53 protein-coding genes, 2 pseudogenes and 1 riboswitch (1 of these 56 running past the window's edge) are annotated in these 56,121 nt (G+C 70.7%); of the genes and pseudogenes, 18 read left to right on the forward strand and 37 right to left on the reverse strand.

All coding sequences use genetic code 11. The features are described 5' to 3' along the window. On the forward strand, positions 1–232 hold the end of the coding sequence (locus ABZ078_RS03445; protein WP_356571146.1) for a PQQ-dependent sugar dehydrogenase. It extends 935 nt beyond the left edge of the window; the window shows 232 of its 1,167 coding nt (coding positions 936–1,167); its start codon lies off the left edge, out of view; the stop codon is at positions 230–232. Between the two features lie 7 nt (positions 233–239). Here the strand turns inward: ABZ078_RS03445 and ABZ078_RS03450 are convergent, their stop codons facing one another. The 7 genes from ABZ078_RS03450 to ABZ078_RS03480 all read right to left on the reverse strand — a co-directional run bounded on the left by ABZ078_RS03450 (position 240) and on the right by ABZ078_RS03480 (position 8,009). Continuing rightward, complete coding sequence (locus ABZ078_RS03450) at positions 240–446, reverse strand: DUF6191 domain-containing protein (protein ID WP_356571148.1); 207 nt, start codon at positions 444–446, stop codon at positions 240–242. A gap of 37 nt (positions 447–483) precedes the next feature. Further along, positions 484–3,525, reverse strand: a complete 3,042-nt coding sequence (locus tag ABZ078_RS03455; RefSeq protein ID WP_356571150.1) for an AAA family ATPase — start codon at positions 3,523–3,525, stop codon at positions 484–486. 65 nt (positions 3,526–3,590) lie between these two features. Beyond that, on the reverse strand, positions 3,591–3,788 hold the full coding sequence (locus tag ABZ078_RS03460; RefSeq protein WP_356571152.1) for a hypothetical protein: 198 nt from the start codon (positions 3,786–3,788) through the stop codon (positions 3,591–3,593). A gap of 210 nt (positions 3,789–3,998) precedes the next feature. Continuing rightward, entirely contained in the window at positions 3,999–4,574 is a 576-nt protein-coding gene (locus tag ABZ078_RS03465) for a hypothetical protein (protein ID WP_356571154.1), read from the reverse strand. 35 nt (positions 4,575–4,609) lie between these two features. Next, on the reverse strand, positions 4,610–5,185 hold the full coding sequence (locus ABZ078_RS03470) for a GNAT family protein (RefSeq protein WP_356571156.1): 576 nt from the start codon (positions 5,183–5,185) through the stop codon (positions 4,610–4,612). Further along, positions 5,163–7,409: an MMPL family transporter gene (locus ABZ078_RS03475; protein WP_356571158.1), complete on the reverse strand. Its 2,247-nt coding sequence runs from the start codon at positions 7,407–7,409 to the stop codon at positions 5,163–5,165. The genes ABZ078_RS03470 and ABZ078_RS03475 overlap by 23 nt, the downstream gene beginning before the upstream one ends. 210 nt (positions 7,410–7,619) lie before the next feature. Beyond that, positions 7,620–8,009 (reverse strand): hypothetical protein, encoded by a 390-nt coding sequence (locus tag ABZ078_RS03480; RefSeq protein ID WP_356571160.1) that lies wholly within the window; start codon positions 8,007–8,009, stop codon positions 7,620–7,622. A 188-nt stretch (positions 8,010–8,197) separates the two neighbouring features. Here ABZ078_RS03480 and ABZ078_RS03485 point away from each other — a divergent pair, with 188 nt between their 5' ends. Next, positions 8,198–9,004, forward strand: coding sequence for a methyltransferase domain-containing protein (locus ABZ078_RS03485; RefSeq protein ID WP_356571162.1), 807 nt, complete (start codon positions 8,198–8,200; stop codon positions 9,002–9,004). Between the two features lie 61 nt (positions 9,005–9,065). Here ABZ078_RS03485 and gatB read toward each other — a convergent pair whose 3' ends face one another. The 9 genes from gatB to ABZ078_RS03530 all read right to left on the reverse strand — a co-directional run bounded on the left by gatB (position 9,066) and on the right by ABZ078_RS03530 (position 19,828). Continuing rightward, positions 9,066–10,580 (reverse strand): Asp-tRNA(Asn)/Glu-tRNA(Gln) amidotransferase subunit GatB, encoded by a 1,515-nt coding sequence (gene gatB, locus ABZ078_RS03490; RefSeq protein WP_356571164.1) that lies wholly within the window; start codon positions 10,578–10,580, stop codon positions 9,066–9,068. Between the two features lie 15 nt (positions 10,581–10,595). Continuing rightward, complete coding sequence (locus ABZ078_RS03495) at positions 10,596–10,838, reverse strand: hypothetical protein (protein WP_078916136.1); 243 nt, start codon at positions 10,836–10,838, stop codon at positions 10,596–10,598. Further along, the gene (gatA, locus tag ABZ078_RS03500) at positions 10,835–12,337 is read right to left on the reverse strand and encodes an Asp-tRNA(Asn)/Glu-tRNA(Gln) amidotransferase subunit GatA (RefSeq protein ID WP_356571167.1); all 1,503 of its coding nucleotides are present in this window, start codon (positions 12,335–12,337) and stop codon (positions 10,835–10,837) included. The genes ABZ078_RS03495 and gatA overlap by 4 nt, the downstream gene beginning before the upstream one ends. 5 nt (positions 12,338–12,342) lie before the next feature. Next, entirely contained in the window at positions 12,343–12,639 is a 297-nt protein-coding gene (gene gatC / locus ABZ078_RS03505; RefSeq protein WP_356571169.1) for an Asp-tRNA(Asn)/Glu-tRNA(Gln) amidotransferase subunit GatC, read from the reverse strand. A 144-nt stretch (positions 12,640–12,783) separates the two neighbouring features. Beyond that, positions 12,784–15,015, reverse strand: a complete 2,232-nt coding sequence (locus ABZ078_RS03510; protein WP_356571171.1) for a bifunctional diguanylate cyclase/phosphodiesterase — start codon at positions 15,013–15,015, stop codon at positions 12,784–12,786. A gap of 262 nt (positions 15,016–15,277) precedes the next feature. Further along, positions 15,278–17,473 (reverse strand): NAD-dependent DNA ligase LigA, encoded by a 2,196-nt coding sequence (gene ligA / locus ABZ078_RS03515; RefSeq protein ID WP_356571173.1) that lies wholly within the window; start codon positions 17,471–17,473, stop codon positions 15,278–15,280. A gap of 15 nt (positions 17,474–17,488) precedes the next feature. Next, the gene (locus ABZ078_RS03520; protein ID WP_356571175.1) at positions 17,489–18,496 is read right to left on the reverse strand and encodes a methionine synthase; all 1,008 of its coding nucleotides are present in this window, start codon (positions 18,494–18,496) and stop codon (positions 17,489–17,491) included. 51 nt (positions 18,497–18,547) lie between these two features. Continuing rightward, positions 18,548–19,246 carry an SDR family oxidoreductase gene (locus tag ABZ078_RS03525; RefSeq protein WP_356571177.1) on the reverse strand — a complete coding sequence of 233 codons (699 nt, stop codon included), beginning with the start codon at positions 19,244–19,246 and terminating at the stop codon, positions 18,548–18,550. Positions 19,247–19,264: 18 nt separating this feature from the next. Next, entirely contained in the window at positions 19,265–19,828 is a 564-nt protein-coding gene (locus ABZ078_RS03530; protein WP_356571179.1) for a TIGR00730 family Rossman fold protein, read from the reverse strand. A gap of 50 nt (positions 19,829–19,878) precedes the next feature. On the opposite strand from ABZ078_RS03530, the gene ABZ078_RS03535 reads away from it, so the two are divergent. Then, positions 19,879–20,202: a DUF427 domain-containing protein gene (locus ABZ078_RS03535; RefSeq protein WP_356571181.1), complete on the forward strand. Its 324-nt coding sequence runs from the start codon at positions 19,879–19,881 to the stop codon at positions 20,200–20,202. Positions 20,203–20,239: 37 nt separating this feature from the next. Next, complete coding sequence (locus ABZ078_RS03540; RefSeq protein ID WP_356571183.1) at positions 20,240–21,019, forward strand: alpha/beta hydrolase; 780 nt, start codon at positions 20,240–20,242, stop codon at positions 21,017–21,019. Positions 21,020–21,071: 52 nt separating this feature from the next. On the opposite strand, the gene mnmA is transcribed toward ABZ078_RS03540, so the two are convergent. Then, the gene (mnmA, locus tag ABZ078_RS03545) at positions 21,072–22,202 is read right to left on the reverse strand and encodes a tRNA 2-thiouridine(34) synthase MnmA (RefSeq protein WP_356571185.1); all 1,131 of its coding nucleotides are present in this window, start codon (positions 22,200–22,202) and stop codon (positions 21,072–21,074) included. A gap of 60 nt (positions 22,203–22,262) precedes the next feature. Between mnmA and ABZ078_RS03550 the strand changes: the two genes are divergently transcribed. After that, complete coding sequence (locus ABZ078_RS03550) at positions 22,263–22,928, forward strand: peptidoglycan recognition family protein (protein WP_356571187.1); 666 nt, start codon at positions 22,263–22,265, stop codon at positions 22,926–22,928. 33 nt (positions 22,929–22,961) lie between these two features. On the opposite strand, the gene ABZ078_RS03555 is transcribed toward ABZ078_RS03550, so the two are convergent. The 3 genes from ABZ078_RS03555 to ABZ078_RS03565 all read right to left on the reverse strand — a co-directional run bounded on the left by ABZ078_RS03555 (position 22,962) and on the right by ABZ078_RS03565 (position 24,720). Continuing rightward, positions 22,962–24,137 carry a cysteine desulfurase family protein gene (locus tag ABZ078_RS03555; protein WP_356571189.1) on the reverse strand — a complete coding sequence of 392 codons (1,176 nt, stop codon included), beginning with the start codon at positions 24,135–24,137 and terminating at the stop codon, positions 22,962–22,964. A gap of 119 nt (positions 24,138–24,256) precedes the next feature. Beyond that, positions 24,257–24,523: a DUF4190 domain-containing protein gene (locus tag ABZ078_RS03560; RefSeq protein WP_356571191.1), complete on the reverse strand. Its 267-nt coding sequence runs from the start codon at positions 24,521–24,523 to the stop codon at positions 24,257–24,259. Between the two features lie 44 nt (positions 24,524–24,567). After that, positions 24,568–24,720 carry a hypothetical protein gene (locus tag ABZ078_RS03565; RefSeq protein ID WP_356571193.1) on the reverse strand — a complete coding sequence of 51 codons (153 nt, stop codon included), beginning with the start codon at positions 24,718–24,720 and terminating at the stop codon, positions 24,568–24,570. Between the two features lie 144 nt (positions 24,721–24,864). On the opposite strand from ABZ078_RS03565, the gene ABZ078_RS03570 reads away from it, so the two are divergent. Then, a complete protein-coding gene (locus ABZ078_RS03570; protein WP_356571195.1) occupies positions 24,865–25,491 on the forward strand; it encodes a TetR family transcriptional regulator in 627 nt (208 codons plus the stop codon). A 118-nt stretch (positions 25,492–25,609) separates the two neighbouring features. Here ABZ078_RS03570 and ABZ078_RS03575 read toward each other — a convergent pair. Next, positions 25,610–25,918: pseudogene (locus ABZ078_RS03575) on the reverse strand (DNA-binding transcriptional regulator); the annotation flags it as partial. A gap of 46 nt (positions 25,919–25,964) precedes the next feature. Beyond that, a complete protein-coding gene (locus ABZ078_RS03580) occupies positions 25,965–26,852 on the reverse strand; it encodes a thioesterase family protein (RefSeq protein ID WP_356571197.1) in 888 nt (295 codons plus the stop codon). A gap of 143 nt (positions 26,853–26,995) precedes the next feature. On the opposite strand from ABZ078_RS03580, the gene ABZ078_RS03585 reads away from it, so the two are divergent. Continuing rightward, complete coding sequence (locus tag ABZ078_RS03585) at positions 26,996–28,234, forward strand: alpha/beta hydrolase-fold protein (protein ID WP_356571199.1); 1,239 nt, start codon at positions 26,996–26,998, stop codon at positions 28,232–28,234. Here the strand turns inward: ABZ078_RS03585 and ABZ078_RS03590 are convergent. The 9 genes from ABZ078_RS03590 to ABZ078_RS03630 form a co-directional block, all read right to left on the reverse strand. Beyond that, a complete protein-coding gene (locus tag ABZ078_RS03590) occupies positions 28,143–28,799 on the reverse strand; it encodes a trimeric intracellular cation channel family protein (RefSeq protein ID WP_356571201.1) in 657 nt (218 codons plus the stop codon). The two genes, ABZ078_RS03585 and ABZ078_RS03590, sit on opposite strands and share 92 nt — an antisense overlap. Before the next feature lie 63 nt (positions 28,800–28,862). After that, on the reverse strand, positions 28,863–30,077 hold the full coding sequence (locus ABZ078_RS03595) for a dipeptide ABC transporter ATP-binding protein (RefSeq protein WP_356571310.1): 1,215 nt from the start codon (positions 30,075–30,077) through the stop codon (positions 28,863–28,865). Between the two features lie 32 nt (positions 30,078–30,109). Beyond that, positions 30,110–31,204, reverse strand: a complete 1,095-nt coding sequence (locus ABZ078_RS03600) for an ABC transporter ATP-binding protein (protein ID WP_356571203.1) — start codon at positions 31,202–31,204, stop codon at positions 30,110–30,112. Beyond that, positions 31,201–32,208: an ABC transporter permease gene (locus tag ABZ078_RS03605; RefSeq protein WP_356571205.1), complete on the reverse strand. Its 1,008-nt coding sequence runs from the start codon at positions 32,206–32,208 to the stop codon at positions 31,201–31,203. The genes ABZ078_RS03600 and ABZ078_RS03605 overlap by 4 nt, the downstream gene beginning before the upstream one ends. A 69-nt stretch (positions 32,209–32,277) precedes the next feature. Beyond that, positions 32,278–34,014, reverse strand: a complete 1,737-nt coding sequence (locus ABZ078_RS03610) for an ABC transporter substrate-binding protein (protein ID WP_356571207.1) — start codon at positions 34,012–34,014, stop codon at positions 32,278–32,280. 85 nt (positions 34,015–34,099) lie between these two features. Then, positions 34,100–35,098 carry an ABC transporter permease gene (locus tag ABZ078_RS03615; RefSeq protein ID WP_356571209.1) on the reverse strand — a complete coding sequence of 333 codons (999 nt, stop codon included), beginning with the start codon at positions 35,096–35,098 and terminating at the stop codon, positions 34,100–34,102. 363 nt (positions 35,099–35,461) lie between these two features. Continuing rightward, entirely contained in the window at positions 35,462–36,262 is an 801-nt protein-coding gene (locus tag ABZ078_RS03620) for an enhanced serine sensitivity protein SseB C-terminal domain-containing protein (RefSeq protein WP_356571211.1), read from the reverse strand. A gap of 171 nt (positions 36,263–36,433) precedes the next feature. Next, complete coding sequence (locus ABZ078_RS03625; RefSeq protein WP_356571213.1) at positions 36,434–37,225, reverse strand: enhanced serine sensitivity protein SseB; 792 nt, start codon at positions 37,223–37,225, stop codon at positions 36,434–36,436. 93 nt (positions 37,226–37,318) lie between these two features. Then, a complete protein-coding gene (locus ABZ078_RS03630) occupies positions 37,319–37,987 on the reverse strand; it encodes an AAA family ATPase (RefSeq protein WP_356571215.1) in 669 nt (222 codons plus the stop codon). A gap of 236 nt (positions 37,988–38,223) precedes the next feature. Then, a riboswitch (glycine riboswitch) is annotated at positions 38,224–38,322 on the forward strand. Between the two features lie 160 nt (positions 38,323–38,482). Here ABZ078_RS03630 and gcvT point away from each other — a divergent pair. The 5 genes and pseudogenes from gcvT to ABZ078_RS03655 form a co-directional block, all read left to right on the forward strand. Continuing rightward, positions 38,483–39,604 (forward strand): glycine cleavage system aminomethyltransferase GcvT, encoded by a 1,122-nt coding sequence (gcvT, locus tag ABZ078_RS03635; RefSeq protein WP_356571217.1) that lies wholly within the window; start codon positions 38,483–38,485, stop codon positions 39,602–39,604. A 127-nt stretch (positions 39,605–39,731) separates the two neighbouring features. Next, positions 39,732–40,109, forward strand: a complete 378-nt coding sequence (gene gcvH / locus ABZ078_RS03640) for a glycine cleavage system protein GcvH (protein ID WP_356571219.1) — start codon at positions 39,732–39,734, stop codon at positions 40,107–40,109. Between the two features lie 27 nt (positions 40,110–40,136). Further along, positions 40,137–41,411, forward strand: a complete 1,275-nt coding sequence (gene glyA / locus ABZ078_RS03645; RefSeq protein ID WP_356571312.1) for a serine hydroxymethyltransferase — start codon at positions 40,137–40,139, stop codon at positions 41,409–41,411. 94 nt (positions 41,412–41,505) lie between these two features. Continuing rightward, positions 41,506–42,888 (forward strand): L-serine ammonia-lyase, encoded by a 1,383-nt coding sequence (locus ABZ078_RS03650; protein WP_356571221.1) that lies wholly within the window; start codon positions 41,506–41,508, stop codon positions 42,886–42,888. 17 nt (positions 42,889–42,905) lie between these two features. After that, positions 42,906–43,334, forward strand: a pseudogene (locus ABZ078_RS03655) (CBS domain-containing protein); the annotation flags it as partial. Between the two features lie 108 nt (positions 43,335–43,442). Here the strand turns inward: ABZ078_RS03655 and ABZ078_RS03660 are convergent. From ABZ078_RS03660 to ABZ078_RS03685, 6 genes are all read right to left on the reverse strand, one after another. Next, on the reverse strand, positions 43,443–44,183 hold the full coding sequence (locus tag ABZ078_RS03660; protein WP_356571223.1) for a hypothetical protein: 741 nt from the start codon (positions 44,181–44,183) through the stop codon (positions 43,443–43,445). 211 nt (positions 44,184–44,394) lie between these two features. Further along, positions 44,395–44,931 (reverse strand): MarR family transcriptional regulator, encoded by a 537-nt coding sequence (locus tag ABZ078_RS03665; protein WP_356571225.1) that lies wholly within the window; start codon positions 44,929–44,931, stop codon positions 44,395–44,397. Positions 44,932–44,965: 34 nt separating this feature from the next. After that, complete coding sequence (locus ABZ078_RS03670) at positions 44,966–46,090, reverse strand: PP2C family protein-serine/threonine phosphatase (protein WP_356571227.1); 1,125 nt, start codon at positions 46,088–46,090, stop codon at positions 44,966–44,968. A 790-nt stretch (positions 46,091–46,880) separates the two neighbouring features. Further along, positions 46,881–47,345: a hypothetical protein gene (locus tag ABZ078_RS03675; protein WP_356571229.1), complete on the reverse strand. Its 465-nt coding sequence runs from the start codon at positions 47,343–47,345 to the stop codon at positions 46,881–46,883. A 319-nt stretch (positions 47,346–47,664) separates the two neighbouring features. Further along, the gene (locus ABZ078_RS03680; RefSeq protein ID WP_356571314.1) at positions 47,665–48,462 is read right to left on the reverse strand and encodes an SAM-dependent methyltransferase; all 798 of its coding nucleotides are present in this window, start codon (positions 48,460–48,462) and stop codon (positions 47,665–47,667) included. 227 nt (positions 48,463–48,689) lie between these two features. Beyond that, entirely contained in the window at positions 48,690–48,899 is a 210-nt protein-coding gene (locus ABZ078_RS03685; RefSeq protein ID WP_356571231.1) for a hypothetical protein, read from the reverse strand. Between the two features lie 641 nt (positions 48,900–49,540). Here ABZ078_RS03685 and ABZ078_RS03690 point away from each other — a divergent pair. From ABZ078_RS03690 to ABZ078_RS03715, 6 genes are all read left to right on the forward strand, one after another. Next, entirely contained in the window at positions 49,541–51,430 is a 1,890-nt protein-coding gene (locus ABZ078_RS03690) for an NAD-binding protein (RefSeq protein WP_356571233.1), read from the forward strand. A gap of 374 nt (positions 51,431–51,804) precedes the next feature. Further along, positions 51,805–52,911: an ATP-binding protein gene (locus ABZ078_RS03695; protein WP_356571235.1), complete on the forward strand. Its 1,107-nt coding sequence runs from the start codon at positions 51,805–51,807 to the stop codon at positions 52,909–52,911. Between the two features lie 20 nt (positions 52,912–52,931). Then, positions 52,932–53,759, forward strand: coding sequence for a roadblock/LC7 domain-containing protein (locus ABZ078_RS03700; RefSeq protein WP_356571316.1), 828 nt, complete (start codon positions 52,932–52,934; stop codon positions 53,757–53,759). Continuing rightward, complete coding sequence (locus ABZ078_RS03705; RefSeq protein WP_356571237.1) at positions 53,752–54,138, forward strand: DUF742 domain-containing protein; 387 nt, start codon at positions 53,752–53,754, stop codon at positions 54,136–54,138. The genes ABZ078_RS03700 and ABZ078_RS03705 overlap by 8 nt, the downstream gene beginning before the upstream one ends. A gap of 5 nt (positions 54,139–54,143) precedes the next feature. Beyond that, positions 54,144–54,704 (forward strand): ATP/GTP-binding protein, encoded by a 561-nt coding sequence (locus tag ABZ078_RS03710; RefSeq protein WP_356571239.1) that lies wholly within the window; start codon positions 54,144–54,146, stop codon positions 54,702–54,704. Between the two features lie 8 nt (positions 54,705–54,712). Beyond that, complete coding sequence (locus tag ABZ078_RS03715) at positions 54,713–56,089, forward strand: cytochrome P450 (protein ID WP_356571241.1); 1,377 nt, start codon at positions 54,713–54,715, stop codon at positions 56,087–56,089. The last annotated feature ends 32 nt before the right edge of the window (positions 56,090–56,121 follow it).

Consider the following 56,121-nt stretch of genomic DNA (forward strand, 5'->3'; position numbering starts at 1 on the left):
CGAGGGCTCCGTCTGGATGGCGGGCCTGAAGGGGCAGCGTCTGTGGCGGGTCCCGCTGAAGGGCACGGAGGCGTCGGCGGATCCGCAGGCGTTCCTGGAGGGCGAGTACGGCCGACTGCGCACGGTCGTCCCGGCGGGCGGCGACAAGCTGTGGGTGACGACCAGCAACACGGACGGGCGCGGCAATCCGAAGGACGGGGACGACCGGATTCTGGAGGTGCAGGTGAGCTGAGCGGCCCTCACTCCTCCCCGTCCGTCTCCTCCCGGCCGCCGTCCTCCGCCGACGGCTCGGGCGCCCGCACGACGACCTTCCCGGACGCCAGGTCTATCGGCCCGCGCCCGGGGTCGTTGTCCCCGACGTCCTCGCGGGTCAGTTCCAAGCGCTTGTTCTCGTCGCGGGTGTGCTTGCGGCCCGGGGCGAAGAGTTCTTCGAACGCGTTGAACACAGGACCTCCCTGGACCGGCTCCCTTACAGCGTAAGCCTCAGCTTCTCGTTCCCGATATGAGCGATTCGGCCGGGAACAACCCCATCCGATGCGCCACCGCCGCCGCCTCCCCTCTCCCTGAGACGCCGAGCTTGCCCAGGATGTTCGACACGTGGACGCTCGCCGTCTTCGGGGAGATGAACAGCTCCTCGGCGATCTGGCGGTTGGTGCGGCCGGCGGAGACCAGGCGCAGGACGTCCCATTCCCGGCTGGTGAGGCCCAGGGAGTCGGCCGGGTCGGCCGGGGGCGGGGCCGCCGTGAGGGTGAGGCGGGCTCTCTGGGCCAGCTGGGCCGTGGCATCGGCGAGGGGGCGGGCGCCCAGGTGGGTGGCGGTGGCGCGGGTCAGGCGGAGCAGTTCCGTGGCGCGGGTGCGCTCGTCCTCGCCGCCGGCCGCGAGCAGCGCCTCGGCCAGGCGGTGACGGACGCGGGCGAGGTCGTAGGGGCGCTCCAGGGCTTCGAAGGCGGTGATCACGTCCGACCAGGTGTCCGGGGTGGCCCGGTTCTCCGCCCGGTCGAGTTCGGCTCGGGTCCACTTCTCGTAGGCCAGCCACAGGGGTGCGCCCGTGGTGAGCTTGCGGACGGCCTCGAAGATCCGTTCAAGGAAGGCGGCGCGGCCCTCCTGCGCGGCGCGCGGTGCTTGGTCGGCGGCGTCGGACTCGGCGACGGCGGCGGCCAGCAGCAGCGGCCACGCGTAGCGCTGGGTGCCGGGCGGGAAGCCGGTGCTCAGGGCCCGGTCGGCCTCGGTACGGGCGTCCAGGAGTCGGCCCTCGGCGGCGGCTATGCCGATGGCGAGGGCGGACATCCGCAGGTCGTTCTGCGGCATGGGGTCGTGTGTGCCGTAGGAGGCGCGGCTGGTGGCCAGCAGGCGGGCCGCCTCGGCGATCTCGCCGCGGGCGAGTGCGAGGTGGGCGAGATTGTTGGAGCCTCCGCCGCGCGGCTTCGCGGACTGGCCTGTCTGCTGCGCGTTGAGGGCCGCCTCGGTGGCCTCGTCCCAGCGGCCCAGCGAGATCAGTGACTTGGCGAGGTTCGTCCAGACCCAGGCTTCGGAGTCGCGCAGGCCCCACTCCTGGGTGAGCCGCAGGCCCTCACGCAGGATGCCGACGGCCTCCTGGGAGCGGCCGATGCCTTCCAGGACGGAGGGCAGGTTGACATGGCTGCGGCCCACCAGCGCGGTCAGGCCGCGGGCCACGACTTCGTTCTTGGCCTCGTACATCTGGGCCAGTCCGGCCTCGATCTGCCCGGCGTCGACCATGAGCTGGCCGAGCGTGAGGCGCGCGTTCAGTTCGATGTCCTCGGCGCCCACCATGCGCGCGTACTCGACGGCGCGCTCGGCGGCGGACAGGGCGTCCGGTCCGGGCCGGCGCAGCATCGACCAGTTGGCCACATGGGCCAGCACCTCGGCGTGCACCTCGGAGGGCGGCAGACCGCGCACCAGCTCCTGGGCGGTGCCGAGTTCCTGCCAGCCGTCGCCGCGGGCCTGTGCCTGGACCAGTCGGGAGCGCTGGACCCAGAACCAGGCGGCGCGCAACGGGTCGCCGCCCTCGTCCGCCAGGAGGTGCAGGGCCCGCTTGGTGATCTTCAGGGCGCGTTCTCGCTCCCCGCACAGCCGTCCGGCCACGGCGGCCTCGGCCATGAGGTCCAGGTAGCGCAGGGGCGTGGTCTGCGGGTCGCAGCCGCAGGGAGGGTAGACCTCGGTGTGATCGACGGGGCGCAGCCTCGCCCGTACGTCCTCGGGGGTGGCGTCCCACAGCTCCATCGCGCGTTCCAGCAGCCGCAGTTGTTCGGCGGGGGCGTGTCGGCGCCGGGCGGTGGCGGAGGCGTCCAGGACGGCGGGCAGGGCCTTGGCCGGGTCGTGGGCGTGGTACCAGTAGCTGGCCAGGCGCGTGACGCGCTCGTCGGCCGGGACGAGCGTCGGATCGGCCTCCAGGGCTTCGGCGTAGCGGCGGTTGAGGCGGGAGCGCTCGCCGGGCAGCAGGTCGTCGCCGACGGCCTCGCGGACCAGGGAGTGCCGGAAGCGGTAGCCGTCGCCGGAGGGCGCGGCGATGAGGATGTTGGCGTTCACGGCCGCCCGCAGCGCCTCGATGAGGTCGTCCTCGGCGAGCCGGGCGACGGCCGCGAGCAGTCGGTACTCGACGGTGGAGCCGCCCTCGGCGACGATCCGGGCGACCCGCTGGGCGCTCTCGGGCAGGCCCTCGACGCGGACCAGCAGCAGGTCGCGCAGGGAGTCGGTGAGGCCGGTGCAGGAGCCCTCGTGGGCGGCGACGGCGAGTTCCTCGACGAAGAAGGCGTTGCCGTCGGAGCGTTCGAAGATCTCGTCGACCTGGGCCGGGTCGGGTTCGGCGGCGAGAATGCCGGCGATCTGACGGCCGACCTCGGCGCGGTTGAAGCGGCCGAGCTCGATCCGGCGGACGGTGCGCACGCGGTCGAGTTCGGCGAGGAGCGGGCGCAGCGGGTGGCGGCGGTGGATGTCGTCGGAGCGGTAGGTGGCCAGGACGACGAGGCGGCCGGTGCGCAGGGTGCGGAAGAGGTAGGCGAGGAGGTGGCGGGTGGAGGCGTCGGCCCAGTGCAGGTCCTCCAGGGCGACGACGACCGTGCGGGCGGCGGCGACGCGCTCCAGGAGGCGGGCGGTGAGTTCGAAGAGGCGGGCCATGCCCTCCTCGTCCGACCGGTCGGCGGTCGCCTCACCCAACTCCGGCAGCAGCCGGGCCAGTTCCTCCTCCTGCCCGGCGGCCGCGGCGGACAGTTCGTCGGGCAGTTCGCGGCGCAGGGCGCGCAGCGCGGTGGAGAACGGGGCGAACGGCAGCCCGTCGGCGCCGATCTCGACACAGCCGCCGAGCGCGACGACGGCGCCCGCGCGGGCGGCGGCGCCGGCGAACTCCTCGACGAGGCGGGTCTTGCCGACGCCGGCCTCGCCGCCGATCACCAGCGCCTGCGGCTCGCCTCCGGCGGCACGGGTGAGGGCGTCGGTCAGCGTCTCCAACTCGGGTGCGCGGCCGACGAACACGGGACTTACGGACCTGGTCTCCACGGGTGCGAGCATCGCATGCACCGCTGCCGGTCCGGCAAACGCCGGACCGGCTGGATCCGGCAGCCCGGCACGGCCCGTCACGCGGCGCGCGCGTGCCGATGCCGCCGAAGGCGCGACGTATGCGCCTCCGCTTCCCCCGCGCCCTCCGCGGATCGTTGCGCGGCCTCCCGGCGCGCGGCGCGGCGGACGCGGACGGCCTCGCGGACCAGGCGCTCGTGCTCGGCCCGGCGGATCAGCTCGGCGGAACGGAAGTGGTGGAACTCGTACTCGCACATGGCAGATCCCTTGTTCTTCCTGGTGAGAGCCGGGTTTCGGCTTCGCTTGCCAGCGATGCCTCCACCTTCGTCTCCCAGGCGGGTCCGCCACATCGGGAGAGTTCCGCATCTTCGGCGGTGGGCCGGGGCCTCAGACGCGCGTAAGGGGCCTCAGGGCGCCGTCCAAGGTGCTTACGGCGGCCCTGAGGCCCCTCGGGGACCTGCGGTGACTCAGCTCGCCGAGGGCAGGCTGAGCAAGGCGTCGGTGTACTTGAGCACGGCCAGCAGCAGACCGATGACGCCGAGCGCTACGCCGCCCCAGGCGACCGACTTGATCCACGCGGCCTGCGGCCTGCCGGGCGCCCCGAAGGCCGGGCGGGCCAGCACCACGACGCCGACGATCAGCGCGGCCAGCGCGAACAGGCCGGCCCACAGGGCGGAGGTCTGCCAGGCGTCGCCGTAGACCTCCTTGATCTGCTGGGCGACACCGGCGTTCGAGGCGGTCTCCAGCTGGCCGATGAGGGTCTCGCGCGCGGCGGCGACCGTACCGATCCAGCCGCCGGTCAGGGAGACGAGTCCGAGCGCCGCGGAGACGACCGCGCCCGCGCCCTGGCCGACGCCGGAGGGGCCCTCTTGCGTGGCCTGAGCGGTCACCTCGTCCTCGGCCTCGGCCTCGTCGTGCTCCGTCACCTCGTCGGCGGCGGTGGCATCGGCGTCGGTCGTCTTGGTGACGTCCACCTTCTCCTCGTCGGTCTTCACCTTGGTGCCGGTGTCGGCGCCGGTCTCGTCCACTGTCTTCGTTCCCATGCCTCGCACCGTACGGACGCTGTCTGAGAGGTTGCTTAACGATCGCTGTGAGCGGCACGCGCGCGTGCCGCACGCCACTCGGGGGCCAGGATCGACCACACCTCGAGGTCGTGCCGCACCCCACGATAGGGGTAGCTCTCCCGTCGCACGCCCTCACGGGTCATGCCGAGGCGCCGTGCCACGTTCAGGCTCGGCGTGTTCCCGGCCGAGGCGATCCACTCGACGCGGTGGATGCCGCGCTGCTCGACCGCGAAGTCGACGAGCACGCGCACCGCGCGCGTGACGAGCCCTCGCCCGGTGCCGGCGGGCTCCAGCCAGCAGCCGACCTCACAGTTGGCGCTCTCGGCGTCGAAGTTGAGGAAGAGAACGCCGCCCACCAGCTTCCCCTCCAGCCACAGGCCGTGCAGGGACCCGGTGTCGGCGGCGCGCATGTCGGCGTACCGCTGGAGCACCTCCCGCGCGGAGTCCACGTCCGTGGCCTTGGAGCCGAAGGGGACGTACTGGTTGATGAAGTCCCGCCCCCGCTCCAGGTGGGCCAGGAACTCCTCGGCGTGCCAGGGCTCCAGAGGCCGCAGCTCCGCTCCGTCGTCACCCAGCGATATCGCGTACATCCCGCTGTCGCCCCTCCTCCGCCAGCACGTCCGCCACCTCGGCGTCCGTCGCGGCGGCCAGCCTCTCATGGGCGGCACGGGACTCGGGCGGCTCGATGCTGATGCGGGGCATGCGCTTGTCGAGCCAGCGCGGCAGCCACCAGTTGGCGCCGCCGAGCATGTGCATCAGGGCGGGGACGAGGAGCGTACGCAGCACGAAGGCGTCCAGGGCGACGGCTGCGGCGAGGGCGATGCCGAACATGGCGATCACGCGGTCGCCGCTGAGGACGAAGGCGAGGAACACCGAGATCATGATGACCGCGGCGGAGTTGATCACCCGGCTGGTCTCGGCGAGGCCGACCCGGACGGCCCGCCGGTTGTCGCCGGTCTCCAGCCACTCCTCGTACATCCGGCTGACCAGGAAGACCTGGTAGTCCATGGAGAGGCCGAACAACACCGACACCATGATGACCGGCAGGAAGGGCTCGATCGGGCCCGCGCGGCCCAGCCCCAGCAGCTCGCTCCCCCAGCCCCACTGGAAGATCGCCACGACGATGCCGAAGGCGGCGGCGACGGCGGCGACGTTCATGACGGCGGCCTTGAGCGGGATGCCGACGGACCGGAAGGCGAGCAGGAGCAGCAGACAGCCCAGGCCGACCACGACACCGACGAACAGCGGCAGCTTGCCGACGATCACATCGGCGAAGTCGTCGTAGCCGGCCGTCATGCCGCCGACGTGCACATCGAGCGAGGTGCCGGTCTCGGCGCGCGGCAGGACCTCGGAGCGCAGCCGGTCGACGAGGTCACTGGTCTGCTGCGACTGCGGGGAGGACTCCGGTACGACGGTGAGATACGCGATGTCGCCGCCGGCGTCGAACGTCACCGGGGTCACCGACGCGATGCCCTCGGTGGTGCGCAGGGTGGCGTCGAGGTTGTCGAGGGCGAGCTTGTCGTCACCGCCGTCGACCTCGGTGACCAGGGTGAGCGGGCCGTTCACGCCGGGTCCGAAACCGTCGGCGAGGAGGTCGTAGGCCTGGCGGGTGGTCGAGGACTCGGGGTTGTTGCCCTGGTCGGAGGTGCCCAGGCGCAGGCCGAGGGTGGGCAGCGCGAGGACCGTGATGACGGCCAGGGCGATCGCGCCGAGTGCCTTGGGATGGCGCTCCACGAACGCCGACCAGCGGGCGGCGAACCCGGTCGGCAGCTCCGGCTCGGGCCCGTGCTCCGCCAGCCGGCGCCGCTCGCGGCGGCTCAGGGCGCGCATGCCGATGAAGGACAGCAGGGCGGGCAGCAGGGTCACCGAGGCCGCCACGGTCAGGACCACGGTCAGCGACGCGGCGATCGCGACGCCGTTGAGGAAGCCGAGCCGGAGGATCAGCATTCCCAGCAGGGCTATGCACACCGTGGCGCCCGCGAACACCACGGCCCGTCCGGTGGTCGCCACGGCGTTGGTGATCGACTCGGTGACGGACAGCCCGCGCTTGAGTCCGCGCCGGTGTCTGGTGACGATGAACAGCGCGTAGTCGATGCCGACGCCGAGCCCGATGAGCATGCCGAGCATGGGCGCGAAGTCGGCGACGGTCATGGCGTGCCCGAGCAGCGCGATCCCCGCGTACGCGGTGCCGACACCGATCAGCGCGGTGGCGATGGGCAGCAGCGAGGCGGCGAGCGATCCGAAGGCGAGGAACAGCACCACCGCGGCGACGGCCACGCCGACGACCTCGGCGAGGTGCCCGCCCGGCGACTCGGTGAGCCCGACGGCGCTGCCGCCCAGCTCCACCCGGAGCCCGTCGGCCTCGGCGGCCTCGGCCGTGCTGACGACGGCCTGCGCCTCGCCCTTGTCGAGGTTCTCGGCGCCGGTGTCGAAGGTGACGGTGGCGTACGCCGTGCGCCCGTCCGCGCTGATCTGTGCGGCGCCCTGCTTGTCGTACGGGCTGCCCACGGCCGCGACGCCGGGCAGGTCCGCGATGGTGTCCAGGGTGCGCGTCATGGTCTGCTCGACGTCGGCGGCGCGGACGGTGCCGGACGTGGTGTGCCAGACGACGGTGTCGCTGTCGCCGCCGAGGCCGGGGAAGCCGTCCTTCAGGAGCTGGGTGGCGCGGCCGGACTCGGTGCCGGGGACTTCGTAGTCGTTCGAGTACGCGGTGCCCGTCACGACGGCGGCCGCGCTCACCCCGCCGAAGGCGAGCAGCCAGAGCAGTACGGCGACGAGACGCCGTTGGACACACCAGCGTGCAAGAGCTGCCACGAACGTGCTCCCGGGGCGATTTATGGATCTTTGATCGGGAACCGTCGTCCGTGAAGTGAACAGCCCGCAAAGAACGCATGAGCGATGTGAAGCAAACTCTTGCAGGCGAAAATGATCGTTTGCCGGGTTCGTGGGCTTATTCACATGAGTGGGAGGCAGATCACAGGACAGTGACGGCCACTCTGTCGTTCCCGAGTGGCACCTGTCACATCAGTCGAACTGGTCCCCCAGCGCCATCACCATCACCCCGGCGACGAGCAGCCACAGCGCCCGCCGGGTACGGCCCCGGGAGCCGAGGAACGCGGCGAGGGCGCAGACGGCGGCTCCGAGGGCGTAGGCGGCCGGGACGGGGGCCGGGGCCGTGCCGGTGGCTCGGAGCGTCGACGCCGCCAGGCCGGCGAGAGCGAGGAGCGCCCCGGTCGCGACGGCCGTCCAGCGGGCCCGCCGCGCCTCCTGCACCGGATCCTCGCCGTCGTCCTCCAGGTCCTCCAGGTCCTCCACATCCTCCAGGTCCTCCACATCCTCCGGGTGCTCGTCCTCCGGCGCCTGGTACTGGCCCTCCCCCGTCTCGGCTATCTCGGAATCACCACGTCCGTTCATGGCGGGGGAGCGTAGCGCGTCGCGCCGGAAAACCGGATGCCGGGCGGGACGGCCGGCTGCTAGCTTCCGAAGGTCAGCCGTAGCCGCGGCACATCGCCGCCGACCTGGGCAGGTGCATTGTTTGAGCGTCCGGCCGAGCTCCGCCGTATCCCCTTCCACCTGCAAGGACTCAAGGAGTTCGTTCACCGATGCCGGACATCACCCCGGGGACCTCGAGTGAGGACCTCGCCAAGCGACTGACCCACGCCCGCTACCCGCGCAGCAACAGCTACGACGTCCGCTGGGTCATCGAGAACCAGATGGGCCCGAACGCGCTGTGGCTGCTGGAGTGGCTCGCCCCCGCCCTGGGCCTGGAGACCCTGCGCCCCGGCGCCCGCGTCCTCGACCTGGGCTGCGGCCGGGCGATGACCTCCGTCTTCCTGGCCAGGGAGTACGACGCCCAGGTCACCGCCGCCGACCTGTGGATCAAGCCCGACGACAACGCCGGGCGCATCGCGCAGGCAGGTTTCGCCGACCGTGTGCTGCCCGTGCACGCCGAGGCGCACGACCTGCCGTTCGCCGAGGGCGGCTTCGACGCGATCGTGAGCATCGACGCGTACCACTACTTCGGCACCGCCGACCTCTATCTGCCCACGCTCACCCGGCTGTTGAAGCCCGGCGGCCGGATCGGTGTGGTCGTGCCCGCGCTGCGGGAGGAGCCGGCGGGCGTCGAGCCGCCCGAGCATCTCCAGCCGTGGTGGGAGCCCGACTTCTGGTGCTTCCACTCCGCCGACTGGTGGCGTCGGCACTGGACTCGCGGTGGCGCCGTCGAGGTCGAGGCGGCCGACTGGCTGGACGACGGCTGGCGGGACTGGCTGCTGTGGTGCGACGTGATCGCCGAGGAGAGCCCCGAGGAGTTCCATCGCACGATGGCCCGCCGGGTCGGCGAGATGGTGCGCCTCGACGAGGGCCGGGCGCTGGGCTTCGTACGGCTGGTGGGGCGCCGTATCCGATGATGCGCCGAGGGGGACGCGTCGCGGTCGACGCATCCCCCTCGGGGTTTCGTGCCGGTGGGTCTCAGCCCTCGCTGACGCCCAGCTTCTCCAGGATCAGCTCCTTGACGCGCGCCGCGTCGGCCTGACCCCGGGTCGCCTTCATGACCGCGCCGACCAGGGCGCCGGCCGCGGCCACCTTGCCGCCGCGGATCTTGTCGGCGATGGCCGGGTTGCCGGCGATGGCCTCGTCGACGGCGGTGCCCAGGGCACCCTCGTCCGAGACGACCTTCAGACCGCGCTTGTCGACGACCTCGTCCGGGGTGCCTTCGCCCGCGAGGACGCCTTCGATGACCTGGCGGGCCAGCTTGTCGTTCAGGTCGCCCTTCGAGACCAGCTCGGTGACCCGGGCGACCTGCTCCGGCGTGATCGCCAGCTCGTCCAGGGACGTGCCCGACTCGTTGGCGCTGCGGGCGAGTTCGCCCATCCACCACTTGCGGGCGGAGGCCGCGTCGGCACCGGCGTCGATCGTGGCGACGATCGGGTCCAGGGCGCCGGCGTTGAGGATCGCCTGCATGTCGGTGGCCGAGATGCCCCACTCCTCCCGGAGCCGGTTGCGACGCACCAGCGGCAGCTCGGGGAGCGCCGCCCGGATCTCCTCGACCCACTCGCGCGAGGGGGCCACCGGCACCAGGTCCGGCTCGGGGAAGTACCGGTAGTCCTCGGCCTCCTCCTTCACTCGGCCCGAGGTCGTCGACCCCGTGTCCTCGTGGAAGTGCCGGGTCTCCTGCACGATCGTCCCGCCGCCGCTCAGCACGGCGGCGTGCCGCTGGATCTCGTAACGGGCCGCGCGCTCCACGGACCGCAGCGAGTTGACGTTCTTCGTCTCGGAGCGGGTGCCGAACTTCTCGGTGCCGTTCGGGCGCAGCGACAGGTTCACGTCGCAGCGCATCTGGCCCATCTCCATGCGGGCCTCGGAGACGCCGAGCGCCTTGATGACCTCGCGCAGCTCACGGACGTACGCCTTCGCCACCTCGGGGGCGCGCTCGCCCGCGCCGACGATCGGCTTGGTGACGATCTCGATGAGCGGGATGCCGGCGCGGTTGTAGTCGAGGAGCGAGTGCGAGGCGCCGTGGATACGGCCCGTCGCGCCGCCGACGTGCGTCGACTTTCCGGTGTCCTCCTCCATGTGGGCGCGCTCGATCTCCACGCGGAAGGTCTCGCCGTCCTCCAGCTGGACGTCGAGGTAGCCGTTGAAGGCGATCGGCTCGTCGTACTGGGAGGTCTGGAAGTTCTTCGGCATGTCCGGATAGAAGTAGTTCTTCCGGGCGAAGCGGCACCACTCGGCGATCTCGCAGTTCAGCGCGAGACCGATCTTGATCGCGGACTCGACGCCGGTCGCGTTGACGACCGGGAGCGCGCCGGGCAGGCCGAGGCAGACGGGGCAGGTCTGCGTGTTGGCGTCCTGCCCGAGGGCGGTCGAACAGCCGCAGAACATCTTGGTCTTGGTGCCGAGTTCGACATGGACCTCAAGGCCCATGACGGGGTCGTACGACGCGAGTGCGTCCTCGTACGACACCAGGTCGGTCGTGGTGGTCACGGTGAAACTTCCCTCTCAGCCCAGCAGGACGTCGTCGTCGCCCAGCCGCTTCAGCTCGCGGTAGAGGATGGCGAGGCCGGTGACGATCGCGGTGGCGGACACGGCGGCGTCGATCAGGCGCAGCGTGTCGCTCTCCACGCGGGCCTTCTTGGCCTGCTTGACGACGTTGACCGCACCGAACGCGGTGGTGGCCATGGACAGGTACAGACCGGACTTGGACTTCTTGAAGCCCTTGGCCTTGGACATTGCCTTGCTCACAGCGACGGAGCCTCCTCGATCAGCGGATGACCCCACCTTTCCACGAAGGCCGCCTCGACGGCCGCCCCGACCTTGTACAGCCGGTCGTCCTTCATCGCCGGGGCGATGATCTGCAGGCCGACCGGGAGGTTGTCCTCCGGAGCCAGACCGCAGGGCAGCGACATGGCCGCGTTGCCCGCGAGGTTCGTCGGGATGGTGCACAGGTCGGCGAGGTACATCGCCATCGGGTCGTCGGCACGCTCGCCGATCGGGAAGGCGGTGGTGGGCGTCGTGGGCGACACGATCACGTCCACCTGCTCGAAGGCCTTCTCGAAGTCGCGGGTGATGAGCGTGCGGACCTTCTGGGCGCTGCCGTAGTACGCGTCGTAGTAGCCGGAGCTGAGCGCGTACGTGCCGAGCATGATGCGGCGCTTCACCTCGGGGCCGAAGCCCGCCTCACGGGTGAGGGAGGTGACCTCCTCGGCGGAGTGCGTGCCGTCGTCGCCGGTCCGCAGGCCGTAGCGCAGGCCGTCGAAGCGGGCGAGGTTGGAGGAGCACTCGGAGGGCGCGATCAGGTAGTACGCCGACAGGGCGAGGTCGAAGGACGGGCAGTCCAGCTCGACGATCTCGGCGCCCAGCTCCTTCAGCAGCGCGACGGACTCGTCGAACCGCTGGATGACGCCGGCCTGGTAGCCCTCGCCGCGGAACTGCTTGACGACGCCGACGCGCATGCCGGCGACGCTGCCGTCGCGGGCGGCCTCGACGACCGGCGGGACCGGGGCGTCGATGGACGTGGAGTCGAGCGGGTCGTGCCCGGCGATGACCTCGTGGAGCAGGGCCGCGTCCAGGACCGTACGGGCGCAGGGGCCGCCCTGGTCGAGGGACGAGGAGAAGGCGACCATGCCGTAACGGGACACCGCCCCGTACGTCGGCTTGACGCCCACCGTGCCGGTGACGGCCGCCGGCTGGCGGATGGAGCCGCCGGTGTCGGTGCCGATGGCGAGGGGCGCCTGGAAGGAGGCGAGCGCGGCGGAGGAGCCGCCGCCGGAGCCGCCGGGGATCTTGGTGAGGTCCCAGGGGTTGCCGGTCGGGCCGTAGGCGCTGTTCTCGGTGGAGGACCCCATGGCGAACTCGTCCATGTTGGTCTTGCCGAGGATGACGACGTCAGCGGCCTTGAGCTTCTTGGTGAGGGTGGCGTCGTACGGCGGGATCCACCCTTCCAGGATCTTCGAGCCGACGGTCGTCGGGATGCCCTCGGTGGTGAAGATGTCCTTGAGCGCGAGGGGGACACCGGCCAGCGGACCGAGCTTCTCCCCCTTGGCCCGCTTCTCGTCGACGGCGCGGGCCTGCGCGAGGGCGCCCTCGCGGTCGACGTACAGGAAGGCGTGCACCTTCTCGTCGACGGCCTCGATGCGGGCCAGGTGGGCCTCGGTGACCTCGACCGCGGTGAGCTCGCCGGAGGCGATCTTCGCGGCGGTCTCGGCGGCCGTGAGCTTGATGATGTTGACGTTGTCCGTCATGGCGGTTAGTCCTCCCCCAGGATCTGCGGCACCTTGAAACGCTGCTGCTCCTGGGCCGGGGCGCCGGAGAGCGCCTGCTCGGGGGTGAGCGACGGACGGACCTCGTCCGCGCGCATGACGTTCGTCAGCGGGAGCGGGTGCGAGGTCGGCGGTACGCCTTGGTCGGCGACCTCACTGACGCGGGCGACCGCGCCGATGATGTCGTCCAGCTGTCCCGCGAAGTGCTCGAGCTCTTCGGGCTTCAGCTCCAGACGCGCCAGCCGGGCGAGGTGGGCGACCTCCTCGCGCGTGATGCCAGGCATGCAGCGATCCTCAGGGGTGAGTGTGTGTGGTTTGGGGCCAATCCTATGGGGCGGGGGCCGATGCCCGTGAAACGGTTTCCTGCGCGCCCGTGCGGCGGAGCCGCACATCGACGCGGCCCCGCGCACCTTCGGGGTGCGTCGACGTCACTCGGCGGCGGGCAGGGCCGCCCGTGGCCGCTGCCACCCCCGCGAACCCCGCGCCCGCAGCCACGCCGTGGTCTCCTCGGGCGGCATCGCCGCCGCCACCAGCCACCCCTGGACGGCGTCGCAGCCCAGGTCCCGCAGTCGCTCCCACGTCTCGTCGTCCTCGACGCCCTCGGCGACCACGAGCAGGCCGAGCGAATGGGCCAGATCGACCGTGCAGCGCACGATCTCGGCGTCCTCGGTGTCCACCGCGAGCCGGGCCACGAACGAACGGTCGATCTTCAGCTCGCTCACGGGCAGCCGTCTCAGGTGCACGAGGGACGAATACCCCGTGCCGAAGTCGTCCAGGGACATCTTCACGCCGTGTCCGGTCAGCCCGGCGAGGGTGTCCGCGGCGCGCTGCGGGTCCTCCAGGAGGACGTGTTCCGTTATCTCCAACTGGAGCGCTCCCGCCGGGACCCCGTGCCGGGCGAGCCGTGCCGCGACCGAACCCGCGAATCCGGGGGTGTGGACGTCACGCGGGGAGACGTTGACCGCCACCGGCACGTACAGGCCCTGGGACCGCCACCGGGCCACCTGCCCGAGCGCGGTCTCCAGCACGTACTCCGTCAGATGCGGCATCAGCCCCGACGACTCGGCGATCGCTATGAACTCGTCCGGCGGCACCTTCCCGCGCTCGGGATGCACCCAGCGCACCAGCGCCTCGAGGCCGGCCACCTGACCGTCGAAGCGGACCTTGGGCTGGTAGTGGAGTTCGACCTCGTGCGCGTCGAGGGCGCGGCGCAGATCGCCCAGCAGGCCCAGCCGGTCCGGGGTGTTCGAGTCCCGCTTGGACTCGTAGACCTCCACGCCCGTACGGTCCCGCTTCGCCTGGTACATCGCCACGTCCGCGCGCCGCAGCAGCCCCTCGGCGTCGAGGGCGTGGTCGGGGAAGACGGCGACGCCGGCGCTGGCCTCCAGGACCAGGGTGAGCCCGTCGAGGTCGAGCGGGGAGCTGAGGGCGGTGACGAGGCCGCGGGCGACCCGGGTCGCGGACGTCGTGGAGTCGGCGACGGGCAGTAAGACGGCGAACTCGTCGCCGCCGAGCCGCGCGGCCTCCGCTCCGCGCGGCAGGGCGAGGCGCAGCCGGTCGGCTATCTGCAACAGCAACCGGTCTCCGGCGAGATGACCGAGTGTGTCGTTGACCGATCGAAAACGGTCGAGGTCGATCAGCATCAGGGCGGACCGGGCGCCGATGCGCTCGGCGTCGTCGAGCGCGGTCCAGATGCGCTCCAGCAGCCACTGCCGGTTGGGCAGCCCGGTCAGCGGATCGCGCAACTGCTCCTCCGCCCGGGCGCGGGCTATCCACAGCGTGGAGTCGAGGGCGATGAGCGGGATGGAGAACAGCGGCAGCAGGAGGGGCTTGGCGGTGGCCACCACGCACACCAGCGGTGCGATACCGAGCAGCGCGACGGCGACGAGACCCTGCCTGACCAGGGCGGTGCGGGCGACGGTGGGCAGGCCGCCGCGCGGGGCCTGCAGATACCAGAGCAGGACACGGGTGACCGCGAGATAGGCGGCGGCCACGAGCACCACTCCGGGGAGGGTGTAGAGGGTCCAGGTGTCCGGGTTCCAGGGGCTCTCCACGGTCGGCACGCGGCCGAAGGCGGCCAGTACGAGGGCCCCGGAGGCGATGCCGAGGATGTCCACCGCGCCGTGCAGCACGCCCTGCCGCCAGCGGCCGCGGCGGGCCACCCCGACCAGGACGACGACGGTGAGGCTGACCATGCCGGCGGGCACCCAGCCGTACAGCATCAGCACGGCGAGGGTCAGGGCGGCGCCGGAGCCGGTGCCGCCCCACCAGCGGGCGCGCCCGAGGGCGACGAGGTGACCGACGATGATGCCGGTCAGCACGGCCAGGGACCAGCCGACGGTACCGGACGGGAAGAGGGCGTGGTCGCCGGTGAACGCCCGGTAGAACCCGGCGCCGAGGACGAACCCGGCCGCCGCGACGACCGCCGCGGGCAGCGCGGGCCAGGACAGGTGCCGTTCGTGATCGGAGCCCGCCAGTCCGTCGGCGCGGTCGGCGTCGAGGTGCACGGTGGCGCGGCCGTCCGCCGCGGTGTGCTGTCCCGCGCTCCCCGCGCCTCTTTCCGTCCGCGAACGATCCGCGGACCGCGTCGCCCGTCCCCGCCATGCGCCGGCCATCCGGCGCAGCCGTGAGTCCGGGGCGGCGCTCTCGGTCGGTTCCATTCCCGTCCCTCTCACAGCCGGCGGTGCCCACGCCACGCGGCCCGATGCCCGACAACAACCTTCAACGGCACCGCGTTGGAAAACCCTTCCCCCCGCTCCTCAGGAGCAGGGGGATGCCCCGACCGCAGCTGGGCACGGCAGGCGCACCCCTCAACAGTAGGCCGCAGAAGGCTTCCACGGGCAGCGGTCGTCGACGGTTGCCCGAATGCGCCCCAGCCACCCGTATGCATCTGGTATGCGCCGATCGGGGTGGCTTCAACCCCTACTGCTCTGCCGGGAGCGCGACTTCGGCCGCCGCGTCGGGCCCCTGCTCCAGCAGGACGTCGAAGCCGTCCTCGTTCAGAACAGGCACCTTGAGCTGCATGGCCTTGTCGTACTTCGATCCAGGACTGTCACCGACGACCACAAAAGACGTCTTCTTCGAAACGGAACCGGTCACCTTCGCTCCGCGACTTTGCAGTGCCTCCTTGGCGCCGTCGCGTGTGAAGCGCTCCAGCGTGCCGGTGACGACGACGGTAAGCCCTTCCAGGGGGCGGGGGCCTTCGTCCTCGCCGGTCGACTGATCCTCCAACGGGACCCCGGCGGCCTTCCACTTACGGACGATCTCGCGGTGCCACTCCTCGGCGAACCACTCCTTGAGCGCGGCGGCGATGATGGGACCGACACCGTCGGTCGACGCCAACTCCTCCTCGGTGGCCTGTTCGATGCGCTCGATCGAGCGGAACTCGCGCGCGAGGGCCTGCGCCGCCACCGGCCCGACATGCCGGATCGACAACCCGTTGAGGAACCGGGCCAGCGGACGCTGCTTCGCCGCCTCGATGTTCTCCAGCAGGGCGAGGGTGTTCTTCTTCGGCTCGCCCTTCTGGTTGGCGAAGACCGTGACGACCTTCTCCTCACCCGTCTTGGGGTCCCGCTTGGGCAGGCCGCTGTCCGGATCGAGGACATAGGCCCTGATGGGCAGCAGCTTCTCCACCGTCAGGTCGAACAGGTCGCCCTCGTCGACCAGCGGCGGGTCGGCCGGCTCCAGCGGGCGGGTGAGCGCGGCGGCGGCCACCGCGCCGAAGTGCTCGATGTCCAGGCACTCACGGCCCGCGAGGTAGGAGACGCGCTCCCTCAACTGGGCCGGGCAGGTACGGGCGTTGGGGCACCGGAGGTCGATGTCGCCCTCCTTCATGGGCTTGAGCGCCGTACCGCACTCGGGGCACTCGCTCGGCATCACGAACTCCCGCTCGCTGCCGTCCCGCAGGTCGACGACCGGGCCGAGGATCTCCGGAATGACGTCCCCGGCCTTGCGGATGACCACGGTGTCACCGATGAGCACGCCCTTGGCCTTGACGACCTCCTGGTTGTGCAGGGTCGCGAACTCGACCTCACTGCCCGCGACGGTGACCGGCTCGACCTGCGCGTACGGGGTGACCCGGCCGGTGCGGCCGACGCCGACCTTGATGTCGACGAGCTTGGTGTTGACCTCTTCCGGCGCGTACTTGTACGCGATCGCCCAGCGCGGTGCGCGCGCGGTGGAGCCGAGGCGGCCCTGGAGGCGGATCTCGTCGAGCTTGACGACGACTCCGTCGATCTCGTGCTCCACGGAGTGACGGTTCTCGCCGTAGTGGGCGATGAACTCGCGTACGCCACCGAGGTCGTCGACCACCCGGTTGTGCCGCGAGGTGGGCAGGCCCCAGGTTTCGAGGAGGTCGTAGGCCTGGGAGAGGCGGCTCATGCCCGTGAAGCCCTCCAGGGCACCGATGCCGTGGACGACCATGTGCAGCGGGCGGGTGGCGGTGACGCGCGGGTCCTTCTGGCGCAGCGAACCGGCGGCGGCGTTGCGGGGGTTGGCGAAGGGCTTGTCGCCCGCGGCGACCAGGCGCTCGTTGAGTTCGAGGAACTTCTCCATCGGGAAGTAGACCTCGCCGCGGATCTCCACCAGGTCGGGGACCTGGTCGCCGCGGAGGCGAGCCGGGATCTCCGCGATCGTACGGACATTCGGGGTGATGTCCTCGCCGGTGCGGCCGTCGCCGCGGGTGGCCGCGCGGGTGAGGCGGCCGTTCTCGTAGGTGAGGTTGACGGCGAGGCCGTCGACCTTCAGCTCGCACAGGAAGTGGTACTCCTGGTCGCCCAGTTCCCGCGCGATGCGGTCGGCCCAGGTGGCGAGCTCGTCGTCGTTGAAGGTGTTGTCGAGCGACAGCATCCGCTGGCGGTGCTCGACCGCCGTGAACTCCGTCTCGTACGACCCCGCGACCTTCTGGGTCGGCGAGTCCGGCGTGCGCAGCTCCGGATACCTCTCCTCCAGCGCCTCCAGCGTCTTCAGCAACTTGTCGAACTCCGCGTCGCTGATGACCGGAGCGTCCTTCACGTAGTACCGGAAGCGGTGCTCCTCGACCTGCTCCGCCAGCTGCGCGTGCTCATCGCGGGCCTCGGCGGGCACCGCCGTCGTCTCCGCTTGCTTGTCGCCGGCCACCGTGTTGTCCTCCCGTTACTCTGGGTTGTCCGCGAGGGATCTCGCCGCCCGGACGCAGTGCGCGAGGGCCCTGCGCGCGTACTCCGGGGAGGCCCCCGCGAGTCCGCACGACGGCGTGAGCGTGACCGCCTCCGTGAGAAGCCCCGGTGACAGCCCCAGCCTGCGCCACAGCGTCCTGACACCCATGACGCTACCGGCAGGGTCTGACAATCGGCCGTCCGTGCCCGGGACGACACCTGCGAAGAGCCGGGTCCCCGCTTCCACCGCCTCGCCGATCGTGTCGTCGTCACGCTCGGTGAGGAGCGAGAAGTCGAAGGAGATCGCCGCCGCGCCCGCCCGGCGCAGCAGGGCGAACGGGACGTCCGGTGCGCACGAGTGCACCACGACGGGACCGCCGCGGTACACCCCGACGACGTCGCGGAGACCGGCCTCGACGATCTGCCGGTCCACCGCCCGGTGGGTGCGGTAGCCGCTGGCGGTCCTCACCTGGCCGCGCAGTACGGCGACGAGGGAGGGCTCGTCGAGCTGGAGGACGACCCGGGCGCCGGGGACGCGGCGCCGGACCTCCTCCAGGTGCAGCCGCAGGCCCTCGGCGAGCGAGGCGGCGAGGTCACGGCAGGCGCCGGAGTCGGAGAGGGCGACCTCGCCGTTCTTCAGCTCCAGCGCGGCGGCCAGGGTCCACGGCCCCACCGCCTGGACCTTCAGCATCCCCTCGTACCCCTGGGTGGACTCCTCCAGCGCGTCGAGGTCCTCCCCCAGCCAGGACCGGGCCCGCTTGGTGTCCCGCCCCGGCCGGTCCCCGATCCGCCACCCGCTGGGCTCCACGCGCGCGTACAGCTCGACGAGCATCCCGGCGGTCCGCCCGACCATGTCCGCGCCGGGGCCACGGGCGGGCAGCTCGGCGAGGAACGGGAAGTCCTCGAGGGAGCCGGTGACGGTCCTGGCGGCCTCACGGGCGTCGCCGCCCGGCATGGACCCGACGCCGGTGGCGGGGGCGAAGGTGTACGGGCTGTTTTCACTCACGCGGGAAGCCTATGCAACCTTCGGGCGCGGGCTTCACCCCTCCGGCTCGATTCAACGTCCCGGCCGCACCGTCAGGTCGTTGACCTCCGCGTCCCTCGGCAGGTCCAGGGCCATCAGGATCGTCGTCGCCACCGACTCGGGGTCGATCCACTTCGACGGGTCGTACTCCTTGCCCTCCTGCTGGTGGACCTTGGCCTGCATGGGGCTCGCCGTGCGGCCGGGGTAGACGGAGGTCACCCGGACGCCGTTGGCGTGCTCCTCGTGGCGCAGCGAGTCCGCCAGGGCCTTCAGGCCGTGCTTCGACGCCGCGTACGCGGACCAGTCGGCGTGGGCGTTGAGGCCGGCGCCCGAGTTCACGAAGACCACGTGGCCGCGGGCGGCGCGGAGTTGGGGCAGGAAGTGGCGGGTCAGCTCGGCCGGGGCGATCAGGTTGACGTTGAGCTGGTGGCGCCAGGACTTCGGCGTCAGGTCGCCCACCGGGCCGAGGTCCACGACCCCGGCGATGTGGAGCAGCGAGTCCACCCGGTCCGGCAGCGTCTGGTGGGAGAAGGCCCAGGACAGCCTGTCCGGGTCCGCCAGGTCGCCGACCAGCGTCCTCGCCCCGGGGAACTCCGCCGCCAGCTCCTTCGCGCGGCCCGCGTCGCGCGCGTGGAGGACGAGATCGTCCCCGCGCGCGTGCAGACGGCGGGCGACGGCCGCGCCGATGCCGGAGCCCGCTCCGGTGATCACATGAGTAGCCATGCCCGCCATGCTCGCATCAGTGCCAGGTCACCCGGCTCCCCGGCCCTCGGCGGAAGCCGCTGATGTCACAGCCTCCAGGTAGGCCAGCGCCTCCACCGGCTCCTCCGCGAAGAACACCAGGTCGCTCAGCGGGCGGGGCAGGAAGCCCTCGTCCTCCATGCGGCGGAACTGCTCCTTGAGGCCGTCGTAGAAGCCCGCGGTGTTGAGCAGGACCACGGGCTTGTCCGTGTGGCCGTGCTTCTTCAGTTCCAGGATCTCCGTCGCCTCGTCCAGGGTCCCCGTGCCACCGACCATGATCACCACCGCGTCGGCCTTCTCCAGGAGCAGCTTCTTGCGCTCGGCGAGGTCCTTCGCGATCACCATCTCGTCGACGCCCGGGCGGACCTTGGCGGCCAGGAACTGGACGGAGACCCCCACGAGCCGGCCGCCCGCCTCCTGCACCCCGTCCGCGACCACCTTCATCAGCCCGACGTCGGAGCCGCCCCAGACGAGCGTGTGCCCGCCCTTGCCCAGCAGTTTCGCGAACTCGCGCGCGGGGCGCGTGTAGCGGTCGTCGAGGTCGGCGGCGGAGAGGAAGACGCAGATTCGCATGCGGCCACCGTACGCGGGAAGAACCGCGGGGCCGCGCACGCTGTTCGGACATGGCTCACGGACACACGATCACGATCGAGCGGGGCACACGGCGCGTACGGGTCGTCCACGGCGACCAGGTCCTGGCGGAGAGCGACCGGCCGCTCGTCCTGCGGGAGACGGGTTGTCCGGCGCGGTACTACATCCCGGCCGAGGACGTACGACTGGACCTGCTGACGCCCTCCGACACGCACACCTACTGCCCGTTCAAGGGAACGGCCTCCTACTGGTCCCTGCCCGACGCGGCCGACCTCGTCTGGGCGTACCCGGACCCGAAGCCGGACGTGGCCGAGATCAAGGACCACCTCTGCTTCTACGAAGTCGAAGTGTCCTGAACGGTTAAGTCACCGCCGTACGGCAATCTCCACAGACATGGACAAGAAGACCATTTCACGCGACGGTACCTCCCTCGCGTACGAGATCTCGGGCGAGGGTCCGGCGGTGATCCTCGTCAGCGGCGCGATGTCCACCGGGGGCACCGTGGCGCCACTGGCCGTGCCCCTGTCGGAACGCTTCCGTGTCGTCGCGTACGACCGGCGGGGGCGCGGTGAGAGCGGTGACACGGCGCCGTACGCCGTGGAACGGGAGGTCGAGGACCTCGCCGCGCTGATCGAGGCGGTGGGCGGGGAGGCGGCGCTGTGCGGCATCTCCTCGGGCGGGGCGCTGGCGCTGGAGGCGGCGGCGAGCGGGCTGGCGGTGCGTCAGGTGGCGGTGTACGAGGTGCCGTTCGCGGTGTACGAAGGCGGCGCCGAGGAACGCGCCCAGTACACCGAGCGGTTGACCGAGGCGCTCGCCCAGGGCCGTCGCGGGGACGCGGTCGAGCTGTTCCTGCGCCTGACCGGGCTGGCCGAGCAGATGATCCAGGGAGCCCGTCAGTCCCCCATGTGGCCGGGAATGGAGACGATCGCGCCGAGCCTCGCCCATGACGACGCCGTGATGGGCGACGGCCTGGTGCCCGTGGAGAGGCTGGCCTCGATCACGGTGCCGGTGCTGGCGATCGCGGGCGACGCGAGTCCCGCGTGGATGGGCGAGGCGGCGCGGGCGATCGCGGAGGCCGTGCCGGAGGGGACGTACCGGAGCCTGGAGGGGCAGACGCACATGGTGGAGCCGGACGTCCTCGGGCCGGTGCTGCTGGAGTTCTTCGGGCAGTGACGGGACGGGCACGCGCGCGTGCCCGACGTCGACCGCGCCTCGGGGCGCCGCTTCAGACGGCCGAGGGCATCGCCCGTACCGTGGACGCGATCGTCGCCGAGCCGACCACGCGCGTGCCGTCGTACAGGACGATCGCCTGGCCGGGGGCCACGCCGCGGACCGGCTCGGCGAAGGACACCTCCAGGCGGCCGTCGATCAGCTCGGCGGTCACCTCGCTCTCGCCGCCGTGGGCGCGGAGCTGGGCGGTGTAGGTGCCGGGGCCGGTCGGGGCGGCGCCGCACCAGCGGGGCTTGACGGCGGTCAGGGCGCTGACGTCCAGGGCGGACGCCGGGCCGACCGTCACGGTGTTGTCCACCGGCGAGATGTCGAGGACGTAGCGCGGCTTGCCGTCGGGGGCCGGGGTGCCGATGCGCAGGCCCTTGCGCTGGCCGATGGTGAAGCCGTACGCGCCCTCGTGGGTGCCGAGCTTGGCTCCCGACTCGTCGACGATGTCGCCCTCCGCCTTGCCGAGGCGGGAGGCGAGGAAGCCCTGGGTGTCGCCGTCGGCGATGAAGCAGATGTCGTGCGAGTCGGGCTTCTTGGCCACCGCGAGGCCGCGGCGCTCGGCCTCCGCGCGGATCTCGTCCTTCGTCGTCACCGTGTCGCCGAGCGGGAACAGGGCGTGCGCCAACTGCTTCTCGTCCAGGACGCCGAGGACGTACGACTGGTCCTTGGCCATGTCGGAGGCGCGGTGCAGCTCGCGCGTGCCGTCCTCGTTCAGCACCACCTTGGCGTAGTGGCCGGTGCAGACCGCGTCGAAGCCGAGGGCCAGGGCCTTGTCCAGCAGGGCCGCGAACTTGATCTTCTCGTTGCAGCGCAGGCACGGGTTCGGGGTGCGGCCGGCCTCGTACTCGGCGACGAAGTCCTCGACCACGTCCTCGCGGAAGCGGTCGGCGAGGTCCCACACGTAGAACGGGATGCCGATGACGTCCGCGGCGCGGCGGGCGTCGCGCGAGTCCTCGATGGTGCAACAGCCCCGCGCGCCCGTGCGGAAGGATTGGGGGTTCGCGGAGAGCGCGAGGTGGACGCCGGTCACGTCGTGCCCGGCCTCGGCCGCGCGGGCGGCGGCGACGGCGGAGTCGACCCCGCCGGACATGGCGGCGAGGACGCGGAGGGGGCGGGGGCGCTGCGGGGTGTCAGTCATAACCCTTCCAGGGTACGGGGGCGCGGGAACCAGGACCCACGAGTATCCGTTGACGATCACATGGGACAGCGGAAGGCTCCGAAGGACGGCGACCGGAAGGTCGGGCGTCGCGCGTTGCTGATCGGCGGGACGGTGGCGGCGGCGGGCTCGGCCGTGCTGGCCCGCGACGAGCTCGCGCGCTTGTGGTGGCGGGTTCCCGGCATGGAGAAGCCGCGCAAGGACGGCGAGGTCGACTATGCCGGCGCGCGGTGGGTGGCGGCGTCGGACGCGAACTGGCGGCGGGCGGACCGCCCCGACGACTACGGCATAGACATGGTGATCGTCCATGTCACCCAGGGCAGCTTCGACAGTGCGGTGAAGGTGTTCCAGGACCCGGAGCACGGGGCGGCCTCGCACTACATCGTCCGCAAGGACGGCCACATCACGCAGATGATCCGCGAGCTGGACGTGGCGTACCACGCGGGCAACCGCGATTACAACGAACGCAGCATCGGCATCGAGCACGAGGGCTTCGTGGACCGGCCCCAGGACCTCACGGACGAGATGTACGAGGCCTCGGCGCGGCTGACAGCCCGGATATGCGCGCGCTACGACATCCCCGTCGACCGCGAGCACATCATCGGGCACGTGGAGGTGCCGGGGACCGATCACACGGATCCCGGGGAGCACTGGGACTGGGACCGGTACATGAAGCTCGTGCGGGCGGCGCGTACGGCGCCCGCATAGCGGACCAGGGCCAGGGCCAGGGCCAGACACGCCCTACGTGAGCCCTGCCGCCCGTGCCCGTTCCACCGCCGGGCCGATGGCCTTGGCGACCGCCTCGACGTCGGCCTCCGTGGAGGTGTGGCCGAGGGAGAAGCGGAGGGTGCCGCGGGCCAGGTCCGGGTCGGTGCCGATGGCCAGGAGGACGTGGCTGGGCTGCGCGACGCCCGCGGTGCAGGCGGAGCCGGTGGAGCACTCGATGCCCTGGGCGTCCAGGAGCAGGAGCAGGGAGTCGCCCTCGCAGCCCGGGAAGGTGAAGTGCGCGTTGGCCGGGAGGCGGCCGCCGGGTGCCGGGTCACCGCCGAGGATCGCGTCCGGGACGGCCGTACGGACCGCCTCGACCAGGGCGTCGCGCAGGGCGCCGATCTCGGCGGCGAACCATGCGCGCTGCTCGGCGGCGAGACGGCCGGCGACCGCGAAGGAGGCGATCGCGGGGACGTCGAGGGTGCCGGAGCGGACGTGGCGCTCCTGACCGCCGCCGTGCAGGACGGGGACGGGGGCGTGGTCGCGGCCGAGGATCAGGGCACCGATGCCGTACGGGCCTCCGATCTTGTGGCCGGAGACCGTCATCGCGGCGAGGCCGGAAGCGGCGAAGTCGACGGGGACCTGGCCGAACGCCTGGACGGCGTCGGCGTGCAGCGGGACGTCGAACTCCCTTGCCACGTCGGCGAGTTCACGGACCGGCATCACGGTGCCGATCTCGTTGTTGGCCCACATCACGGTGGCCAGGGCGACATCGTCGGGGTTGCGGGCGATGGCTTCGCGAAGGGCGTCCGGGTGGACCCGGCCGTGGGCGTCGACCGGAAGGTACTCGATCGTGGCGCCCTCGTGTTCGCCGAGCCAGTGGACGGCGTCGAGGACGGCGTGGTGTTCGACGGGGCTGGCGAGAACACGGGTGCGGGACCTTGCGGGGTCGGCGTCGCGGCGGGACCAGTACAGGCCCTTGACCGCGAGGTTGTCGGCCTCGGTGCCGCCGGACGTGAAGACGACCTCGCTGGGGCGGGCGCCGAGCGCTTCCGCGAGGGTTTCGCGGGCCTCCTCGACGGTTCGCCTCGCGCGACGGCCGGCCGCGTGGAGGGAGGAGGCGTTGCCGGTGACGTTCAGCTGGGCGGTCAGCGCCTCCGCCGCCTCCGGAAGCATGGGGGTCGTCGCGGCGTGGTCGAGGTAAGCCATGGTGGCCACGATTCTAAAGGGCGCCGGTAAGGGGCCTCGTGTCAAGGTCGGCCCGGGTGCGGCGGGGTGGGTGCGCCCTCAGGGTTTCACCCCTGGCGTCGGGACACGCCCGGACGCGGCTAGAAGCTCCACGACAGCGTGTTGTCCGCCTGCATGAAGGCCAGCAGAACCAGCAGGTCGGCGACCCCGAGACCCATGCCCAGGTAGGCGCGGCCCTTGCGGTGGGTGCCTCGCCAGAGGGCCACCGCCGCCAGGGCGATGGCGACCGGGCCGAGGAAGATGTTGAAGACGAGGAGACCGATGAGGCCGAGGATGAAGGACGCCACGGCCATGCCGTCGGCATCGCGGGTGCCGGGGCGGGCGGTGGCCGGTGCGGTGAGGTGCATGGGTGTCAGCTCCTGAGGAGTCGGTTTCGGTCCGGACGGCGGTGTCAGTGGCGGCGGGCATGGCGCTCGCGGGCGGCGAAGACGCCCAGCCAGACGGCGATCACGGCGGCGGCGACGGCGGTGAAGCCGAGCGGCGCGTGGGCGACGGTGCCGAGCAGCACACCCAGCAGCAGGAGCGCGGCGACGAGGAACAGCATGGGATGGATCCCCCTCCGAGATCCCGTCCGAGATCTCTCTCGTTACATTTCGGTGAACAGTTGTAGTAACAGTTGTTCACTGACTCCGAGTCTAGCGCGCCCCACGACTTTTCAATTCCAGAGAACAGTTGTTAACTGCATGGCATGAGTCACACCCTCGGCATTCGGCAGGCCCAGAAGCAGAAGACCCGACAGGCCCTCCTGGACGCGGCGTTGGGACTCCTGGAGGAGCAGAGCCTGAGCAGCCTGGGCCTGCGTGAGGTCACCCGCGAGGTCGGCGTCGCCCCGACGGCCTTCTACCGGCACTTCCGCTCCACCGCCGATCTCGGTGTCGCCCTCGTCGAGGAGGCGCTGGGCAGCCTGCACCCGATGATCCGCTCGATCGTCTCCTCGTCCGGCGGCAGCGACCAGCGCATAGAGCGTGCCGTCGGGTTGATCGCCCAGCACGTCGCGACGCACCCGGCCCACGTCCGCTTCATCGCCCGTGAGCGGCACGGCGGGGTGCAGTCGGTACGGGAGGCGATCCAGGACCAACTGGCCCGTTTCGCCGAGGAAGTGAAGGTCGCACTCACCAAGGACCCTGTTTCCGAAGGCTGGAACGACGACGATCTCCTCATGCTGGCCAACCTCTACGTCGACCAGATGCTGATGACGGCCTCCCTGTTCCTGGACGCCCTGGAGGCACCGGAGGAGGAACGGCGGCGCGTCGGCCAGGTCGCGACCCGCCAGATGCGGCTGATCAGCATCGGCCGAGAGCACTGGCTGGACTGACCCGCGTGTCCCCTCCGGGCCTCCGCCCGAGCCGGTTCGTCCCGCACGTCGGGGGTGACAGGACCTCCATCCGGCCGGAGAAGCACGGTCGCCGCCTGCGCCCCGATCGGCCCGGAACCAGTTGAGGCTTCCCGCGTCGGTCCGCCACCAGGTACCGGACCCCGGTCCTGGAGACCAGGCCTCTTCCCGCGCGTGGCGTCGACGAAGATGCGGCGCAACCTCGCCTCGGCGGCCGGGCGGTACGGCGCGGGCAGGGCGGCCGCCACCACCTTGCGCAGCGCGTGGGCGCCCCGGGCGGCCAGGATGGCCGGGATGGCCGAGGCGCGGGACTCGTCGGCGGTCCGGCCGGTGACGTCCGTACGGAAGCCGCGAGCGGTCCGATGCCGCCGCGCCGCACGCGCTCGGCGTGGACCAGGACCCCTTGAGCACCAGCGGGATCGACAGGAGGGGTCGGACTTCCCGTGGTCAGGGCGTCAGGGGGCCGACCCGGGGGCGCTTCGGCTCAGCCGTGCCCGCGCCAACTGCCTCGACTGTGCCACCAGGCGGTCCGCGCTGTCCCAGACCTCCGCGTCCTCCTCCAGGAAGCCGCCCGCCAGGTTGCGCGTCGTGATCGACACCCGCAGGGGGCCCGGGGTCGGGCGGCAGCGTACGTGGACGGTCAGTTCCACCGTCGGGACCCAGCCGGAGATGCCGATCTCGAAGGCGGTGGGGGGCAGGGCGTCCACCGCGAGGAGCAGCGAGAGGGGGTCGGGGTCGCGGCCGTCCGCGAGGCCGAACCAGGCTCGCATCTCGCCCTTGCCCGACGGCCGGCCGAGCGCCCAGCCCAGGGTGGCGGGGTCGAGCTTGAGCATCAGGCGGTCGGCGATCGCCGAGCTGCCGGACACAGGGGCGGGTCCGTCCTCGGGGCCGAAGCACTGGTCCATCGGCGGGAACGCGGGCGGCTTCGCCGTCGTACGGACGTCGTCGGGCAGGGAGTCCAGGTCGCCGTAGGACGCGAGGACGCGGATGCGCTCGACCTCGCGGCCCTGCTCGTCGTACTGGAGGAGGGATGCCTGGCCGGTGGACAGGGTCCGGCCGGTGCGCACCACGTCGGTGCGGACGACCGCCGGGCCCGGCTGGGACGCGGTCAGGTAGTGCGCGGAGATCGTGAACGGGTCGCTGTGGGGCAGGGCGTCCGCGAGGGCGCGGCCGAGGACGGCCAGCAGGTAGCCCCCGTTGACGGCGCTGATGATGGTCCAGCCGGCCGAGAGGTCGATGTCGTAGACGCCGGGCTCGCGCCGGGTGAGCGCGGTGTCGCGGTCGAACTCGCTGTCGCCGATCGTGGCCCGCGTGACCGTCGGGGCGGAGGCTGCTTCTGGCATGGGTGAACGGTACAACAGGCGACTACTAAGCGGTAGCTTTTCAGCCCGGACCGGCAGCGACGCGTGTTGAGACGTGCGCAACTTTTCGGTAAGTGTCCCTGCTCGTCCGAAACCCGAGGCCCGCTCTCCCCCTCTTTGAGGACATGAGTCTCACCGGGAGCCCGTTCCTCTACACGCTCATCGCGCTGTGCGTCGTCGCCGTCGCGCTGCCGCTGGTCCTCTGGTCCCGGGTGCGCGGGCCGAAGGTCGTGCGTGCCGCCGCCCGGGTGCTGATGGTGCTGTTCGCGCAGGGCACGGCGGTCGCCCTGGTCTTCACGATGGTCAACAACTCCAACCAGCTCTACGACAACTGGGGCGACCTGCTCGGCACCAGCGACCATGTGCACGAGGCGGTCGACCTCGGATCGAGCGGCACCGGAGGGGTCGCGCTGGAGAAGCTGCCCAAGGTCCGGCAGGTCTTCAAGCCGGCCAAGGGGCCGGGCATGCGCGCGGAGGGCGGGGTGCTCGTCACGCAGCTGGAGGGCCGGGTCTCCGGTGTGCACGCCGAGGTCAACGTCTGGCTGCCGCCGCAGTACCACGAGCCCGCCTACCGCGATCACAGGTTCCCGGTCGTGGAGGTGCTGCCGGGTTACCCGGGCTCGTCGAAGGCGTGGTTCGGGACGATGGACGCACCCCAGCAACTGGCGCCGCTGATGCGCAGCGGGCAGATCGAGCCGTTCATCATCGTCTCGCCGCGCACCTCGCTGCTGCCCGGCGTGGACACCGGCTGCGCGAACATCCCGGGCAAGGTGAACGCCGACAGCTGGCTCAGCGTCGACGTGCCGAGGATGGTCATGGACAACTTCCGGGCCCAGTCGGCGCCGGACGGCTGGGCGGTCGCCGGGTACTCGGCGGGCGCGCACTGCGCGGCGAAGCTGGCCGTCGCCCACCCCGACCGCTACCGCGCCGCGGTCAGCATGTCGGGCTACAACGACCCCGTGGCCGTACCGAACTCGCTCGCCGCCAGGACTCGGGCCCTGCGGGACGCGAACAACCCGTACGTGCTCCTCAGGGAGTCCCGCGTCCCGCCGCGCGTCGCGCTGTACTTCTCCGGTCAGCCGAACGACGGGTACGAGGCGGCCATGGCCGTCGACCGGGTCGCGAAGGCGCCCACGACCGTGGACGTCGTGTTCATCCCGAGCAGCGCGGGCGGCCACACCATGGCGCTGTGGAAGCCGCAGGTGGTGCCTGCGTTCCGCTGGCTGACGGAGGTGATGGGGACGGGACACCGGACCCGTATGGCACCCGGCACTACTCCTCCCGCACCGTCGACCGCCGGTTCCAGGCACGCGGAGCTCGCCAGTGGAACCGCATCGCCAGCAGCCGCAGCACGAAGGCCGTGACGGCGGCGAGGGTGCTGGTCAGCGGGTTCAGGGCGTCGTAGCGGATGCACAGGGCGACCATCGTGGCGCCGACGATCGCCGGGACCGCGTACAGGTCGCGGTCCCAGCGCAGCAGTGACGGCACCTCGTTGGCCAGGACGTCGCGCAGCACACCGCCGCCCACGGCGGTCGCGAGGCCGAGGCAGGCGGACGCGGTGAGGCCGAGGCCGTAGTCGTACGCCTTCGTCGTCCCGGCCACGCAGAACAGGCCGAGGCCCGCCGCGTCGAAGACGTTCACGCCGGTCTGGATGCGCTCCACGTGGGGGTGGAGGAAGAAGACCAGGAGCGCGGCGAGCAGCGGGGTGAGGAAGTACCCCAGGTCCGTGAACGCGGCCGGCGGTACGGCGCCGATGATCACGTCCCGGAACAGCCCGCCGCCCAGGGCGGTGACCTCGGCGAGGACGGCGATGCCGAAGACGTCGAAGTTCTTGCGGACCGCCAGCAGGGCGCCGGAGATGGCGAAGACGAAGATGCCGATCAGGTCGAGCGTGTGCTGGACGGACGGGCTGAACAATTGCTGGAGCACCCGTACATTCTTACGCAGTCAAAGGCCCCCGCCTTGCAATGTAAGGCGGGGGCCCGAGCGCGGTTACTTGCTCTCGTCCGTCGACGCCTCTGCGGACGGTTCCGTCGACGACTTCACGGGCGCTTGCGTGGACGCTTCCGCGGCCTCTTCAGCAGCCGTCTCCTCAGCGGCCGTCTCCTCAGCGGCCGCCGACTGCCCCGACACCTCGTCCGGCACCAGCTCCGCGGCCTCCTTGGCCACCGACAGCAGCAGCGTGTCCTGCGGCTGCTGGTCCTCGAAGTCCTCCGGGTGGTGGCACGCCACCCGCTGGCCGGGCCGCAGCTCCGCCAGCGGCGGCTCCGTCGTGCGGCAGATCTCCGTCGCCTTCCAGCACCGCGTGTGGAAGCGGCAGCCGCTCGGCGGGGCGATCGGCGAGGGCACGTCGCCGCGCAGCAGGATGCGCTCGCTCCTCTGCGTCCGCCGCTTCGGGTCCGGGATCGGCACCGCCGACAGCAGGGCCTTGGTGTACGGGTGCATCGGCGACGCGTACAGCGAGTCCCGGTCGGCGAGCTCGACGATCTTGCCGAGGTACATCACCGCGATACGGTCCGAGACATGCCGTACGACGGACAGGTCGTGCGCGATGATCACGTACGTCAGGCCCAGCTCGTCCTGGAGGTCGTCCATCAGGTTGACGACCTGCGCCTGGATCGACACGTCGAGCGCGGAGACCGGCTCGTCGGCCACGACCATCCGGGGCTTGAGGGCCAGCGCGCGGGCGATGCCGATGCGCTGACGCTGGCCGCCGGAGAACTCGTGCGGGTAGCGGTTGTAGTGCTCGGGGCTCAGACCCACCAGTTCGAGGAGGCGCTGGACCTCCTTCTTGACGCCGCCCTCGGGCTCCACGCCCTGGAGCCGGAACGGCGCCGAGACGATGCTGCCGATGGTGTGCCGGGGGTTCAGCGAGCCGTACGGGTCCTGGAAGATCATCTGGATGTCGCGGCGCAGCGGGCGCATGCCGCCCGTGCTCAGGTGCGTGATGTCCGTGCCGTCGAACTCGATCTTCCCGCCGGTCGGATCCAGCAGCCGGGTGATGAGCCGGCCCATGGTCGACTTGCCGCAGCCCGACTCGCCCACGACACCGAGCGTCTCGCCCCGGCGCACCTCGAAGTCGATGCCGTCCACGGCCTTGACCGCGCCGACCTGGCGCTGGAGCAGCCCTTTCTTGATCGGGAAGTGCTTGACCAGGCCCTCGACCCTGAGCAGCGGTGCCTCGTCGTCGGCCGGCCCGGCTTTCACGGCCGCTGTCCCGGTTCCGGTCTCAGTCTCGCTCACAGCTTCGGCGCAATCTCTTCGTTCCAGATCCGCGTACGGTCCTCCTGCGACAGGTGGCACGCGGTGAAGTGCCTGCCGCCGACCTCGCGCAGCTCGGGGCGCTCGGTGCGGGTGATCCCGCCCTTGGGGACGTCCGCGTACGGGCAGCGCGGGTTGAACGCGCAGCCCGAGGGGACATTGATGAGGCTGGGCGGCTGCCCCTTGACCGGGATGAGCCGGTCGGTCTGCGCGCGGTCGATCCGCGGCATCGAGCCGAGCAGGCCCCAGGTGTAGGGGTGCTGCGGCTCGTAGAAGATCTTGTCGACCGGTCCGCGCTCCACGCATCGCCCGCCGTACATCACGAGGATGTCGTCGGCGATCTCGGCGACCACGCCGAGGTCGTGCGTGATGATGATGACCGCGGAGCCGAACTCCTTCTGCAGGTCCCGGACGAGGTCGAGGATCTGCGCCTGCACGGTGACGTCCAGGGCGGTCGTGGGCTCGTCCGCGATCAGCAGTTCGGGGTTGTTCACCAGCGCCATGGCGATCATGGCGCGCTGGCGCATACCGCCGGAGAACTCGTGCGGGTACATGTCCACCCGCTTGTTCGGCTCCGGGATGCCGACGCGGTCGAGGAGTTCGACCGCACGCCTGCGGGCGGTCTTCTTGTCGACGTCGTTGTGGACCCGGTACGCCTCGACGATCTGGTTGCCGACCGTGTAGTACGGGTGCATCGCGGACAGCGGGTCCTGGAAGATCATCGCCATCTCGCGGCCCCGCATACGGCGCACCTCGTCGGGGCTCGCCGAGACGAGTTCCTTGCCGTCGAGCCAGATCTCGCCGGACATCCGCACGTTCTTGCCGCGGCTGCCCAGGCGGTGCAGGCCCATGACGGCCAGCGAGGTCACGGACTTGCCGGAGCCGGACTCGCCCACGATGCCGAGGGTGCTGCCCTTCTCCAGCTGGAAGGAGAGACCGTCGACGGACTTGACCAGGCCGTCGTCGGTCGGGAAGTGCACCTTGAGGTCCCGCACTTCGAGGAAGGCGCTCGGGGGCTCGCCGGCGCGTGCGGGCTCGCCCACAGCGGCCCCGGTCTTGGTCAGGTCGGTCACGAGAGCCTCACCCGCGGGTCGATCGTCGCGTACAGAAGGTCCACCACAAGGTTCATGAAGACGACGAAGAACGCCGCGAGCAGGGTCACCCCGAGGATCGGGGGCAGGTCGTTGGCGGTGATCGCCTGTACCGCGTACTCACCGATGCCGTGCAGGGAGAACACCGTCTCGGTGATGACGGCGCCGCCGAGCAGCAGGCCGATGTCCATGCCGAAGACCGTCACCAGCGGGGTCAGCGCGGCCCGCAGACCGTGCCGGACGACGACCTTGCGCTCGCGCAGGCCCTTGGCCCGGGCGGTTCGGATGAAGTCCTCGTTCATTGTCTCCAGCATGCCCGAGCGGGTCAGCCGGGCGTAGATGGCCGAGTAGAGCAGGGCCAGCGAACACCACGGCAGGAACAGGGTGTTCGCCCACTGGGAGGGGTTCTCGGTGAAGGGGACGTACGTCCTGCCGAAGATCTCCAGCTTGTAGCTGAACAGCAGCAGGGCCAGCTGCCCGGTGAAGAACATGGGCAGGGAGACGCCCGCGAGGGCCACGCCCATGGCGGACCGGTCGAAGAACGAGCCCGGCCTGAGCGCGGAGATGACACCGGCCGCGATACCGCCGACCAGCCACATCACGGCGGCGCCGACGGCCAGCGACAGGGTGACCGGCAGCCGCTCGGTCAGCTGGGGCCAGACCTCGATGTGGTCCTTGAAGGAGTAGCCGAAGCACGGGGCGTCACAGCGGACCGTGGTGGGGCCGAGGTCATATGTGGCGCCGGAGACGATCCCCTTGATGAACTCCCAGTACTGGATGTAGACCGGCTGGTCGAGACCGAGGTTCCGCTTGACCGCCGCGATGTCCTCGGGTGTGGGGTTCTTGCCGATGTACTGCTGTGCCAGCTGGTCGGCGGTCTGCCCGGCGAGCTTCGGCAGGATGAAGAAGATGCCGAAGGTGACCGCGGTGACGACGAGCAGCAGGATCAACGCCGCGATCGTCCGGCGGATGATGTACGAGATCACGAGGACCGGCGCCGGCGCCCGCGGATGACGAACTCCGCGGGCGCCAATGCCTTCACCTGCCTTCCGGGGCTACTTCTCGGCGGTGCCGACGTTGAGGTAGTCGTACTGACCGCTGAAGGCGGACGTCGACACCAGGTTGGTGGCGTGCGGCGAGCGGTACAGCAGGACCTTGAAGTAGGTCAGCGGGACGATGGCGGCCTGCTCCATGACCTTCTGGTCGACCTCGGTGTACGCCTTGGTGCGGGCGGCCTCGTCGGTGTTGCCGATCGCGTCGTCCAGCAGCTTGTTGATCTCGGGGTTGTCCAGCTCGGACAGGTTGGTGTTGCCGGACTGGCTGATGGCCTTGCCGTGCACGATCTGCTGCAGGAAGCCGTAGCCCGTGGGCCAGTCGGCACCCCACTGCATCATCATCAGACCGACGTTGTTCTTCTCGTTGAACTTGGGCACGCCCGCGTAGTCCGAGAAGTACTTGCCGGACGGGTACTGCTTGATGTCCGCCTGGATACCGACCTTCTTCAGCGCGCCGACGATCGCGGTGGCCGCGTCGACCTCGCCCTGCCGGTCGCTGCGGGCGGAGATGGAGGTCTTGAAGCCACCCTCCTTGCCACAGGCCTTCAGGTGCTCCTTGGCCTTGGCCACGTCGCCCTTGCTGTCCTTGGTGGCGTACAGGTCGGCCTTCTCGTAGCCCGTGACGTCGGTGGGCAGGACGGTGGTGGCGATGTCACCGCGGATCGGTCCGCCCATCGCGGTCTGCACGGCGGTCTTGTCGATCGCGTACTCGACGGCCTTACGGCACTCGATGTTGTCGAACGGCGCCAGCTTGGTGTTGATCGCCGTGTAGATGAGGCGACCGCCCAGGGCGTTGTCCGTGTTGGCCATCTCGGCCTTGTCGTTGAGGATCTGCGCCTGGGTCTGCGCGTCGACACCGGTGCCCTGGATGTCGATCATGGTGGCCCCGGACATCACGTCCTTGTCGATCGTGGCCTTGTTGACCTTGAGGTTCACCACGATCTTGTCCGGGTACTGCTTGCGCAGCGGGTCCGTCTTGGCGTCCCACTGAGGGTTGCGGACCAGGACGATCTGCTTGCCCTCCTCGTACTTCTCGAACTTGTACGAGCCGGAGGAGACGACCTTCTTGGTGTAGTCCACACCCGTGTCCTTGGCCCGCGGCACGGGGGCCGTCTGCGGGGCACTGACCAGGTAGTCGAACTCGGAGAACGGCTTGTTCAGCTTGAAGACGATGGTGTGGTCGTCCGGGGTCTCGATGGACGAGAGACCCTTTTCGCTCTTGTCCTTGTAAGGGCCCTTGTACTTGTCCGGGTCGTTCAGCAACTGCTGGAAGTAGTTGGGGCCGAGGGAGAGCACGTCACGGGCGAAGTTCGAGCGCTCCACGGCGTACTTGACGTCCTTGGAGGTGACCGCGGTCCCGTCCTCGTACTTGACGCCCTGACGGATCTTGTACGTCCAGGTCTTGCCGCCGTCGCTGGGCGTGCCCTTGCTCTCGGCGAGGTCCGGGACGAGTTCGTTGCCCGCCTCACCGGGGGCCGGCTTGAACGTCATCAACGGACGCGCGTAGAGGCGGCTGAAGTTGTAGCCGTAGGCGTAGTACATGTTGCCCGGGTCCAGGGACTCCGGCGCGTCGGCACTCGCGTAGGTGACCGTGCCACCCTTGTGCGTGGACGCGTTCACGACGTCCTTGGTCGCGGCGTTGGCGCCGGCGCCCTCGGGCGTGTCTTTGCCGTCATCGGCCTTGCTGCAGCCCGCCAGAAGCAGGCCGGCGCTGCTGGCGACCGCAACTGCGGCCATTACTGACCTTCGCATGATGGTCGGATTCCCCTTCGTAGGTGGACACTTGCGTGGGACGTCGGGTCGCAGCCGGGCGCCGCGGACGTCAGCGGCTGCGGGGGTCGAGTGCGTCCCGGAGGCCGTCACCGAGCAGGTTGAAGGCCAGCACCGTGATGAAGATCGCGAGGCCGGGAACGATCATGTACTGCGGGTCGACCTCGAAGAAGTCGACGGCTTGGTTGAGCATCCCTCCCCAGGACGCCTGGGGAGGCTGGATACCCACGCCGAGGAAGCTCAGCGAGGCTTCGAAGATGATGTTCGTCGGGATGAGCAGCGTCGAGTAGACGATGATCGGCGCGACGAGGTTGGGCAGCAGTTCCTTGAAGAGGATGTACGGGCCGCCGGCCCCCATCCCCCGGGAGGCGTCGACGAACTCCCGCTCGCGCAGCGCCAGGGTCTGACCGCGCACGATGCGCCCCATGTACGGCCAGTTGAAGAACCCGATGACGAAGATCAGCACCGAGATGTGCAGGGGCAGCCCTTCGAGGCCGAAGGCACCGCCCTGGAGCGTGGCGGAGATGGCGATGGCGAAGAGGAGCAGCGGGAACGCGAGGAAGGTGTCCATGAGCCGGCTGACGACGGTGTCGACCCGTCCGCCGTAGTAGCCGGCGACCAGACCCATCACGGTGCCGATGGCGACGGACAGCAGCGTCGCACCGAAGGCGACGACCAGGGAGACCCAGGAGCCCTCCAGGATGCGCGCGAGGATGTCCCGGCCGAACTTCGGCTCGACACCCAGCGGGTGGTCCCAGCTCATCCCTCCGAAGTCGCCCTTGGGCAGGGAGGTGTTGGGGTCGATCAGGTCCTGGTGGAAGGCGTTGGGGTCGAGGCCCAGCATCGCCTGGAGCGGACGGGACAGGGCCGCCACCACGACGAGCAGCACGACCACGATGCCGCCCGCCACCGCCACCTTGTCCCGCTTGAAACGGGTCCAGGCGATCTGCCCCAGAGACCGACCCTCGATCTTCTTGGACTCGACCCCCGCAAGCACGGCCTCGGGCTGGGCTTCGGCCTGCGATCCGGTGGTCTCGATCGGTGCCGTCACTTTGAGATTGACCCCTCTCGGCCGGCGGTTGCCGACCCCCCTGGCTGCCGCTGTAGCGGTTGCTTCGAACTCGTGCACGGGACCGACCGGCCCGTGTCTTGCCGGGAGTCTTCAACGCTTTGGCGATCTGTTGCCAGAGTTGACGGGGAAAGGATGCGCAACCGTGATGCTGTCTGAGGGGTTCCGTTATCCGAACAACGGGTAACGGCGGCCGGACGCGCCCCAGTTGGGGCGTATGAGGGCGGACCGGGACCTTCCGATCGCATCTACGCGCGGAGATCAGCCTGTGAAACCGAAGTTCGCCGACCTTCGGACCTACGACAGTCAGCCTGCTGACTGATCAGTAGGGTAACCGGTGAGTGATCAGTAACGGCCCTGTGCCGGTGGGTAGCCATAGCCGGCCGCCGGAGCCTGCGCGGGGGCGGCGGCGTGTGCCTCGCGGTCGTAGAAGGGGCGGGCGCTCGCGCGCATCCACATGGCGACCGGGTCGTCCTCGTCGGACATCGCCACGGTCGAGACCGGCAGCCCGTCGGGAACCGCGCCGATCGACTGCAGCATCATCGAGCGCACCGAGTCCACGGCGGGCGGGCTGGTGTCGTACACGTCGAGGCCGATGGCGAGATACGGCGCCCCGAGCGCGGGCTGCACCCAGGCGCGGCGCAGCGAGCGGACGGCCGGGGTGCGGTGGGCGTTCTGCGCGAGCAGGGCGTAGAACTGCGGGATCTCGATGCCGGGCTCCGACAGGCGCAGCGGACCGGCGGGCTGGCGGTCCAGGCCGGTGGCGATGCGGCGCAGGTCGAGCCAGGGGATGCCGACGCCGCCGCCCGGGGCGTGCGGGTTCAGCCAGAGGCCGTAGTGGTCCGGGTAGAGGGTGCGGGCCACGTCGACCGCGTCGACCACTTCGTAGCTGCGGTTCCAGCCGCTGGCCGACAGCTCCTGGGCGGAGGTGACGCACGGGGCGTAGCCGTGGCCGTCGACCTCCATGTTTCCGTACTGGGCGTCCGGGGAGCCGGCCTGGCCGTGCCACAGCAGCATCCAGACCTGGCCGGCGGACGGGGTCGCGAGCGCGCGCAGGAGGGCCTCGTAGGCGTCGTAGCGCCCGGGAGTCACCTGGCGCAGCATGTGCTCGACCTGCCCGGTCGAGGTGGTGCCGCTCGCGCTCACGTTCCAACCGCCCCTTCGCGAAGTCCGTTTTCGCAACAAGCTTAAGCGTTGAGAGCTCGGGACCTGATGTGGTCCGCGGGCTGCGGGTCGTTCGAAGTCGATCGCGCCCCGCGGCGAAGCCGCTCGTGTCACAGCCCCGCGCCCCTGTCGGGGCGCCGCACCTCAGGAGGCTCAGAAATCCCGCTGGTAGAAGGGACGGACCCGCTGGCGCATCCAGTCGATCACCGGGTCCTGGGCCACGTCCAGGAGGACCAGGTTGACCGGCCAGGGGGCCGGGGTGCGGCCGAGGGCGCGGGACAGGGCGTCCATGGGGGCGGCGCGCAGGTCGCCTTCCCACTGGGCGAGTTCGACGCCTATGAACATCACCGGGGTGGCCGTCTCGATCGCCGCGAGGCAGCGGCGGGCCGTCGTGACCACGCCGGTCTCGGCGAACTCGGCCGACGCCGCCGCGAGGAAGTCGATCGGGTCGTCCTGCCAGTCGGGCTCGTAGAGCTTGACGCGGCCTCCGGAGGTGAGGCCGTCCAGGGGCGTACGGCCCACCCGGCACAGCTCGGCCACCGCCGCCGGGGGCAGGGGGACGCCGACCACGCCGTCCGGGTTGACGGCGATGCCCACCTGCGGGGGCAGGCCGCGGGCGAACTCCACGGCGGGGGCGACGGTGTACGACATGTGGGAGCCGACGACCTGGCGGAACTGCTCCTCGGAGCTGAAGACCGGGACGTACGCCTGCCCCTCGATCTCCAGTGTGGGCAGGTCGAGCGGGCCACTGTGCGGTCCGCCGCCGTTGGGCAGGGGGACCCAGACGAAGCTGCGGCCCAGCACCTCGATGATCCGGCCGCCCGCCGAGGGCAGGCCGAGAGAGGCCGAGAGCACCTCCTCCAGCTCGTTGCCGGGCCAGCCGCCGTGCGGGTGGAGGTGCGTCTGTGCCGGGAAGTCCGCGGGGAGATCCGCTGGGAAGTCCATCTGTCTGACCGCCTGCTGTGAACCACGTCTGTGGACCGAAAGGCTAGCCGGTGGCCGGCCGGCGCGGGGCCCCCGGTGCGGGACCGGGGCCGTTCAGCCCGCGAAACCGATCCGGCGCAGTACGTCCGCCGCCTCCCGGTCGATCAGCACCGCCGAGCCGCAGCCCTGGGGCAGATCGCCCCTCTCCACCGAGTGCAGCAGCCGGGCGGCCGCTCTGCGGTGACGCAGGAAGGCATAGCGGGAGACGCCCCGGCCGCGCTCGCGCTGGCCCTCCAGGGCCGTGTCCGGGGCGACGTCGAGCAGCAGCAGGTGCAGGGTGCCGCCGCGGCGCCGGGCCGCACGGGCCAGCCAGCCGCGCACCCAGGCCTGCGTACCGCAGTCGTGCACGACGACGCCCTCGCCGGAGCGCAGGGCGCGGCGCAGTCCGGCGTAGTGCGCGAGGCGGACCAGGGGGCGATAGACGGCGTAGGGGACGAATCCAGGCATACGGGCGCTCCAGCGGTCCCGGGTGTCCTGGGAGTCGACGCGGACGCCTTTGACCGTCCGCCGCATCAGCGTGGACTTGCCGCCGCCGGGCAGGCCGGTGATCACGACGAGGTCCTCGGGGGCGAAGATCAGGGCGTGCGGACTGTGACCGGAGCGCTCGCGCAGATCACGGACCACGGGTGCCGGGCGCTCGTCGCACGCCTCCCGGACGGGAGTCGTGGGCTGCTTCGGCAGCGCCAGGCCCGAGGTCGTGGCGTACGCCGTCGTCCTGTTCACCGTGATCGTCCTCCCCATGGGATTGGGTCGGGAGTCCCATCCCCGTCGAGTGTAAAGAGAAGGTAATCCCCGGTGTCTGCTGTTTTCGTCCGCTTACCGCAACAAGCCTGCTACAGGGCACTGTGGCCGACTCTGGGCCCACTGTGCGCGGCTCCGGAAGGCCCCGGGGAAGGTTCCCCCTGCCGTGTCGCCCGTATGCGTGCAATGATGTCCGCGCCAACTGCATACCGGCCGTTTGAATCCGCGCGGGAGAGTCCCCGGCAGTGCGTCGCCGGGGCGCCGAAGGAGCAAGTCCCTCCCTTGAATCTCTCAGGCCCCGTCACCGCGCGGGCGAGGCACATCTGAAAAGCGGGCCGCACCCCTCGTCCTCGACAGCGGGGGCGGCCCCACCCAAGGTGCAAGCCGTGATCTGCGTGATCATGGCGAACCTCTCAGGTTCCGATGACAGATGGGGAGGAACGACCTCGCCCGTCATCCCTGGGAGACATCCGTCCGATGAGCAGTACAGAAGAACTCCGTCACACCGCGCTCGATGCCGTGCATCGCTCGCTCGGCGCGACGATGACCGACTTCGCCGGCTGGGACATGCCCCTGCGCTACGGCTCCGAGCGCGACGAGCACCTCGCCGTACGCACCAGGGCCGGCCTGTTCGACCTCTCGCACATGGGCGAGATCACCGTCACCGGCCCGCAGGCGGCCGCCTTCCTGAACTACTCCCTGGTCGGCGACATCGCCTCGGTCGGTGTCGGCCGCGCCCGCTACACCATGATCTGCCGGGCCGACGGCGGCATCCTCGACGACCTGATCGTCTACCGGCTCGCCGAGACCGAGTACATGATCGTCGCCAACGCCTCCAACGCCCAGGTGGTGCTGGACGCGCTGACCGAGCGGGTCGCCGGCTTCGACGCCGAGGTGCGCGACGACCGGGACGCCTACGCCCTGATCGCCGTCCAGGGACCCGAGTCCCCCGGCATCCTGAAGTCGCTGACCGACGCCGACCTCGACGGCCTGAAGTACTACGCCGGCCTGCCCGGCACCGTCGCAGGCGTCCCCGCCCTCATCGCCCGCACCGGCTACACCGGCGAGGACGGCTTCGAGCTGTTCGTGAAGCCGGAGCACGCCGTCGAGCTGTGGCGGGCGCTGACCGAGGCGGGCGCGGGCGTCGGTCTGGTCCCCTGCGGGCTGTCCTGCCGGGACACGCTGCGGCTGGAGGCGGGCATGCCGCTGTACGGCCATGAGCTGTCGACCTCCCGCACGCCCTTCGACGCCGGGCTCGGCCGGGTGGTGAAGTTCGCGAAGGAGGGCGACTTCGTCGGGCGCGAGGCGCTGGCCGAGGCCGCCTCCCGCGCCTCGCAGAACCCGCCGCGCGTCCTGGTCGGCCTGGTCGCCGAGGGCCGCCGTGTCCCGCGCGCCGGGTACGCGGTCGTCGCCGGCGGCGAGGTCATCGGCGAGGTCACCTCCGGTGCCCCCTCCCCCACGCTGGGCAAGCCGATCGCGATGGCGTACGTCGACGCGGCACACTCGGAGCCGGGCACGGCCGGGGTCGGCGTGGACATCCGCGGCAGCCACGAGCCGTACGAGGTCGTGGCGCTGCCGTTCTACAAGCGCCAGAAGTAGAGACTGGCCCAGCAGCGGGGCCCGGCAGCGGACCGTGCGTGACCCCGCGCACATTTCCGCTGCTCATCCCCGTTTCCAGCAGACCCCCATTCCGCACCCGTTCCGCGCGTACAGGAGAATTCAGGCCATGAGCAACCCCCAGCAGCTGCGCTACAGCAAGGAGCACGAGTGGCTGTCGACCGCCGAGGACGGCGTCGCGACGGTCGGCATCACCGAGTTCGCGGCCAACGCGCTCGGCGATGTCGTCTACGCCCAGCTCCCCGAGGTCGGCTCGACCGTGACCGCGGGTGACACCTGCGGCGAGCTGGAGTCGACCAAGTCGGTGTCCGACCTGTACTCCCCGGTCACCGGCGAGGTCACCGAGATCAACGAGGACGTGGTGAACGACCCGGCGCTGGTGAACTCCGCCCCCTTCGAGGGCGGCTGGCTGTTCAAGGTACGCGTCACGGAGGAGCCGGCCGACCTGCTCTCCGCCGACGAGTACGACACCCACACCGCCGGCTGAGGAGTCGTATCACCCATGTCTGCCCCCATGTCTGACAAGTCGCTTCTGAACGCGCCCCTGCACGAGCTCGATCCGGCCGTCGCGGCCGCGCTCGACGCCGAGCTGGAGCGCCAGCAGTCCACCCTGGAGATGATCGCCTCCGAGAACTTCGCGCCGGTCGCGGTCATGGAGGCCCAGGGCTCGGTCCTGACCAACAAGTACGCCGAGGGCTACCCCGGCCGCCGCTACTACGGCGGCTGCGAGCACGTCGACGTCGCCGAGCAGATCGCCATCGACCGGGTCAAGGAGCTGTTCGGCGCCGAGTACGCCAACGTCCAGCCCCACTCGGGCGCCTCCGCCAACCAGGCCGCCCTGTTCGCCCTGGCCCAGCCCGGCGACACCATCCTGGGCCTGGACCTGGCGCACGGCGGCCACCTCACCCACGGCATGCGGCTGAACTTCTCCGGCAAGCAGTTCGACGTGGTCGCGTACCACGTGGACACCGAGACCGGCCTGGTCGACATGGCCGAGCTGGAGCGGCTCGCCAAGGAGCACCGGCCGAAGGTGATCATCGCCGGGTGGTCGGCGTACCCGCGGCAGCTGGACTTCGCCGAGTTCCGGCGGATCGCCGACGAGGTCGAGGCGTGCCTGTGGGTCGACATGGCGCACTTCGCGGGTCTGGTCGCGGCGGGGCTGCACCCGAACCCGGTGGAGTACGCAGACGTGGTGACGTCCACGACGCACAAGACACTGGGCGGCCCGCGCGGCGGCATCATCCTCGCGAAGAAGGACTTCGCGAAGAAGCTGAACTCCTCCGTCTTCCCGGGCTTCCAGGGCGGCCCCCTGGAGCACGTGATCGCGGCCAAGGCGGTCTCCTTCAAGGTCGCGGCGAGCGAGGAGTTCAAGGAGCGCCAGCGCCGGACGGTCGAGGGCGCGAAGATCCTCGCCGAGCGCCTGACCGCCGCCGACGCCCGTGAGACCGGCGTCAACGTCCTGTCGGGCGGCACGGACGTGCACCTGGTCCTGGTCGACCTGCGCGAGTCCGAGCTGGACGGCCGGCAGGCCGAGGACCGCCTCCACGAGGTCGGTATCACGGTCAACCGCAACGCCGTCCCGAACGACCCGCGCCCGCCGATGGTGACCTCGGGCCTGCGCATCGGTACGCCCGCCCTGGCGACCCGCGGCTTCACCGCCGAGGACTTCGCCGAGGTCGCCGACGTCATCGCCGAGACGCTCAAGCCGTCCTACGACGCCGCGGCGCTCAAGGCCCGGGTCAAGGCGCTGGCCGACAAGCACCCGCTGTACCCCGGTCTGAACAAGTAGTCCCTTTTTGTGGGGTGTCCCGCACACTGGTCAGTGAGCGAGCGGGGCACCCCGCAGAACCTTCTGCACCACCCCGCTATTGAGGAGTCCCCCCGTGGCCATCTCGGTCTTCGACCTGTTCTCGATCGGCATCGGCCCGTCCAGCTCCCACACGGTCGGCCCGATGCGCGCGGCCCGCATGTTCGCGCGGCGCCTGCGCAACGAGGACCTGCTGTCCTCCGTGGCGTCCGTCCGCTGCGAGCTGTACGGCTCGCTCGGCGCGACCGGACACGGCCACGGCACACCGAAGGCGGTGCTGCTGGGCCTGGAGGGGGACTCGCCGCGGACGGTGGACGTGGAGACGGCGGACGAGCGCGTCGAGGCCATCAGGGCGGCGGGCCGGATCCGGTTGCTCGGTGACCACGAGGTCCCGTTCTCCTTCGACGACGACCTGGTCCTGCACCGCCGCAAGGCACTCCCCTACCACGCGAACGGCATGACCCTGTGGGCGTACGACGCCTCCGGGGCGGAACTGCTGTCGAAGACGTACTACTCGGTCGGCGGCGGCTTCGTCGTCGACGAGGACGCGGTCGGCGCGGACCGGATCAAGCTCGACGACACGGTGCTGAAGTACCCCTTCCGCACGGGCGACGAGCTGCTGCGCCTGACGGAGGAGACCGGCCTGTCGATCTCCTCGCTGATGCTGGAGAACGAGCGGGCCTGGCGCACCGAGGAGGAGATCCGCGCGGGCCTGCTGGAGATCTGGCGGGTGATGCAGGCGTGCGTGGCGCGCGGCATGTCCCGTGAGGGCATCCTGCCGGGTGGCCTGAAGGTCCGCCGCCGGGCCGCGATGTCGGCCCGCCAGCTCCGGGCGGAGGGCGACCCGTTGGCGCACGCGATGGAGTGGATCACGCTCTACGCGATGGCGGTCAACGAGGAGAACGCGGCGGGCGGCCGCGTCGTCACCGCCCCGACCAACGGGGCGGCGGGCATCATCCCCGCCGTGCTCCACTACTACATCAACTTCGCGGCCGGCGGGGCCTCCGAGGGAGAGAAGGAAGACGGGGTGGTCCGCTTCCTGCTGGCCGCCGGCGCCATCGGCATGCTCTTCAAGGAGAACGCGTCCATCTCCGGCGCCGAGGTCGGCTGCCAGGGCGAGGTGGGCTCGGCCTGCTCGATGGCGGCGGGCGCGCTGGCGGAGGTGCTCGGCGGCTCCCCGGAACAGGTCGAGAACGCCGCCGAGATCGGCATGGAACACAACCTCGGCCTGACCTGCGACCCGGTCGGCGGCCTCGTCCAGATCCCCTGCATCGAGCGCAACGGCATGGCCGCGGTGAAGGCGGTCACGGCGGCGCGGATGGCGATGCGGGGGGACGGCTCGCACAAAGTGTCCCTGGACAAGGTCATCAAGACGATGAAGGACACGGGCGCCGACATGTCGGTGAAGTACAAGGAGACGGCGCGGGGCGGGCTGGCGGTCAACATCATCGAGTGCTGAGGGAACGTCACGCTGCGGACCTCGAAGGCCCCGCAGGCGGCGCCCGGATCGGCACCCAGCAGGTGGGCTCCGTCATGGACCCCTGCCCTCGCCGCTGCCGGCGTCGACCGAACTCGCGGACGCCGCTGACCTGTTGATCCTGTCCGGTACGGGGTCGGTACGGGGCCCTGCCGGTGGTCGACGCCTCGGGGCGTTACGTGGGTGTCGTCACCGCCCAGGCCATCGCCGAAGTGCTGGCGGAGCAGCCGGACACAGGCCCGGCGGTGGTGGGACAGCTCACCGAGATGCCCGCACCCGTCACGATCGACCAGCCCCTCGCGCAGGCGCTGCACACCTTGCTCTGGACAGCGGGCACCGGGGTTCCGGTCCTCGACCCGGCGTACGGCAGGCCGGTCGGCTGGCTCAGCCCTCAAAGCGTCCTTCGCGCGGTACACGCGGCCGCGTGAGCGGCGCCAAAAGGGGCTTGCTCCGCCCGCCACCCGAGCCGGGGCCCCCGGTCGTGGCCCTCACGCCGCGCCCGGATCTGGACGTGAACGCCTCCTCGCTTGACCCCCTCACCGACCTCCGGCCGAATGCCAGGGAGGAGGTGTCGCCGTGTCTCGGTGCAGGGCTCGTGCGGTGTGGGTCAGACGGTAGGAGCGTACGACCGCGACCAGGCAGCCGGCGGCCAGGGCTGCGGCCCAGCCGCCAAGGGCCCGCAAAGGCCCGCCTGCGGGCGCTCCCGGCTCCACACCGCGCGGCGGCACCCGCCCCTCGGGGTCGTACACGACGGCCAGCGCGTCGCCGGCCCGGGTGGTCTGTCCGCAGCCGCGCCAGATACGCACCTTCAACTGCACACCGTCTCGGCCGGCCACCGAGCACAGGTAGCGGCCGCGGCTGGACACGGCCGCCGGGCCACCCTCGACCGACGTCACCACCGCGGACTCCACCCGTCCCCGCTCCGCCAGCACCAGGCCCGCGGCCGCCTGCGGCGCCTGGAGCGCCAGGCACACACCGAGCAGGGCGACGAGACCGATCAGGGCCCGGCCTGCCCGCACCAGGGCGAGATAGAGGACGAGCGCTGCCGCGCAGACCAGACCGGCCGTGCCTTGCGCCAGCACGGGCAGCCCGTACCAGGCGCCGGCGACCGTGACGCCGACGATGGCCCCCACTCCGAGAACTCCGGCGAGGAGCCCCTCACCGACCAGCCACCACGGCGGCAGGCCGACGAACTCCGCCGGACCCCAGACCGTGGAGCGCAGATGCGCCATCAGGTCGGGCTCGGACGCGGGCAGGGGGCGGCGCGGTCGGCGCATGCGCATGTCCACCCCAAGCGTCGTTCCGTGTCCCGGCTACGCCTCGCATCCTGCCGCCACGGGCGGATCATCCGCACTGCCCGGAGCAGGACACACAGGTGCGGCCACTATTGCCGGGATCGGGCAGCAGGCCGCTTTCACCATTCCCTTGCATTATGCAAAACGTGCGGGCCGCGGAGAAGTGACGCCCAGAACAGTGGCCGACACCGCGTCAGGCGTCACGCGCCACAGGGACGTCGACCGCCCAGCCGAGCGGGTGCGGTTCCGCAGCGTCCAACACCGGGGCGAGGGGCTCTCCCCCGGCCTCGTTGAAAGCAGCGAGGGCCTCGATGAGCGCCAGCCGCTGCGTCGGCGTGAGCCGTTCGACGATCGCGGCGATCTCCGCGCGGCGCCGGGCGGTGACGTCCGCGACCGTGCGCCGTCCCTCCTCGGTGAGCTGCAGCAGGGTCTCGCGGCGGTTGTCGGGGTTCGCCTTGCGGTCGGCGAGCCCGGCCGCGATCAGCCGGTCGACCATCCGCATCGCCGTGGACGGCGCCACCTGCAACAGGTCGGCGAGCGCAACCAGCTTGGTGGCCCCGCGCGTGGACAGCACCACCAGCATGCGGAACTGCGGCAGTGTCACCCGTTCCTCGACCTCGGCCAGCGACCGGGCCGAGACCGCCACCAGCAGGCGCGACGCGGTCAGCACCGCCCGGGTGACCGCATCGACATCGTCCGTGGCCCCTGGAGGCGTCTCTCGCTCCGGCATGCGTCCTTTCTACCGTGCCGAACTCCCTGCTCACTCACCCGGTGGGGCCAGATTTTCCTTCCTCATGACCGTGTTCATGGCCGTGTTCATGACCGTGTTCATGGCCGTGATAGCGCAACAGGAGCATCGCGGCGTCGTCATGGTGCGGCCCGGCGGCATGCTGGACCAGGTCCTCACGCAGCGCCTCCAACGCGCGGTGCGCGTCGGGATCCTTCAGCAGGTGCGCGCGCTCGTCGAGCGGATAGAAGCGGCCGGTCTCGTCACGGGCCTCGGTGACCCCGTCGGTGTAGAGCAGCAGTTGCTCCCCCGGCACGAAACCCACCCGGTAGGGCTTGGGACCCTCACCGCCGTGGGCGCCCAGGCCCAGCGGGAGGGAATAGGAGGGCGGCTGCGGGAAGTCGGCACCGCCGTCACGGCGTACGAGCATCGGGGCAGGGTGGCCGTAGTTGAGGAGGACCGCCTCCTGGTCCGAGCCGATCTCCACGAGGATCGCGGTGACGAACTTCTCTCCCTCCAACTCCCGGGCCACACTGCGTTCCAGGCGCTCGCCGAGCCCCACCAGGTCCGGCTCGTCGTGGGCGGCCTCCCGGAAGGCGCCGAGCACCACGGCGGCCGTCTCCACCGCGGCCAGCCCCTTGCCCTGCACATCCCCGACGATCACGCGGATGCCGTGCGGGGAGGCCACCACCTCGTACAGGTCGCCGCCGATGCGCGCCTCGGCGACAGCCGAGGTGTACGACACCGCCGCCTGGAGCGGGCCCGCGGTCAGCGGGACCGGCCGCAGCAGCACCCGCTGCGCGACCTCCGCGATCGATCGCACACTGGCCAGCTCCGCCTCCCGGCGCGAGCGCATCACGGCCGCCGCGATACCGATGCCGGTCACGCCCGCCACCGACCCCATGGCCGCGAAGCCCCGGCGTTCCTGGAACAACCCGTTGTAGAGGCCGAGCCCCACGCACAGCAGCAGCGCCGCCACGCCGATCAGGGCGGTGCGGCGCCATCCGCCGAGCAGGCTGGCGAAGGCGGGCCCGAGCGACACCAGGGGCAACAGCCCCACCCCCGGCCCGGCCACCACGTCCACGACCGCGACGCCTGCCATCGCCATGACCGGCATGCCCGACAACACCCTTGAGCTCGATGGCGGCTTCTTCGCGGTCATGGCGTACTCCAGCGGTGTCACAACACTGGAGAGCCGCCCTGCCCAGGCGCCCCTCCCCCACCTTCAGGCTATGCAAAGGTGACGGTGACGCGACGACTCCCACCCTGACCCTTTACCCAATCGAGGCATGGAGCCGACTTCGACCGACCGAGGAAGTCCACCATGGCGCACAGAGATACCGCACCGCATCGCCCCCCACTCCCTCCGTGCGACTCGACGCCGCCGACGGACAACGCCGGTACGGCCGCCAACGCGCGTGACGCCCCGGACGGAGCGGATTCTGTCGGCAAATCCCGCGGTGTCTTCCAGGTGCCGGGGACAGGGCGCTTTCGCATCCTACGAGGCCGCCCGCGCCGCCCGGCGCCGCGCCCACCAGGACAGTCGCGGGGCGGTGACGCACGGACGGCCTGCCCGAACGCTTCCAGGGCCGCCTCCAGGCGCTCGGTGTTCTCCACGTCCCCACAGGCGCCCAGCAGTTGCTCAGTGGCGGCGGCGATCCGGGCTTGGGCAGCGCCGCCGAAGAATGCGAGCGTGGCCAGCAGGAACGACCGTGCGCGCTCAGCCGAGCCTTCCCACAGCAGGCGGTTGGCGGCGGCCACGCCCTGCAGTTCCACCACCGCCACCGTCATCGCGTCGGCCTGCACCCGTAGGGCGCCGATCTCCTCCCAACGGAGGGCGTCCCACCGAGCCGCAGTGTCTGTGACGGTGAACCTGGACCGTTTGCCACCGAAGTTGGACCGGGCCCGCCGCTGGTCAGCGTGCTGCCTGTCATGGCACGGCGCGCAGGAGCTTACGAGTGTTCTTCGGCGTAGCGGACGAGTGCCCATGCGCTTGCCGCCCATAGATGGATCCGTGTGGCACCGGCCTTGTCCGGGCTCTGTTCGGCGGCGCGGACGACGTAGTGCACAGGTCCCGCGATGTTCGTCGTGACGGTGACATCCCCCCAGTTGCCACCGAGAGCGGTCATCGCGGCTCTCAACGCGGGCCCGGGGTCGTCGGCGTCCCCGCTGATCGGTCCCAACACCGCGTCTGCACCGTCGTTGTCTTCCTGGATGCGGCAGTCCGGTTGCTCGAGTTCTGCGCGAATCCGCTCAGCGAACCGGACGGCCGCTCCCGCTACGGGGGTTTCCGCCTCGACCTTCACCGAGACCATCAGCCCCGTCAGGTCACTCACCAGCTTGGAGAGCTCCTCAGCCTCCTCGTCGGACAATCGCGTCTCGTCCACTGGCTCTGTGTCCTCGTCGTTGTTCTGCATGAGGAGCATTCTCGCCGTATCGCTGCACGACCGTTCGCACGCAGGTGAAGCGAACGCGCCAGAGACAGGCCAGGCCAGGCGAGGCCGAAGACCCGTGTCCCGTCTCAAACGATCTGGTCTGAGGTCAGGGCTGTGACCTGCGGCGATCAGATCGATTGAGACAGAGACGGCCCAAGAGTCCCGGACGATCTGGTCCCAGAGCCGTGAATGCGCCGCGTGCGCTCCACCGTGCGGTGACGCCGCACAGAACCCGCGGGGCGCAGCGGCTGTGGTACGGCGGGCAGCATCAGGTCGCGGCGCACATGATCACACCAAAGTGTCAGGGTTTGCGCGCGACGCCACCGTAGGCGGAGATGGGTCGCCTCACACCCACCTGGGTGGGTTCGGGGCGCCATTCGGTAATGGGAACGAAGCCTGGATCGACGAACTCGAAGCCGTCGAAGACGGCGTGGATTTCGTCCTGAGTGCGCGGGTAGTAGGGGACCCCGCCGGTCTTGGCGTATTCCTCGCAGAGGGTCACGTAAGCCTGGCTGTCAGTGGTGCCGTCCCACAGGACCAGGTGGCTGCCTGAGGGCACCGCGTCCATGACGGTGCGTACGATGCGCAGCATGTCGTCGTAGGTACGGGCGTGCCCCAGCACTCCCATGAACATCACCGTGATCGGCTGGGTGAAGTTCAAGACGTTGCGGGCATCGGAGATGATCTGCTCGGGATTGTGGAAGTCCGAGTCGATGTAGTTCGTGACCCCCTCATCGGTGGTGTTGGTCAACAGCGCCCGTGCGTGAGTGAGCACCAACGGGTCATTGTCGACGTAAACGATCTTGGAGTCCGGTGCCACGCCTTGGGCAACCTCGTGGGTGTTCTGCATCGTGGGCAGGCCAGTGCCGATGTCGAGGAACTGTCGGCTCCCGGCCTCGCTAGCCAGGTAGCGCACCGCGCGGACGAGGAACTGGCGCGACTGCACAGCCATGGTCGCGATATCCGGGTCGATCTTCAGACTTGACTCGCCGATGACGCGGTCGACCTCGTAGTTGTCTTTGCCGCCCATCCAATAGTTCCAGATCCGCGCCGAATGAGGGATATCGGTCCGGATCGCCGGGCCTTGCGGGTTCGACATGGTGCTCAACTCCTCCGTCGTCATGGGCGGCGCATGATGGCCGCACTCAGGCACCTGCATGAGGACGTCCTCTGCCCAGCAGAGGGCGCTTCGGAACATCGTTGCGGCCGGGCAGCACCTCAACCGCACACGCTACTGGCCGCACTCGCAGATCCTGACAGAAACTCAAAGTCCTTGACGTACACGGCTGAAGGCCGACGAGAGTTTCGTCGCCTGGCGGGACGAGATCAATCGAGCAGCATCCCGGTGACCTGGTAGCCGTGACCGGGCGGCAGGCCGACCGCCTCCACCTGGTCCTCGGTGAGCTCCACCGTGACGTGGGTCGTGGAGACCATCCGCACGCCCTGGGCGGTACCGGCCTCGGTGTCGACGTCCGTGACGGACAGCGGGAAGTACGTCCCCCGCAGCCAGCTCAGCGCCCACCAGGAGTCGCCCATTGCTCGCAGGGGAGTTGTGGACTAACGGGAGGTCCGGGCACGTGATCGTGACCATCAACGTGGCGGTGCTGCTCGCCCTCATCATCGTCGTGCGGCTGCGCCGCCGAACGCACGCCCGGAGCCGGCCGATGCCCTCCATGCCGGACTCGGCGAAGGCGGGCAGTCCGGTGGCGGTGGTGACGTCCTGCGTCGTGCTCCGGCTGAGGGAGCCAACCGCACCGCGCCCAGCAGGTCATACACAGCACACTATGCTGGAGTCCGGCAATGGGCGGACCACCAAGAGTGCGCGTCAAGGACCTGTCAGCGCCGCGTTGAGCGCCCGTAGGGTTCCGTAATGGTTCACCGGGAGGCATGGTCGGCGATCTTGAGAGAAGTCTCGTCGTCGATTCAGAGGGCTGGTCATGGGCATCGGCGTCGGTGCGGTAGTCCGCAGCAGTGCCGGTCCGCGGTCAACGACCCGTCCTTTTCTGGTAGTTGACCAACGGCGCCAGGCGCGGCACGTCGTGTTCGTGGCCGGCCTCGCCGTGGCACGCTCGGCCAGGTGTGTGCGGCTTCGCTCCTTCCCTCTCGCCCGACCGGAGGTGTCGTACGGCATGGTCGTGTTCCCCCAGCCCACGCGAAGAGTTCCGCGTCCGGGACACATGATCGTGTGTGGTGACGACGCGCTCGCCGAGCGGCTGGCCGCCGAACTCACCACGGTGTACCGGGAACGGGTCACCCTCGTCGTCCCGAACGCGCAACGGACCGGTGTCGCGGCTGGATGGGCGCGCGCTTCGGTCCTGCTCGACCGGGTGCAGGCGGTCATGAACGGTGGCGAGGGGGATCTCGGCGCACCCCACGTGGTCGAGGCCACCGTGCTCGACGAGGCCACCCTGGCCGAGGCGGGCGTGCGGGAGGCCGCCGCGCTGGCCCTGGTTCATGACGACGACGAGACCAACATCCGCGCCGCGCTGGCGGCCCGCCGGCTCAACCCCCGGCTGCGGCTGGTCATCCGGCTCTACAACCGCAAGCTCGGCCAGCATCTCGAGGAACTCCTCGACCAGGCCGCCGCACTCGCCGTCCCCGGCCTGGATCCGCAAGCCCTGGACACCTCCACCACCATCCTGTCCGACGCCGACACGGCAGCCCCCGCCCTCGCGGCCACCGCCGTCGCCGGTACCAGCAAGGTCGTCCAGGCCGACGGGTTGCTGCTGCGCGCCGTGGAGCGCACCCCGCCGGGCCGCGGCCGGCGGGCCGATCCCGGCCTGTGCACGCTCGCGCTGCTGTCGTCGACCACCAACGACCCGGCGGGCGCGGAGGGTTCGGACGCCAGCGGCCAGGAGGGGCCGATGCTGCTGCCCGACGACGGCACGGTCGCCGCCGCCACGGGACAGGGCATGGTGGTCCTCGAAACCGTCGCGCACACCGGGTCCGCCACCCCGCCGGGACGCCTGGCCGGGCGGGGGGTTCCGCTGGGCTCGTTGTTCTCGCGCCGGCTGCGCTGGTCGCTGGCCGTGCTGGTGGGCTGTGTGCTGGGCCTGGCGGTCGCGAACGGGCTGCTCACTGACGACCGCCCCCTGCACGCCGCCTACCTCACCCTGCTCGACCTCTTCGCGATCAACGACCCGGCACTCGACAAGCCCACCGCCCGCCAGGTGCTCCAACTCCTCGCCGGCCTGGCCGGGTTGCTGCTCCTGCCCGTCCTGCTCGCGGCCGTCCTCGAAGCGTTGGGCACCTTCCGCACCGCCTCCGCGCTACGCCGCCCGCCGCGTGGACTGTCCGGCCATGTCGTCCTGCTCGGCCTCGGCAAGGTGGGTACCCGCGTGCTGGCCCGGCTGAGGGAGCTCGAGATCCCGGTGGTCTGCGTGGAGGAGGACCCCGAGGCGCGCGGCATCCCGCTCGCCCGCCGCCTGCGCATGCCGGTCGTCCTCGGGGACGTCACCCAGGAGGGCGTCCTGGAAGCCGCCAAGATCCACCGCGCGCACGCCCTGCTGTCCCTGACCAGCAACGACACCACGAACCTGGAAGCGGCCCTGTACGCCCGCTCGGTCAAGCCCGACCTGCGGGTGGCGCTGCGTCTGTACGACGACGAATTCGCCGCAGCCGTCTACCGCACCCTGCGCGCCGCCCACCCCCGCGCCCTGACCCGCAGCCGCAGCGTTTCCACCCTCGCGGCCCCGGCCTTCGCCGGAGCCATGATGGGCCGCCAGATCCTGGGCGCCATCCCGGTCGAACGCCGTGTGCTGCTTTTCGCCGCCCTCGACGTCGCCGGACATCCACAGCTCGAAGGGCGCACCATCGCCGAGTCGTTCCGGCCCGGGGCCTGGCGCGTCATCGCCCTGGACACCGCGGCACCGGGCGAGCGGCTGCCCGACCTCGCCGCCACCCCGGCGCACGACGGCACCGACCGCCCCGCCGGACTCGTATGGGAACTCCACCCCGGATACGTCCTGCGGCCCCAGGACCGGGTGGTACTCGCCACGACCCGACAGGGGCTGGCCGAACTCCTCGGCCGGCAGCCACAGCTCCGGGCGCGGCCTTCGGACACCTGAGGCCGGCTCCCCCCTCCTCGTCGGCAGGGCCTCGCCAGATCTCTCGACCGAGAGGGCCTCTTGGCCAGTCCACGTCAACAGCGCACAATTTCAGACCTGTTGACCGGGTCAAGCGGAGGAGTGACCTCCGGCCCCGCGGTTGACGGTGATAGCATTCCGCCGTCTGCGACCTTGATCCACTTTTGCTCAGGCTCAGCACCTGAGCGCGGTGAGCTCTCACCCAATCCGCCGCGCAGTCCCCTGGACGGGTTGCGGATCCTTGCGAGGCGTACTCGTTGGCGCCCGCATGCCACGCGCCGGGAAAGGTTTCCATGACTCAATACGCGCTTCTTTGGTGCCTGGCTGCGATAGCGGTGATAGCCATAGCCGCGGTCGTGGCACTCGTGCTCCGCAGCAGAGGCCTGAGCAAGAAGAAGAGGGAGTCCGAGGCCGCGCTGGAGGCGCGGCTGCGATACAGCGAGGAGGAACTCGGCCGCGCCCACGCGGAGTTGACCAGGCTCCGGGACGAACAGAACGAGGTCATCCGCGAAGCGGGGCAGGCCGCCGAGGAGAACACCAAGGCGGTCCTGAAGGGGGCCGCCCGCTTCCTGCAGAGCCTCGCGGCCGAGCAGACGATGCTGTTGGACGGTGTCCAGCGCGAGTACGGAGGCCACCCCGTCCTCGCCGACCTGATGGACATCACCCATGCCAACGCCCAGATGGCCCGCAAGGCCCAGGGCATCGCGGTCATGTGCGGCGCTCCGCTGGGCCGCCGCAGCCAGCCCGCCAGCGTCTACGACGTCGTCCGCAGCGCCCAGAGCCAGATCCGCAACTTCCAGCGGGTCGAGATCATGCAGCCGAGCGGCATCGCGCTGAAGGCCTCCGCCGTCGCACCGGTCGCCCTGGCCGTCGCCGAACTGCTCGACAACGCCGCGAGTTTCTCCCAGGCGGACGCGCCGATCGAGGTCACGTTCCGCCAGGCCCAGAAGAACCTGTGCATCGTCATCGACGACGCCGGCGTCGGCATGGGCGACGAGGACCGGCAGCGTGCGAGCGCGCTGCTGTCCGGTGACGACGTCCCCCGGCTGTCCCAGCTGGGCACCCAGCCGAAGTTCGGCTTCCCGGTGATCGGGCTGATCGCCCGCCAGTACGGCTTCCAGGTGGATGTCACCGGCGTCTCCCGATACGGCGGCGTACGGGCCGTCGTCCTGCTGCCCGAGGAGCTGTGGACCATGGAGGAGACCCAGCCGCCGGCCTCGACGGCGCCCGTGAGCAGCATCCGGCCGGTGGAGGCCGGCAAGCCGGCGCGTACGGCCGGCGGTCTGCCGAAGCGCGGGACACGTATGTCACCCACCAGTGCCTCCACCCCGGCGGAACAGCCGACCCGGCGGAGCGTCCGGCGTGGCGTCGGCAGCCTGGCCGCCTTGCAACGCGGCACGCAGACCGCACGTGACGTGGCCTCCCTCGACGCCCCCACGCCCGGAGGGTCGGACAACACATGAGTACGACAGACCTGTCCTGGATGGTCCAGGACATCGTGGACAACGTGCCCAGGGCACGGCACGCGGTAGTGCTGTCCGCGGACGGCATACCGCGCGGGGCCACGGACGGCCTGACCGGCCACGACGTGCGGACCATCTCCGCGGCCATGGCCGGGATGCAGTCGCTCAGCCGGGCCACCGCGCATTTCGCCGGACCCTCGCGGGACCGGCAGTGGATCCAGACCGTCATCGAGTTCCAGCACGGCTGGGTGTTCCTGATCGGGGCCGGGCAGGGCGCCTACCTGGCGGCCGCCGCGGAGCCCGACGTCGACATGGAACAGCTCTCGTTCCGTATGAACCGGCTGGTGGCCCGGCTGGGCACCAACCTCACGGCCCCGCCGCGGGTGAACGCCGGGGACGCGGCCCAGGCCGGGGACAGCCGTCCGGCGCAGCATGACGAAGCGGACAGGTCCGTCGCCGTACTCGCCGAGCTGGACAAGGCGGTGGCTTCGGTGCCGGGTGCCCTGCACGCTCTGCTGCTCGGTGCGAACGGCCTGCCGCGCGGGGCGAGCGCGGGGGTCGGCAGGGATCTCGCGGACACGATCTCGGCGGCCATGACGGGCATCCACGCCTACAGCCGGGCGACCGCGCCGTTCGCGGGCGGGGCCCAGGACGACGAGTGGAGCCAGACCGTCATCGAGTTCCAGCACGGCTGGGTGTTCCTGATCGCGGCCGGTGAGGGCGCCTACCTGGCGGCGGCCGCCGAGCACGCCTGTGACATCGAGGAGTTCACCACACGTCTGGGTGAGGCGATGCCCGCGCTCGTCTCGCAGCCGGTCGCGCACGGAGAGAGGGCCAGCGATGCATGACGACCCGTCCAGTGAGCTGGAGCTGACGGCCCCGTTAGTCCCCCTCTTCATCATCGCGGGGGGACGCGCGCTGCCCCGGGACAGCGAGTACGAGCACACCACGATGATCACGGCCCAGGACGGTGCCTCGGCCGCGGCCCGCACCCTGGCTCCGGAAGCCCGCGCGGTCATGGACCTGATCGCGGACGGCTTCCTCTCGGTCGCCGAGGTCGCGGCCCACACCCATCTGCCCCTGGGCATCGTGCGCATCCTGCTGGCCCAGATGGCCGAGGACGGACTGATCCATGTGCGCAATCCGGTGCCACATGCCGAACGCCATGACCCCGTCCTGCTGACGGCCGTGCTCGACGGCCTGATGCGCATACGAACCGGAGCGTAATCCCCGTGTATCTGGATCCCGACGTCTCCCGTTCCGTGAAGGTCCTGGTCGTGGGCCACTTCGCGGTCGGGAAGACCACATACATCGGAAGCGTCTCCGAGATCGAGCCGCTCCAGACCGAAGAGGAGATAACCGAGGCCAGCGAGGGCCTCGACGACCTCTCCGACACCCCGGACAAGACGACCACGACCGTGGCGATGGACTTCGGGCGTCTGACCCTCAGCGAGGACCTGGTCCTCTACATCTTCGGAACACCCGGTCAGGAACGGTTCAAACAGATGTGGGAGGGCCTGTCGAAAGGAGCGCTGGGAGCGCTGGTCCTGGTGGACCCCGAGCGGCTGGAGGAGACGTTCCCCATCCTGGACCTGGTCGAGGCGTTCGGCCTGCCGTACGTCATCGGGGTCAACACCTTCGACGGCAGACACCGCTTCCCGCTGCCCGAAGTATGCGAGGCACTCAACATCTCCGAGGAGACACCGGTCATCGACTGCGACGTCCGTGACCAGGACTCCTCGATGCAGGCACTCATCACCCTCGTGAAGCACCTCTTGTCCTCACTCGGCTAGGAGCCAGCATGCAACAGCCCTTCGAGACCGCCGGGACACCAGCCGGTTGCCCCGCGCACGGCAACGTCCCGTTGTACGGGTCCGAGTTCGGCTCCGACCCGGAACGCACCTACACCCAGCTGCGCGAGAGGGGGCCCAGCGCCCCCGTCGACATCGCCCCGGGGGTCGAGGTCGAGCTGGTGACCAGCTACGACGCGAGCCTGTACATCCTGCAGAACCCGTCCCTGTTCCTGCGGGACTCGCGCCGCTGGAACGCCCTGAACGAAGGGCGGGTACCGGAGGACAGTCCGGCCCTGCCCATGATGGGCTACCGCCCCAACGCCCTGTTCAGCGACGGCGCGGCGCACGCCCGGCTGCGGCAGGCGGTCACGGACAGCCTCGCCACCGTCGACCAGAGCCGGCTCGTCAGGCTGACCCAGCAGTCGGCCCACTACCTGATCAGCCGTTTCAGCTCCGAGACCCTCGGCCAGGCCGAGTTGATGGCCGCATACGCCCAGCCGCTGCCCCTGCTGGTCTTCGGCGACCTGTTCGGCTGCCCGCCGGAGCTCGGCGACCGTGTCATCGTCGGGATCAGCGGCATCTTCCAGGGCACCCCGGGTGCCGACGAGATCCTGGCCGGGGCGCTCGCCGAACTGATCGCCCTCAAGCGCCGGCAGCCCGGCGAGGACCTCACCACCCGGCTGATGGTGCATTCCGCCCGGCTGTCCGACGAGGAGGTGCTGCACCAGCTCGTGACCCTGCTCTCCGGCGGAACCGCGCCCCTGACGGCCTCGATCGGCACGAGCGCCGCGCTGTACCTCAGCGACGACTGGCCGACCGGCATGCCGGTCGAGGACGCGGTCGTCAAGACCCTGTGGAACTACGCCCCGATCGCCAACTACGCGGCCCACTACCCCACCCAGGACATCGAGTTGGGCGACCGGACCCTGCGGGCGGGCGACCCGGTCCTCATCTCCTTCGCAGCGGCCAACACCGACCCCAAACTGACCGAGCACCGCGAACAGCTCAGCTCCAAGGCCCACCTGGCCTTCGGTGCCGGCCCGCACGCCTGCCCGGCCAAGGATCCGGCGTTCATGATCGCGACCACTGCCGTGGAGTCCCTGCTCAACCGGCTGCCCGACGTCGAGATACGCGTCCCCTTCAAGGACCTCGCATGGGTGGCCACGCCCTGGAGCCGCTCGCTGGTGACGGTGCCCATCAGGTACACCCCCCGCACCATGCCGCCCGCGGCCAATCCCCGGCCCGCGGCCTCGTCCTCCGCCCAGCCGGAGCAGTCGCCCGCCGCCGTCCCGCAGCCGGGCTCGGCAAGCCGGCCGGCCCATGCCGCGCCGCGCCCCAAGGGCGGTCTGTTCAGCCGCTTCCGAGCCTGGATGAATGGCGAGTGACGTAAGTAACCCTGTGAGAACACAGTGTCATT

This window comes from Streptomyces sp. NPDC006385 (assembly GCF_040612485.1).
In the GTDB taxonomy this organism is placed as follows: Bacteria; Actinomycetota; Actinomycetes; order Streptomycetales; family Streptomycetaceae; genus Streptomyces.

Excerpts from the sequence above, each read along its gene's own strand:
- ABZ078_RS03455 (WP_356571150.1), bottom strand. The coding sequence starts at position 3,525 with ATGCTCGCACCCGTGGAGACCAGGTCCGTAAGTCCCGTGTTCGTCGGC.
- ABZ078_RS03460 (WP_356571152.1), bottom strand. The coding sequence starts at position 3,788 with ATGTGCGAGTACGAGTTCCACCACTTCCGTTCCGCCGAGCTGATCCGC.
- ABZ078_RS03465 (WP_356571154.1), bottom strand. The coding sequence starts at position 4,574 with ATGGGAACGAAGACAGTGGACGAGACCGGCGCCGACACCGGCACCAAG.
- ABZ078_RS03470 (WP_356571156.1), bottom strand. The coding sequence starts at position 5,185 with ATGTACGCGATATCGCTGGGTGACGACGGAGCGGAGCTGCGGCCTCTG.
- ABZ078_RS03480 (WP_356571160.1), bottom strand. The coding sequence starts at position 8,009 with ATGAACGGACGTGGTGATTCCGAGATAGCCGAGACGGGGGAGGGCCAG.
- ABZ078_RS03485 (WP_356571162.1), top strand. The coding sequence starts at position 8,198 with ATGCCGGACATCACCCCGGGGACCTCGAGTGAGGACCTCGCCAAGCGA.
- gatA (WP_356571167.1), bottom strand. The coding sequence starts at position 12,337 with ATGACGGACAACGTCAACATCATCAAGCTCACGGCCGCCGAGACCGCC.
- gatC (WP_356571169.1), bottom strand. The coding sequence starts at position 12,639 with ATGCCTGGCATCACGCGCGAGGAGGTCGCCCACCTCGCCCGGCTGGCG.
- ABZ078_RS03510 (WP_356571171.1), bottom strand. The coding sequence starts at position 15,015 with ATGGAACCGACCGAGAGCGCCGCCCCGGACTCACGGCTGCGCCGGATG.
- ABZ078_RS03525 (WP_356571177.1), bottom strand. The coding sequence starts at position 19,246 with ATGGCGGGCATGGCTACTCATGTGATCACCGGAGCGGGCTCCGGCATC.
- ABZ078_RS03530 (WP_356571179.1), bottom strand. The coding sequence starts at position 19,828 with ATGCGAATCTGCGTCTTCCTCTCCGCCGCCGACCTCGACGACCGCTAC.
- ABZ078_RS03535 (WP_356571181.1), top strand. The coding sequence starts at position 19,879 with ATGGCTCACGGACACACGATCACGATCGAGCGGGGCACACGGCGCGTA.
- ABZ078_RS03540 (WP_356571183.1), top strand. The coding sequence starts at position 20,240 with ATGGACAAGAAGACCATTTCACGCGACGGTACCTCCCTCGCGTACGAG.
- mnmA (WP_356571185.1), bottom strand. The coding sequence starts at position 22,202 with ATGACTGACACCCCGCAGCGCCCCCGCCCCCTCCGCGTCCTCGCCGCC.
- ABZ078_RS03550 (WP_356571187.1), top strand. The coding sequence starts at position 22,263 with ATGGGACAGCGGAAGGCTCCGAAGGACGGCGACCGGAAGGTCGGGCGT.
- ABZ078_RS03555 (WP_356571189.1), bottom strand. The coding sequence starts at position 24,137 with ATGGCTTACCTCGACCACGCCGCGACGACCCCCATGCTTCCGGAGGCG.
- ABZ078_RS03560 (WP_356571191.1), bottom strand. The coding sequence starts at position 24,523 with ATGCACCTCACCGCACCGGCCACCGCCCGCCCCGGCACCCGCGATGCC.
- ABZ078_RS03565 (WP_356571193.1), bottom strand. The coding sequence starts at position 24,720 with ATGCTGTTCCTCGTCGCCGCGCTCCTGCTGCTGGGTGTGCTGCTCGGC.
- ABZ078_RS03570 (WP_356571195.1), top strand. The coding sequence starts at position 24,865 with ATGAGTCACACCCTCGGCATTCGGCAGGCCCAGAAGCAGAAGACCCGA.
- ABZ078_RS03580 (WP_356571197.1), bottom strand. The coding sequence starts at position 26,852 with ATGCCAGAAGCAGCCTCCGCCCCGACGGTCACGCGGGCCACGATCGGC.
- ABZ078_RS03585 (WP_356571199.1), top strand. The coding sequence starts at position 26,996 with ATGAGTCTCACCGGGAGCCCGTTCCTCTACACGCTCATCGCGCTGTGC.
- ABZ078_RS03610 (WP_356571207.1), bottom strand. The coding sequence starts at position 34,014 with ATGGCCGCAGTTGCGGTCGCCAGCAGCGCCGGCCTGCTTCTGGCGGGC.
- ABZ078_RS03625 (WP_356571213.1), bottom strand. The coding sequence starts at position 37,225 with ATGGACTTCCCAGCGGATCTCCCCGCGGACTTCCCGGCACAGACGCAC.
- gcvT (WP_356571217.1), top strand. The coding sequence starts at position 38,483 with ATGAGCAGTACAGAAGAACTCCGTCACACCGCGCTCGATGCCGTGCAT.
- gcvH (WP_356571219.1), top strand. The coding sequence starts at position 39,732 with ATGAGCAACCCCCAGCAGCTGCGCTACAGCAAGGAGCACGAGTGGCTG.
- glyA (WP_356571312.1), top strand. The coding sequence starts at position 40,137 with ATGTCTGACAAGTCGCTTCTGAACGCGCCCCTGCACGAGCTCGATCCG.
- ABZ078_RS03660 (WP_356571223.1), bottom strand. The coding sequence starts at position 44,183 with ATGCGCCGACCGCGCCGCCCCCTGCCCGCGTCCGAGCCCGACCTGATG.
- ABZ078_RS03665 (WP_356571225.1), bottom strand. The coding sequence starts at position 44,931 with ATGCCGGAGCGAGAGACGCCTCCAGGGGCCACGGACGATGTCGATGCG.
- ABZ078_RS03670 (WP_356571227.1), bottom strand. The coding sequence starts at position 46,090 with ATGACCGCGAAGAAGCCGCCATCGAGCTCAAGGGTGTTGTCGGGCATG.
- ABZ078_RS03675 (WP_356571229.1), bottom strand. The coding sequence starts at position 47,345 with ATGCAGAACAACGACGAGGACACAGAGCCAGTGGACGAGACGCGATTG.
- ABZ078_RS03680 (WP_356571314.1), bottom strand. The coding sequence starts at position 48,462 with ATGTCGAACCCGCAAGGCCCGGCGATCCGGACCGATATCCCTCATTCG.
- ABZ078_RS03685 (WP_356571231.1), bottom strand. The coding sequence starts at position 48,899 with ATGGGCGACTCCTGGTGGGCGCTGAGCTGGCTGCGGGGGACGTACTTC.
- ABZ078_RS03690 (WP_356571233.1), top strand. The coding sequence starts at position 49,541 with ATGATCGTGTGTGGTGACGACGCGCTCGCCGAGCGGCTGGCCGCCGAA.
- ABZ078_RS03700 (WP_356571316.1), top strand. The coding sequence starts at position 52,932 with ATGGTCCAGGACATCGTGGACAACGTGCCCAGGGCACGGCACGCGGTA.
- ABZ078_RS03705 (WP_356571237.1), top strand. The coding sequence starts at position 53,752 with ATGCATGACGACCCGTCCAGTGAGCTGGAGCTGACGGCCCCGTTAGTC.
- ABZ078_RS03715 (WP_356571241.1), top strand. The coding sequence starts at position 54,713 with ATGCAACAGCCCTTCGAGACCGCCGGGACACCAGCCGGTTGCCCCGCG.